A 56,567-nucleotide genomic window follows, 5' to 3' on the forward strand; every position below is an offset into this window, starting at 1 on the left:
TCAACGGGCGCCCACAGCGCCCGCCAGCGGGCGCAGCGGCAGCGGTGCCCTCAGGAGGCCAGGGCCGCGTCCAGCATCTCGCGGAAGTCCGCCTCGTCGACGGGCCGCACGAGCACCCCGTCCAGGAAGTGCGTCGGGGTGCCCGTGACCCCGAGCGCCACGCCGTCCTCGAAGTCCTGCCGGACCCGTGCGGCGGTGGCCGGGTCGGCGACCGCCGCGTCGTAGGCGTGCATGTCCAGGCCGAGCTCCGCGGCGAAGCTGCGGAAGAGGGAGGTCTGCGGCTGGCTGGAGCGGCCCCAGTGCCCGTGGGTGGCCCACATGACCTCAGCCATCTCCGCGAAGGCTCCCTGGCGCGCAGCGGCCTCGACGGCGATCGCCGCGTGGGTCGAGTTGGCGTGCCCGGGCAGGGGGAAGTACCTCACCACGAAGTCGACGCGGCCCGCGTAGTCGGCGCGCAGCTCGTCGATGAAGGGCTGCGTGGCGCGGCAGCGCCGGCACTCGAAGTCGATGAACTCGACGAGCTGCACCGGCTCACCCGTCGCTCGCTGACCGCCCTGCCACCCCTCCTCGGCGAGCCGGTGGCTGTCCCACCGCACCAGGGAGGGCGGCGCGGCGCCGGCTGCGCCGCCGGGGGAGCGGCCCGCCGCGGCGACCGCGACCACGCTGGCGGCCGTGGTGAGGGCGACGATCGAGGCGAGCAGGCGCGTCCTCGCGCTGCCCGTCCGCCGGGGGCGCTCGTTCGCGCCTCCCGCGGTCCTGCGTGCGGTCATGCGTGCACCCCGTGCTCGTGGTCGGCGTGGCTGGCTGGCTCCACCTGGAAGGTCGAGTGCGTGATGCTGACGGGGAAGTGGCCGGCCACGCACGCCTGGAGCTGGTCGAGCACCTCGGGGGCGTGCCCGTCGGTGAAGCAGGAGTCGTCCAGGACCACGTGTGCGGTCAGCACGGGCAGGCCCGTGCTGATCTGGCTGGCGTGGAGGTCGTGGACGGCCATGAGGTGGGGCTGCTCCAGGAGGTGCTGGCGCACGGCCGCCAGGTCGAGACCGCGCGGCACCGCCTCCAGGAGGACGTCGGTGGCCTCCCGCAGCAGGACGACGGTGCGGGGCACGATGAGGAGGCCGATGAGCAGGGAGACCAGCGCGTCGGCGCGGGCCCATCCGGTGACGGCGATGACGCCGGCCGCGAGGAGCACCGCCACCGAGCCCAGGCCGTCGCTGACGACCTCCAGGACGGCGGCCCGGCGGTTGAGGCTCATCGGCGCGGCGCGGTGGCCCCCGTCGTCGTGCTGGGGTCCGTCCTCGTCGTGGTGGAGGTCCCGGTGGCCGGGGCCGTCGGCGCCGCGCCGGGTGAGGACCCACAGCGCGACGGCGTTGCCGACCAGCCCGACCGCGCCGAAGACGAGCATGCCGGTGGAGGCGACGGCCGGCGGGTCGATCAGCCGCCGGACGCCCTCGACAGCGATGAGGACCCCCACGGCGAGCAGCAGCGCCGCCTGCAGCACGGCCGCCAGGACCTCGGCGCGCTGCAGCCCCCACGTGCGCGCCTCGGTCGCCGGGCGCAGCGCCAGGCTCGAGGCGAGCAGGGCGACGCCGAGGCCCGCGGCGTCGGTGAGCATGTGGCCGGCGTCGGCCAGCAGCGCCAGCGAGCCGGTGACGAGCCCGCCGACCACCCCGCTGACGAGGACGACGAGGGTGGTGGCCAGGGCGGTCGCCAGGCGCCTGCGGTCCGTGCCCGCCGCGCCGGCGTGGCTGTGCCCGTGGCTCACCGGTGCCCCGCCTCGGCCAGGGGGTCGACGGCGGCGACGGCGGACAGCAGGTCCTCCAGGGCGTGGCCGAGCGCAGGGTCGGTGAGGGCGTAGCGCACCCGCCGGCCCTCCTGGGACGCCACCACCAGGCCGCAGCCGCGCAGGCAGGCGAGGTGGTTGGAGAGGTTCTGCCGGGAGACGCCCAGCTGCTCCGCCAGGTCGGCGGGGTACCCGGGCTCCTGGCGCAGGGCCAGCAGGAGGCGGGCGCGGGTGGGGTCGGACAGGGCGTGGCCGAAGCGGGCCAGCACCCGCGCGCCGGCGGCGGTGCTGGTCTCCGCGAAGGCGCTCGTCACGGCGGCCACGACCCTGATCATACAGCAAGGGGTGAACTGTGGCAGGATCGCGGCAGCCCCGCCGACACCCGGCCCCGAGCAGCCGACGGAGGAACCGCGATGACGCACACCACCTCGTCCACCAGCGACCCGGCCGACCCCGACAGCGACGCGCGCGTCGGCCGCCCGGACCGCAACCTGGCCCTGGAGCTGGTCCGGGCGACCGAGGCCGCGGCCATCCGCGCGGTCCCCTTCATCGGCAAGGGCGACAAGATCGCCGTCGACCGCGCCGCCGTCGACGCCATGCGCGCCTTCCTGTCCACCGTCTCCTTCGACGGCGTCGTCGTCATCGGCGAGGGTGAGAAGGACGAGGCGCCCATGCTCTTCAACGGAGAGCGGGTCGGCAACGGCCAGGGGCCCGCCTGCGACATCGCCGTCGACCCCGTGGACGGCACCTCGATGGCCGCCGCCGGGCGCCAGAACGCGCTGTCGGTCATCGCCGTGGCCGACCGCGGCGCCATGCTCGACGCCTCCAGCGTCTTCTACATGGACAAGCTCGTCACCGGCCCCGCCGGACGCGGCGTCGTCGACATCCGCAAGCCCGTGGGGGAGAACATCCGGGCCCTGGCCTCGGCGCTGGGCAAGCGCCCGGACGAGGTCGTCGTGGCCATCCTCGACAGGCCCCGCCACGAGGGGCTCGTGCGGGAGATCCGCGAGGCGGGCGCCGGGACGCGGCTCCTGCTCGACGGCGACGTCGCCGGGGGGATCAACGCCGCGCGCGGCGGCACGCGCATCGACATGTGCGTGGGCATCGGCGGCAGCCCCGAGGGGGTGACCACGGCGTGCGCCGTGAAGGCCCTCGGCGGGTTCATGCAGGGCGTGCTGGCCCCCGGCGACGACGCCGAGCGCGAGCGCGGCCAGGCGGCGGGCCTGCAGATGGACCACGTGTACGAGGTGGACGACCTCGTGGCGGGCGAGCACTCCTTCTTCGTGGCCACGGGCGTCACCGACGGCGGGCTGCTGGACGGGGTGCGCCACCTCGACGGCATCGTGAGGACCGAGTCGATCGTGCTGCGGTCGGCCTCGGGCACGGTGCGCCGCATCGTCGCCGAGCACCAGGCCTCCAAGTGGCTGTGAGCGCCTGACCACCTGAACGGCAGCCGGGCGCCGGCCCCGACGGGGGTCAGCGCTCGGCGAGGGAGGCGGCGGCGCCCGGCAGGCGCAGCTCCAGGGCGCCCGCGCGGACGTCGTCCAGCGCCTGCTGGACGGCGCCGAGCGCGATGACGCCCCCTCCCAGCGCCGAGGCGACCAGGCGCGGCACCGGCTCGTCGAGCAGGTCGGGCAGCAGTCGCGCCGCGACGTCGACGACCGGCCCCAGGTCCTCGGCCAGCTCCCCGGCCACGACCACCACCTCCGGGTCGAACAGGCCGGCGGCGGTGGCCACCACGCGGGCCAGGTGCTGCCCGGCGCGGTCGGCGAGGGCGAGGGCGTGCCCGTCACCGTCGGCGGCGAGGCGCAGCAGCTGGCGGGCGCGCTCGATGTCGGCCTCGAGGTCGCCGGTGCCCGGCTCGGCCTCGAGGGGCCCGGGCGGGTCCGGCGCGACGTCGGTGCCGCGCTCGTCCCACAGGGCCAGGAGCGGGCCGAGGCCCACCGGCGCGCCCACCCCGGTGACCAGGTCGAGCCAGCGCATCTCCCCACCGCGGCCCCAGCGGCCGCGCACGAGCGACCCGGCGGTCACCAGGCCCGCCCCGAAGCCGCCGTCCGCGAGGACGGTCGCGTGGTCGAGCAGGCCCGCGGCGGCGCCGGAGCGCCCCTCGGCCAGGGCGGCCAGGTCGGCGTCGTTGGCCAGGCGGACCGGGCAGGGCAGCAGACGCTCGAGGTGCTCGCGCAGGCCGGCCTCCATCAGCACCCAGTAGGGGTTGCTCCGCACCTCCACGCGCCCGGAGGCGGCGACCGGCGCCGGCACGGCCACGGTGCAGGCCAGCACGTCGTCCGCGCTCGCGCCCGCCTCGGCCAGGGCTGCGGCCACCGCCTCGGCCGCCGCCGTCCGGCGCTCCCCGGCGTCCCGCCGGCACGCGCTCTCCGCCGCACCGACGCGGGCGCCGAGCAGGTCGGTGACCAGCGCGGCGCAGCGCGCGCTCGAGGCCTCCAGGCCCACGACGACGCCGGCGCGCGCCCGCAGCCCGTAGCGCCGCGCCGGGCGGCCGCGGGCGTAGCTGCCGTGCGCGCGCTGGTCGGCCAGCTCCTCCACCCAGCCTGCGGCGATGAGGTCGGCGCAGACGTCGTGCACCGTCGCGCGGGTCAGGCCCGTGGTGGCGATGAGGTCGCTCCCGGTCACGGCGTCCCCGTGCCAGAGCGCGTCGAGGACGGCCGCCGTGGAGGCGAGGCGCAGCGAGCGGGTGGAGGTCGCCCTCTCCCGCTGCCCCGGGCGGGCGCTGCGCACGGGGCTTGACTCTACGGCGGCCACGGTGCCACGCTCTCGCAGTTGCTTCACGACGTCAATCAAATGGCTCCGCGTGACGGGGCCCAGCACGAAGGGGTGCCTGTGGACGGTCCTCCCGGCGGTGCCATGAGCCGCCGCTCCCTGCTCCGGCTGGTCGGCCTCGGCGCCGCCGCGGGCGCCCTGCCGCTCTCGCTGGCCGGCTGCGGCGCCAGCGCCGGCGGCGGGCGCGAGACGCTGCGCTGGGTGGCCAACAAGCCCGAGGTGCTCGCCTACTTCGACGACCTGGCCGCTCAGTACAACGCCACCCAGGACGCGGTCACCATCGACCACGACGGGACGCAGACCTCGATCGTCCCGCAGTTCGTGCGCGGCGCCCCGCCGGACGTCGCCTGCTACAACTACAACCTCGAGACCTCGAACTACGTGCGGGGCGGCGTGCTCACCGACCTCGCCGACCTGCCCGAGGCCGGCACCATCAACCCCGACTACCAGTCCCTGGTCGACCAGTACGCGAACTACCAGGGCCAGACCAGCGTGCTGCCCTGGTCGGTGACCGCCGCCGGCGTCATCTACAACGTGCGGCTCTTCGCCGACAACGGCATCGAGGTGCCGACGACGTTCAGCGAGCTGGTGGCGGCCTGCGAGCAGTTTCGGGCCGCGGGCGTCACGCCGATCTACACCACCGCGCGCGACCCCTGGACCACCCGCCAGGGCCTGTGGGACTACGCGACCGGGTCCGGCGCCGACGTCCCCGCCTTCTACGAGGCCAAGCTGGCCGAGGGCGACGAGGCCGGCAAGCCGACGTTCCTGGAGACCTTCGGCCCGGTGATGACGAACATCCTCGCGCTGCGCGAGTTCTTCAACCCCGACTTCCCCTCCCGGACCTACGCCGACGGCAACCTCGCCATGGGACAGGGGGGCGTCGCCATGTACTGCCAGGGGCCGTGGGCGCTGGGGGAGATCGCCAAGACCGACCCCGACCTCGAGCTCGGGACGTTCTCCCTCCCCATGACCGAGGACCCCGACGACCGCGCCGCCCGCGTGAACCTCGACCTCGCGCTGTGGGTGCCCACCGCCAGCGCTGACGTCGAGGAGGCCGTGAAGTTCGTCCAGTGGATGATGCGGCCGGAGGTCTGCACCACCTACAACCAGGAGAACCTCGCCTTCTCCCCCCTCCAGGGCGCCCAGGGCACCACCGACCCGCGCACCGCCGGGCTCGCCCCCTACCTCGAGGCCGGCCGCATCTACCAGGGCTCGAGCACCTTCGTGCCCAACACCATCCCCCTGGAGAACTACTTCCAGGGCGCCCTGCTCGACGGAGACGGAGACGGCATGCTGCGCACCCTCGACGCCGACTGGGACCGGCTCGCTGCTCGGTCGGCCCTGGCGTGAGCGCCGCCGCCCCCGCCCCCGCGCGGCGCACGCGCAGGAAGGTCGACGCCGCCTTCTACGTGATGCTGCTGCCCGCGCTGCTGCTCTTCACGCTGCTGATCATCGGCCCGGCCCTGGCCGGCATGTACTTCTCCGTGACCAACTACGTCGGGTACGGCGACTACAGCTTCGTGGGCCTGGCCAACTACCTGGTGCTCTTCACCGACCCGCGCATCCTGTCCGCGTACGGGTTCACCATCGGCTTCTCGGTGGTGACGGTGCTCCTGGTCAACGCCATCGCGCTGTTCCTCGCGGTGCTGCTGAACTCCAGGATCAAGTTCAAGACCGCGCTGCGGGGGATCTTCTTCATCCCCATGGTCGTCTCGGGCATCGTCATCGCCTACGTCTTCAACTACATCTTCTCGACGTCGATCCCCGCGGTCTTCGGCGGCAGCAGCATCCTCGCGAACGAGGACTGGGCCTGGGTCGCCGTCGTCGTCGTCACGGCGTGGCAGGCCATCCCGAGCGCGCTGATCATCTACCTCGCCGGGCTGCTCGCCATCCCCGAGGAGGTCTACGAGGCCTCCTCGCTGGACGGCGCGACCCCGTGGCGCCAGTTCACCGCCATCACGCTGCCGCTGGTGGCCGGCTACGTGGTGATCAACACCGTGCTCGGCTTCAAGAACTTCCTCAACGCCTACGACATCATCGTCGGCCTCACCAACGGCGGCCCCGGGACGGCGACGTCGTCGGTCGCCATGACCATCTTCACGGGCTTCACCAGCGGTGACTACGCCTACCAGATGGCCAACGCGGTGGTCTTCTTCGTCATCACCGTGCTGATCTCCATCGCCCAGCTCCGCATCATCAACCGCCGAGGGGTGACTCTGTAGATGGCCATCACCGCCGACCCGGCCTCCGTCGAGGCCGCCGCCAGGAACGCCCGCCGCAACGAGGGGCACCAGCACGGGGGCGGGGCCGTGACCGGTCGCGCCAACCGCAGTGCGTGGCTCCTCACCGGCGTCCTGGCCGTGTGCGCCCTCACCGTCCTGCTGCCGCTCTACCTGACGATCACCATGGCGTTCAAGACGCCGGAGCAGTCGGTGGACGGCAACGGCTTCTCCCTGCCCGCGCCGTTCAACCCGGGCAGCTTCGCCGACGCCTGGAACCTGGTCGGGTTCCCCACCGCGTTCGCCATCTCGGTCCTGGTGGCCGCCGTCAGCGTCGCGGGGGTGATCCTGCTGGCCTCCCTCGCGGCGTACGCCATCGTGCGCCAGTGGGACCGCCGGCTGTTCCGGTACAGCTACTTCTACCTGCTCGCCGCGATGTTCATCCCCTTCCCGGTGATCGCCCTGCCGCAGGTGAAGCTCACCGCCTACCTCAGCCTGGACAACCCCGTCGGGGTGGCGGTGCTGCACGTGCTGTTCCAGCTGTCGTTCAGCGTGCTGCTCTACTCCGCCTTCCTGCGCTCCATCCCGGGTGAGCTGGAGGAGAGCGCCCGCATCGACGGCGCCACCACCTGGCAGGTGTTCTGGAGGCTCGTCTTCCCGCTGCTGGCGCCCATGAACGCCACCGTCGGCATCTTCGCCTTCCTCGCGGCGTGGAACGACTTCATGATGCCGTCGCTCATCACCGCCAACCCCGACCTGCAGACGATCCCGGTGATCCAGCAGATCTTCCAGAGCTCCTTCTCCACGGACTACAACGTGGCGTTCGCCAGCTACCTCATGGCGATGGCGCCGACGATCATCGTCTACGTCTTCGCCCAGCGCTGGGTGATGTCGGGCGTGACGCGGGGTGCCATCAAGTGAGCTCCCCCTGGTGGCGCCAGGCCGTCGTCTACCAGGTCTACCCCCGCTCCTTCGCCGACGCCGACGGCGACGGCGTCGGCGACCTGCGCGGGGTCACCTCGCGCGTGCCGCACCTGGTCGCCCTCGGCGTCGACGCGGTCTGGCTCTCGCCGTTCTACCCCTCCGCCCTGTCGGACGGGGGTACGACGTCGACGACCACCGCGACGTCGACCCGCGCCTGGGGACGCTGGCCGACTTCGACGAGATGACGGCGGCGCTGCACGCCGCCGGGATCCGCGTGCTCGTCGACGTCGTGCCCAACCACACCTCCGACCGGCACCCGTGGTTCCGCGAGGCGCTGGCCTCGCCGCGGGGGTCGGCCGCCCGCGCCCGCTACGTCTTCCGCGACGGGCGCGACGGGCCCGCGGGCCCCATGAGCGAGCCGCCGTCCACGTGGAGGTCGCTGTTCGGCGGCTCGGCGTGGGAGCCCGTCGGCGACGGGCAGTGGTACCTGCACGCCTTCGCCAGGGAGCAGCCCGACCTGGAGTGGTCGAACCGCGAGGTCCGCGAGGACTTCCTGGCCACCCTGAGGTTCTGGGCCGACCGCGGCGTGGACGGGTTCCGGGTGGACGTCGCGCACGGGCTGGTGCGGGCCGTGGACGACAACCTCCACGTGGAGCTGCCCAGCACCCACACCGCGCTCTTCGACGACGGCAGCCACCCCCTGTGGGACCGCGACGAGCTCATGGACGTCTACCGCGAGTGGCGCCAGCTCTTCGACTCCTACGACCCGCCCCGGGCCGCCGTCGCCGAGGCCTCGGTGCACCCCTCGCGGCGCTGGCGCTACTCCGACCCCTCCACGCTCGGCCAGGCCTTCAGCTTCGACCTGTTCGAGGCGGGGTGGGACGCCGCCGAGCTGCGCCGCGGCGCGGAGCTGGGCCTGCAGCAGCTCGAGGTGGGCGCCTCGTGCACGTGGACGCTGGCCAACCACGACTGCGTGCGAGCGGCCAGCCGCTACGGCCTGCCGCCGGACCCCGAGCTCTCCTCGCAGGAGGCGGCCAAGGCGTGGGTCACCCGGGACGGCGCCGCGCCCGCTCTCGACCGCGCGCTCGGGCTGCGCCGGGCGTGCGCGGGGCTGCTGCTCGAGCTGGCCCTGCCCGGCTCGACCTACCTCTACCAGGGTGAGGAGCTGGGGCTGCACGAGGTGGCCGACCTGCCCCCGCAGGTGCTGCAGGACCCGATGGCCGTCCGCTCCGGGGGCGCCGAGAAGGGGCGCGACGGGTGCCGCGTGCCGCTGCCGTGGACCGCCGGCGGCACGTCCTTCGGCTTCGGCCCGGACGGCGGCGCCGCCCCGCACCTGCCGCAGCCGGCGTGGTTCGCCGGTGCCGCGGCCTCGGTGCAGCGGGCCGACCCCGGCTCCACCCTCCAGCTGCACCGCGCCGCCCTCTCGCTGCGCCGGGGCCTGCTGGGCCCCGAGGAGCTGAGGTGGGAGCCATCGGCCGCGGACGTCCTGCACTGGTCGCGCCCCGCCGGCGGGGGCGGGCGCTGGCACTGCGTGGTGAACGTCGGCGCCGCCGACGGCTCCGGGCCGGCGGTGGACCTGCCGGCCGGGGAGCTCGTGCTCACCAGCGGACCCCTCGACGACGCCGGCCGGCTGCCGCCCTCGACGACGGCCTGGGTGGTCAGCGGCTGACCGGGGCGGGGGCCCGGCGGGCCCAGGTGGGAGCTCGCTCGGGCCGCACGCCCACCCCCACCAGGTAGGCCGGCAGCACCGACAGCCACGGCGCCCACCGCAGCGCCGTGGTGACCAGGCGCGGCGGACCGCCCAGGGCACCCGCCAGCACCGGGGCGACCACGCGGCGGTGCGCCTGCTGCTGCGCGGCTTGCGTGAGCACCGTCGGCAGGGTGCGCCGGCGCTGGACCGCCGCGAGGTGGGAGCGGCGCAGGCGGCCCTCGCGCAGGGGGGCCGCGAGCAGGCGAGCTGCGGCGACGGCGTCCTGCACGGCGAGGTTGATCCCGACCCCTCCCACCGGGGACATGGCGTGCGCGGCGTCACCGATGCAGAGCAGGCCCTCCCGGTGCCACACCGGCAGCCGCGAGAGGCGCACGTCGAGCACGGGCACGTCGTCCAGGGAGCGGATCGAGTCCGGGGACAGGACCGCGGCGGCGCGGTCGGGCAGCAGCTCGGCGACGTCGCGGCGGAAGGCCTCCACGCCGCGGGCCCGCAGCGCCGCGTCGGTGCCCTTGGGGCCCAGGTAGGCGACCTGCAGGTACCGCTCCGTGGCGGTGCGGCGGGGGATGACCACGAGCGCGCGCCCCGGCGCGACGACCGGCAGCAGCCGCGGCAGGGGCTCCTCGGCGCCCAGGGGCAGCCGGAACCACCACGCGTCGAAGGGGACCTCGCGCTCGCGGGGCACCAGCTCCGCGGCGCGGCGCACCGCCGACCAGCGGCCGTCGCAGGCGACCACGAGGTCCGCCCGGAGCTCCCCGGTGGCGCCGGACCCGTCGGTGCTGCGCCACCTCACGCCGGTGGCGCGCAGGCCGGTGCGCGTCTCGCGGGCCGGGCCGGTGAGCAGGCCGGTCACCTCCGTGCTGGTGACGAGCGTGAACGCCGGCTCTTCGCGGGCGGCGTCCGCGAGCAGGGTCAGCAGGTCCCACTGGGGCACCAGCGCGATGTAGGGGTGGCGCAGGCGCGGCAGCAGCCTGCCGAGCCGGTCGAGGTCGGCTGCGACGAGGCCGTCGGCCAGCTCCACCCGGCGCACCTCGCTGCGCGGCAGGGCGTCGAAGCGCTCGGACAGGCCCAGCTCGTCCAGGAGCTGCAGCGTGCTGGGGTGCACGGTGTCGCCGCGGAAGTCGCGGTGGAAGTCGGCGTGCTTCTCCAGCACGGTCACCTCGACGTCGGCGCGGGCCAGCAGCAGCCCCAGGACGACGCCCGCCGGCCCGCCCCCGACGACGGCGCAGGTGGTGCGCCCGGGTGCGCTCACCCGCCCATGGTGGACCCCGCCGCGGCGCGGGTCGAGCCCTCGCCGCGGCGGGTCGCGTCAGCCCTGCGGGGAGCTCACCGAGTCGGCGGCGATGGTCAGCACCAGGCGGGTGCCGCCGCCGTCGAACTGGGGGTACGGCCGGCCGAGGTACTTCATGGACAGCTCGTCGATGCTCTCCCGCCCGCCCTCGGTGGTGGCCCGGACCACCCGGCCGCGCACCTGGAAGAAGCGGAACGGGTCGTCGGGGTCGACGACGTTGACCGCGACGCGCGGGTCGCGGGCGACGTTGCGGGCCTTCTGCATCCCGTCGACGACGTTGATGATGACGTGCTCCCCGTCGGTGCTGACCCAGGTCTGGGTCAGCTGGGGGGAGCCGTCGGGCATGAGCGTGGCCACGAAGCACGGCGAGGGGTGGCGCAGGAGGTCGAGCAGGGGCTGGGGCAGGGGAGTGCTCACCGGGTCATCCTGCGGCGCGCCGGCGGCGCGCGCCGCGCGGGCCCTGAGCGCTCACCGAGCGGTCGGTCGTCCTTGACCCGTCGTGCGCGACAGGTATCCTCTCGCCATGCCCGTCAAGCAGACCGTGCCCTTCGTCCTCGACGCCGAGGGCACCGGTGTGGCCCAGCGCCTGGTGGTCGCCGGTGAGCACGAGCACGTCTTCACCGCCGACACCTACCCCTCCTTCGGCGGGCAGGACGCCGCCCCCAGCCCCCTGAGCTACCTGCTGGGAGCCCTGACCAGCTGCAACCAGGTCACCGGCAGCCTGGTCGCCTCCGGCCTGGGCATCGCCGTGGGCACCTGGTCCTTCCGCATCCAGGGCGACCTGGACCCCTCCGTCATCGCCGGCGGGGCCGAGGGCAACGCCAACTTCGAGCGCGTCACCGTCCAGGTGACGGTGCAGACCGACGCCTCCGAGGAGGTCTTCGAGACCTTCCAGGCGGAGACCGAGCGCCGCTGCCCGGTGACGCAGATGTTCCAGCGCAGCGGGCTGGCCTACAGCAGCTCCTGGCACCGCGCCCCGCTCGGCTGAGGGCCGTCGGCGCGCCCTGTTGACGGTCGGGGCGCGCCGCCCCTACCGTCGTCGCGACCATCCAGAGCGGCCGAGAGACGTGGCTCGTCGACGCCGCAGCAACCAGCGCAGTCCCCGGACGGCGTCAGGTGCTCCCGCCACGGCCGATGGAGGACACCGTGCGCACGTCCCGACCCGCCCCCGCTCTCCCCGGCGTCCTCACGCGGCGCCTGCACATCGACCTCGCCCCCACCGCTGGTGGCGGCTGTCGGCGCTGACCAGCGCCCCGCCAGCCCCCACCGCCCCCCGCGCCGCCCGACGACGGGCCGGCCGCGGCGCCGCCAGCAGCGGCGCGCCCGAGAGGTCCCCCATGTCCGCCCAGACCGCCCTCCCGTCCCTGCCCCAGCCCGTCCGTCCCGTCCAGCCCGCGGTGGCCCCGCCGGTGGTGCGCCCCCGCCCCTACGGCTTCACCACGCAGCAGGTGCACGCCGGTGACGCCGGGGTGCCCGGCGGTCACGGGGACCGCGTGGCGCCGATCCACGTCTCCGCCGGCTTCCGCTTCGAGGACTCCGCCTCCGCTGCCGCTCGCTTCTCGGGCGAGGAGGACGGCTTCGTCTACTCCCGGGTCGCCAACCCCACGACCGCCGCCCTCGAGCGGCGCCTCGCGGCGCTGGAGGGCGGGACCGAGGCCCTCGTGGTGGGGTCCGGCCAGGCCGCCATCACCACGGCGCTGCTGGGCCTGCTGCAGGCCGGTGACCACCTGCTGGCCTCCGACCACCTCTACGAGGGCTCGCGCGGCCTGTTCGAGGAGAACTTCGCCCGGTTCGGCATCGAGGTCGACTTCGTGCACGACCACGCCGACCCGGCCGCCTGGCGCCGCCTGCTGCGCCCGACCACGCGGGTGCTGTTCGCGGAGTCGCTGTCCAACCCCCGCAACGAGGTGCTCGACGTCGCCGCGGTGTCCGGGGTCGCCCACGCCCACGGCGTGCCGCTCGTCGTGGACAACACCCTGGCCACCCCCTACCTCCTGCGCCCCCTCGAGCACGGCGCCGACGTGGTGGTGCACTCGGCCAGCAAGTTCCTCTCCGGCCACGGCACGGCGCTCGGCGGGGTCGTCGTCGTCGGCACCGGCTTCCCGTGGCAGGGGCGCGCCCCCGGCGGGGACCTCCTGTTCCCGCAGCTGGCCGAGCCCAGCGCGGTGCTCGGCGGGCGCAGCTGGCTGGACCTGCACGGGGAGCGCGCCTACGCCGAGCACGCGCGCCACGCGGTCGCGGCGCGCTTCGGCCCCGTCCTGTCCCCCTTCAACGCCTTCCTCGTGCAGCAGGGGGTGGAGACGCTGTCGCTGCGGGTGGCGCAGCACTGCCGGAGCGCCGCGCTGCTGGCCAGCTGGCTGGAGCGCCACCCGGCCGTCGCCGGGGTCGACCACGCCAGCCTGGCCTCCAGCCCCTCGCACCTGCGCGCCCGCCGCTACCTGCCCCGCGGCTCGGGGTCGGTGCTGGCGGTGACGCTGCGCGGGGGAGCGCCGGCGGCCCGGCGCTTCATCGAGTCGCTGCAGCTGTTCAGCCACATGACCCACCTGGGCGACGTGCGCTCCCTGGTGGTGCACCCGGCCTCCACCACCCACGCCCACCGCACGCCGGCCCAGCGCGAGCGCGCCGGCGTGCACCCCGGCACCGTGCGCCTGTCGGTGGGCATCGAGGACGTCGAGGACCTGCAGGCCGACCTGCGCCGCGCGCTCGTGGCGGCCGAGCTGGTGACCCCCCACGCCGACAGCCTCGAGGGCGCTGCGCAGGACGGTGCCGCGTGAGCCGCCTGCAGCACGTCGGGTACTTCTTCTCGCGCGGCTTCGGCCCGCAGGGCTGGGGGCGCCCGGACTGGGCGTGGGGGTGGGACTGGCGGCGCCCGGAGGTCTACCAGCAGGCCGTGCGCGAGCTGGAGCAGGCGGGCGTCGACCTGGTGGTCATGGAGGACGCGGTCTCCCTGGGCAGCCCGGACACCCTGGAGCTGCGGGTGCGCGGCGCCTACGGCGGCCCCAAGCACGACCCCCTGCTGCTTGCCCCCTACCTGTTCGCCGCCACCTCGCGGATCGGCCTGGTGCCCACCGTCAACGCCGGTGTCACCCCGCCCTACCTCGCCGCGCGGCAGGCCGCCACGCTGCAGCACCTCTCGGGCGGTCGCTTCGGGCTCAACGTGGTCACCGACACCGGCAGCGCCCGGCACGTGGGCGCGCCGGCGCTCGACCACGACGCCGCCTACGACCGTGCCGAGGAGTGGACCTCGCTGGTCAAGGACCTCTGGCGGTCCTGGGAGGACGGCGCGCTCGCGGACGGCGACGGCAGCGCGCCCGCGGGGCGCTACGCCGACGGCACCCGCATCGCCGCCCGGCACCACGAGGGCCGGTACTTCGACGTCACCGGCCCCCTCAACGCCGCGCCCTTCGACGGCGGCCGGGAGGGGGAGCCGCTGGTGGTCTCACCGGGCGGCTCCCCGCGCGGCCTGGCCTACGCCGGGGCGCACTCCGACGTCCAGCTGGCCTACGCACCGCTGGACCCCGCCAGCGTCCGCGCCCACCGCGCCCGCGTCCACGAGGCCGCGCGCGAGGCCGGGCGGAGCGCGCAGGACGTGCGCGTCCTCTTCTGGGTCAAGGCCGAGGTGGTCGCCTCCCGCGAGGAGGCCGAGCGCGTCGTCGCGGCGTCGCTGGACCCCAGCGACGCCGACCTGCTGGCCGTGGCCGGCCACTGGTCCAGCGACCTGGAGACCGACCTCACCGCGCACGACCTCGACGCCCCGCTGCCCGCGGAGGCCTTCGGCCAGCACGTCTCGCGCGGGACCCTCAAGGGCTTCTTCGCCGGCGTCGGCGACCCCGCGGCGACGCCGCTGCGCGAGGTGCTGCTCCGCCGCTCGCGCAAGGGCCTGGTGGCGCGGCGGGAGGGCCTGGTCGGCACCGCCGAGGAGGTCGCCGACCTCGTCGAGGAGCTGGGCGAGGAGGCCGACAACGACGGCGTGCTGCTCTCCGGTGACCTGCACCCGGTGACCCTGCACCGCCTCCTGGACGAGCTGGTGCCCGCCCTGCGCCGCCGCGGCGTGCTGCGCCGCGAGCTCGGCGACGGCGGGGCGCGCGCCAACCTCTTCGACTTCTGACCCGCCGCCGCGGGCGGCGGGCTCAGGTGCGGCGCCCCGCGCGCCGATGCAGAGCAGGGGCGGGACGTCCGCCCGCGCGGTGCGTCCCTGCTGGAGGTCGGTGTGGTCAGCGTGCTCGTCGTGGAGGACGACGACGTCTCCCGCGAGCTCATCGCCTCGCGCCTGCAGCGCGCCGGTCACGAGGTCCGCTCCGTCGGCTCCGCCCCCGCGGCGCGGCACCAGCTCGACGACGCGCTGCCCGACGTCCTCGTCAGCGACATGTTCATGCCCGGTGGCAGCGGGCTGGGCCTGGTGGCCGACCTGCGCGGCGACGCCGGGACGGCGGGGCTTCCGGTGGTGTTCCTCTCGGGGCGGGCGCTGCCGGCCGACGTCGAGGCGGGACTGGCCCTGGGCGGCAGCTACCTGCGCAAGCCGTTCGCCGTCACGGCCCTGCTCGAGGCCGTCGAGGAGGCCGCCGACGCGCCCACCCGCGTGGTCGTGGCGCAGGTGCTCGCCCGCCTGGCCGACCTCGGCGACCTCGCCGACCCCGCCGAGCGGCGGCTGTTCCGCAGGCTGCTCACCTCCTTCGCCGAGCAGGCGCCCGCGGCGCTGGGGCAGCTGGTCGCGGCGGCCCGCCGCGGGGACGCCGGGGAGGTGCAGGCGCTGGCGCACCGCCTGGCCGGCGGTGCCGCCAACCTCGGTGCCCCGCGCCTGGAGGAGCTGCTGCGCGCCGCCGAGGACGGCGCCGCGGGCGGCCTGGTGCCCGACGCCGCCGACCTGCGCCCGCTGCACCTCGAGCTCGGCGTGGTGCGCCGGGCCCTCACCGCTGTCGCCGCCGAGCTCGCCGAGCGCTGAGGCGCCCGCGCGCCGGGGGCGTGCGCGGCGGGGGTGTGCGCGGCGGGGGTGTGCGCGGTGCGCCACGGGTGCGCCACGATCGTCCCCGTGACCCCCGACCGCTCCCGAGAGGCCCGAGACGCCGGTGACGGCGTGACGGCCGTCGCCGAGGACTACCTCAAGACGATCTGGTCGGCCCAGGAGTGGGACGACGCCCCCGTCACCACCTCGGCGCTCGCGGCCCGGCTGGGGCTGGCCGCCTCCACGGTCTCCGAGCAGGTCAAGCGCCTGGTCGACGCGGGACTGGTGGTGCCAGCCCCCTACCGCCCCGTCGAGCTCACCGACGCCGGGCGCGCCCGGGCGCTGCGCGTGGTGCGCCGCCACCGGCTGCTGGAGACCTACCTGGTGGAGCACCTCGGCTACGGCTGGGACCAGGTGCACGAGGAGGCGGAGGTGCTCGAGCACGTCGTCTCCGACCTGTTCCTCGAGCGGATCGACGGGCTGCTCGGGCGCCCGGTGCGCGACCCCCACGGCGACCCGATCCCCTCTCCCGAGGGCGCCTACGAGCGCCCCGAGGCGGTGCCGCTCACCGACTGCGCGGCCGGGGAGCTCGTGCGGGTGGTGAGGATCTCCGACGCCCGGCCCGACGTGCTCCGCTGGCTCGCCGAGCGGGGCGTGGTGCTCGACGCCGAGCTGGTCGTGGTGCACGGCGCGACCGGCGAGCGCGTCGGTGCCGTCGTGGTGGACGGTGCCGGCGTGGTGGACCAGGTCGCGGGCGCCGCGCCGCTGCGGCTGCCGCCGGACGCGGCGGAGGCGCTGCGGGTCGTGCGCGCGGCGCGCCCGGGCTCCGCGGCGTGAGCGGTCCGGCGGACCCCGGCGGCGCGGGAGCCGCGCCGGGGCCGGCGCTGCCACCGGGGCTGGCCCCCGGTGGCCGGCACGCGGCGTGGCGCCCCGCGCCCGGCGGGTCCGCGGCGGTCTTCCTCGACGTCGACGGCACCACCGTGCACGCCGAGCCGCACGCCTCCGCCGCCGTGGTCGAGGCGGCGGCGCGCGCCACAGCGGCCGGGGTGCAGGTGGGCTTCGCGACGGGCCGGCTGCCGCGCGGCCTGGCCCTCCTGCGCGCGCAGCTGGCCGGGGCGGCGCACGCGGGGCCGGGTGCTGCCGTGGACGTCGTCCACAACGGCGCCGCCGTCGTGCGGAGGGAGGAGGTGCTGGCGCGCTGGCCGCTGCCCCGGGAGGCCGCCCACGAGCTGGTGCGCTGGTGCGTGCGCGAGGGCGTCTACGCCGAGCTGTACAGCGGGACGGCGATGTTCGTCACCGACCGGCGCGCCGAGGCCCAGGTCGGCTGGGCCGAGGTCAGCGGTGCTCCCGACGGGGACGCCGCGGACCTGCTGAGCGGGGCGGGCGCCGCGCTCGAGCTGGACAAGGCCACGCTCGACGTCTTCGAGGTGCACCGCACCGCGGAGGTCACCGCCGTCCTGCAGGGGCTCGGCCTGCACGTGGAGGACTCCACCGCCCCCTTCCTGCCCGGTGTGCCGGTGCTCAACGCCACCGCGCCCGGGGTGACCAAGGGGTCCGCGCTGCGCTGGTGGTCACGGGCGTCGGGCACGCCGCTGGAGCGGGTGGTGGCGCTCGGGGACGGGGACAACGACCTGTCGATGCTCGGCGCGGTGGGCACCGCGGTGGCGATGGGGCAGGCCGACCGCGCCGTCCGCGAGGCCGCGCACCTGGTCAGCGGCCCCGTGGAGGCCGACGGGGCCGCCACGGTGCTCTCCCTGCTCGCCGAAGGGCGGCTGTAGGTGGCGGGGGCGCCGGCGCGGCCCCGGCGGGCGGGCGCCACCGGCCCGGCGGAGTCGGGGACGGGAGGGGCCGGCATCACCTACCGTGGGGCCCCTGGCCGACCAGACCCCGCGAGGCAGGCAGAGCAGCACATGGGCGACGACCGCGGCGCCGTGACGGCGTGGGAGCAGGACGCCCACGTCGTCTCCCCGTCGTACCCCGCTCAGCTGGAGTCCGTGCGCCTGGCGCGCCGCTTCGTGATGGGCGTGGTCGAGGCGGTGGGCCTGGGCGGCTGCGCCGACGACGCCGGGCTGCTGGTCTCCGAGCTGGCCGCCAACGCCGTCCTGCACGCGCGGACCGGCTTCTCGGTGCACCTGCGCCCCACGCTGGAGGGCGGGGTGCGCGTGGAGGTCGAGGACGCCTCGCCGCTGCCCCCCGTGCACACGCCGCACTCGGCCAGCGCCATGAGCGGGCGCGGCCTGGACCTCGTGGCGTGCACGGCCGTGCGCTGGGGCAGCCACCCGCACGGCGCCGGCAAGGCCGTCTGGTTCGAGGTGGAGGCCGCCGCCCCCGCCGCTGCGCCCGACCTCGACACCGCCCAGCTGCTGGCCCTGTGGAGCGACGACGACAGCGGGCCGGTGATGCCCGTCGGGCACCCGTCGGCTCCGGTGCGCGGCGTGCCGGCCGGGCCCGCCCGGGCGGGCTCCGCACCGCCGGTGCCGTCGGGTGCGCACCCGCCCACGGCCGGGATCATCACCTCCACCATGGTGGCGGTGGAGGTCACGCGGTCGGTGGAGCTGCGCGACCTGCCGGTGGCCGCCGTGCTCGCCGCCGAGGAGGCCATGGACGACCTCCTGCGCGAGCTGCAGCTCGTGCTCCTCGCCACCCCCGCGGCGGGCATCGGCGCCTCCCGCGCCGGCGGCGCGCCGGGCCTGGACCACCACCGTCCCCACCACGAGGCCGAGCTGCAGGTGGCCGCGCGCCTGGACGCGGCGGCCCGCGGCTTCGAGTCGGGGCGCCGCCAGCTGCGCGAGCAGGTCGCCGCGGCGGCGCTGCGCGGCCAGCGCGAGGTGACCGTGCGCCTGGCGGTGCCCGCCTCGGCGCGCCAGGCGGCCGCCGACTACCGCGACGCCGTGGAGGAGGCCTCCCAGCTGGGCGGCACCGGCCAGCTGCTGGCCGCCGTGGACAGCTGCGGGCGCCACGCGGACCTGCGGCGCGCCTACCTGCAGGAGGTCGTCCGGCAGCTGGGGGCCTGAGGCTCCTGGCGAGGCCCGTGCCGACGTCCGCGCCGGCGACCGTCTGTGGGGCTCACCCCAGCCAGGTGCTGGGCTCGCTGCACGGGGCGTCGGGGCCCGGCGCCGGGGCGGTCGCCGGGGTCACCGGCGCCGCGCGGGTGCTGCTGCTGCCGTCCCCGCGCAGGTCGACGACGTCGGCGCGCAGGTCGACCTCGGGCACCACGGTCAGGCCCCGCCGGTCGACGGGCCGGCGCGGGGACGGCACGTCCTGCACCGCCGACGCCGGGGCGGGGGGCAGCAGGCGCGGGTCCCCGGCGTGCCAGTGGTCCTCCGGCAGCGGGCCGGGGGAGGTCTCGAGCAGCGGCGGCGGGGCCGCGCCGAGCAGGAGCGCCGGGCCGGGGCGGCGCGAGCGGGAGCGGAGCCTGTCGATGAAGGACGGCGTGGACACGGGGCGCACCTGGCTCTCTGAGGGGTCGGCGGTGACGGCGGTGCTGGGTCGCGCGGGTCGGCGGAGGGCGCTGCCTCCCGGTGGTGCTCCTGGTGTTGCTGGTGTTGAAGGTACGCCTGTGACTGCTGGCGCGAGGGCAGACACGCCGCGCCGGTCAGCGCGCCTCGGGCTACCGTCCGGGGCGTGAGCGCCCCGCCGTCCAGCCCCGCTCCCGGCTCCTCGCTCCCGGCGGCTCCGCCGTCGGCGCAGGGCGTGGACGCCCGCGGCGTCAGCGCCCTCCTGGACGCCCTGGAGGCCCACCCCCGCATCGACTCCCACAGCCTGGTGCTGGTGCGCCACGGCCACGTCGTCGCCCGCGGCTGGTGGGCTCCGTACGCGCCCGACCAGCCGCACCTGCTGTACTCCCTCAGCAAGAGCTTCACCGCCACGGCCCTCGGCCTGGCCGTGGGGGAGGGGCTGCTGTCGCTGGACGACCGGCTCCTCGACGTGCTCCCCGAGCTCGCGGACGCCGCCGCGGGGGAGCGGGCGCGCTCGTGGACCCTGCGCCACCTGCTCGGGATGGCCAGCGGCCACCTCGCCGAGACGTGGGACCGCGCCCAGGCGGCCGACCCCGCCGAGCCGCTGCGCGGCTTCCTCGGCATCGAGCCCGAGCGGGAGCCCGGCACCGTCTTCGCCTACAACCAGCCGTGCACGTACGCCGTCGCCGCGGCCGTGCAGCGCGCCACGGGCTCCACGCTGCTGGAGCACCTGCGGGCCCGGCTGCTCGGGCCGCTCGGGGTCACCGGCACCGAGCGCTTCGGGTGGCAGCAGCACCCCGCCGGACGCGACCTGGGCTTCACCGGGCTGCACGCCACCACCGACGCCGTCGCTGCCCTCGGGGTGCTGCTCCTGCAGGGCGGCCGCTGGGGCGGGCGCCAGCTGCTGCCGGACGGGTGGGTCGAGCAGGCCTCCCGGGCTCACCTGCCCACGCCCCACGAGCCCGAGGTCGACTGGCGGCAGGGCTACGGCTTCCAGCTGTGGCGCCAGCGCCACGGCTTCCGCGGGGACGGCGCCTTCGGGCAGTTCCTGCTCGTGCTCCCCGAGCACGACGCCGTGGTCGCCATCACCAGCGACACCCCCGACATGCAGGCGGTGCTCGACGCCGTGTGGGAGCACCTCCTGCCCGCCCTGGGGACGGACGGCGCCGGCGCCGACGCCGACGAGGCGCTCGCGCGGCGGCTGGCCGCGCTGGCGCTGCCTCCCGCCGCCGGCGGCCCCGAGCCGTCCGAGGGACCCACCTGGGACGGGCTGGTGCTGACGCCCTCGGCGGTGCTCAGGCCCGGGGACGCCGCCGTCAGCGAGGTGCGCGTCGAGCGGGGTGCGCGCGGGTGGCGCCTGCTCGTGCAGGAGGCCGGTCCGGGCGCACCCGACGGCGCCCGCGGCGGCGCCGCCGTGGCCACGGGCGAGCAGGTCGGTGCCGGCTGGTCCCTGGAGGTGCCGGTGGCGGCGGGCGGGTGGCGGCTGGTGGACGCACCGGTGCCGGACCGGCTCGGGGGAGGCGCGGTGCCGCTGGCCGTCAGCGGCGGGTGGGTGCGCGCCGCAGGCGGCGCGGAGTCCCTGGCCGTGGAGGTGCGCTTCCTGCAGACACCGCACCGCCTGGTGCTCACCGGGGACGCGGCCTCGGCCAGCCTGCGCGCCCGGTGGGTCACCCCGCCGCTGCGCGCCGGCTCCCTGGCCGAGCTGCGGAGCCCTGCGCCGGCCACCTCCTCACAGGCGCGCTGACGTCACCGCGTCGCGCTCGTCGCCGAAGAAGTGCTCCAGGACCGCGGTGAACACCGGCTCGTCGGGAGCGGCGGCCGCGAACAGCGTGGCGCTGGAGCGCAGCTTCACCGCGTCGACGCTCCCCAGCACGCGCACGGGGTCGGTCTCGTCGAGGCCGGTGAGCACCTCGCAGCACTGCCGCAGCCGGGGCCCCAGCACCGGGTGGGCCAGGTAGGCGCGGGCCTCGTCCAGCCCGGAGATCCCGTAGTGCCGGCTGGTGGGGCTGCTGCCCAGACCGCGCAGCTGCGGCAGCACGAACCAGATCCAGTGCCCGCGCTTGCGCCCGCCCCGCAGCTCCGCGAGCGCGGCCTCGTAGGTGCCGCCGGCCTGCGCGTCGACGAAGCGCTGCAGGTCGTGCGGGTCGCCGGCGGGGTCAGGGGACACGCCCCCATCCTCTCGGTGATCATGGGCGATCGACCACCCGAGGTGGCCGATCGCCCATGATCACGGGAGGTGGGCGAAGGCGTCCCGCAGGGCGGTGAGCACCAGCTGCACGGCCTCGCGCTGCGCCGACGTCGCGCGCACCAGGGCGACCACGCGGCGCTGCGCACCGCCGGCGGGGTCGGGCAGCGGCGCGGTGTCGCAGCGGGTGGGGCGCAGCGCCAGCATCAGCGGCGTCGCCAGGGTCAGCCCCGCCCCGGACTCCGCCAGCGCGAGGGAGACGGCGGTGTCGGTCACGGTGTGGCGCACCACGGGCGACACCCCCGCCCTGGCGCACGCGGTGCGCGCCGCCCTGCCGAAGGCGGTGTCGAGCGGCGGCAGCACCCAGTCGGCGCGCTGCAGCGCCTCGCGCCGCGCCTCCTCCTCCCGCGGCAGCGACCCGACGGAGCCCACCACGGCGTACTGCTCGACCAGCAGCGGCACCGACTCCACCCCCGCCACCGGCGGGGACGGCGAGTCCGGGTGCTCCAGGCCCAGCGCCAGGTCGAGCGGGGCCGGCCCCGCGCCGGGCACGACGGCCTCCAGCGCCCTCTCGACGTCGACCTCCACGGCCCGCACGTCCACCCACGGCGCGCGCTGCCGCAGCAGCGCCGTGGTGGGCCCGAAGCCCGCGCTGGCGGCCGAGCCGAAGACGCCGAGGGTGACGGCGGCGCGGCGGTCGGCTCGGGGCGCGGACAGCGCCGAGCGCGCCCGCTCGTCGGCGGCGAGCACCTCGCGGGCCCCGGCCAGCAGCAGCCTGCCGTCGTCGGTGAGCTCCACGCGCCGACCGGCGCGCACCAGCAGCGGCCTGCCGGCGGCGACCGCCAGGGCGGCCATCTGCTGCGAGACCGCTCCGGGGGTGTAGCCGAGCTCGGCGGCGGCGGCCGCCATCGTGCCGCCGTCGGCGAGGGCGGCGAGCGTGCGCAGCTGCTCGAGGGTCCAACCCATCAGCGCTCCTGACGACGACCGGCAGAGACCGTCGATGGTGCCTGATGACTGTCCGGGTCCACAGTGAGCGGGTGGACACCCTCCCCCGCTCGGCGCAGGTCGTCGTCGTCGGCGGCGGGGCGGTCGGGCTCGCCGCGGCCGCGGAGCTGGCGGCCGCGGGGGCCGACGTCGTCCTCCTGGAGCGCGACCGGCTCGGGTCGGGATCCTCGGCCAAGCCCTTCGGCGGGGTGCGCGCCACCTTCTCCGACCCCGGCAACATCGCCCTCGGCCTGCGCGGGCTGGAGAGGTACGCCCAGCTGCACGAGAGCACCCCGGGCGGCATCGGCCTGCGCCGCGTCGGCTACCTGTTCTGCGCGCGCACGCCGGCGGAGGCGGCGGCCCTGGAGGCCAGCACCCGGCTGCAGCGCTCGATGGGCGCTGTCGCCGACGTCGTCAGCCCCGCGCGCGCCGCCGAGCTCAACCCGCTCCTGGCCGCCGGCGCGCTGCTCGCCGCCTCGTTCTCCCCGCTGGACGGCTACGCCCAGCCCCGCCGGGCCGTCGCCGCGTGGGCGGCCGCCGCCCGCGCCCGCGGCGCCCGCGTGCTGGAGGGCGTGCAGGTCCGCGGCGTGCAGACCTCACCGGGCACGGCCGGCAGCGGCCAGCGGCACGTGACCGGCGTGGTCACGACGGCGGGGACGGTGCGCTGCGAGCACCTCGTCGTGGCCGCCGGCGCCTGGTCCGCCGAGCTGGGGCGGATGGCCGGGGTGGACCTGCCCGTGGAGCCCGTGCGCCGGCAGGTCGCCTTCGCCGACGTCCCCGCCGGGGCGCCCCGGCCGGCGACGCTGCGCGGGGAGCTGCCGTTCACCCTCGACCTGTCCACCACCTTCTACGTGCACGGCTCCCCGGACGGGCTGCTGCTCGGCATCTCCGACCCGGCGCAGGCCCCCGGCTTCGAGCGCTCCTACGACGACTCCTGGGTGCCGGCCTTCGAGGCGGCCGCCGCCGTCGTCGCGCCCTCGCTGGTCGGCCTGCGCCTGCGGGACGGGTGGGCCGGCCTGTACGAGAACACCCCCGACCACAACGCCCTCATCGGCGCCGCCCGCGAGCTGGGCGGCCTGGTGGTCGCCACCGGCTTCTCCGGCCACGGCTTCCTGCAGGCGCCCGCGGTCGGGGAGGTGGTGCGCGACCTGGTCCTGGGGCGCGAGCCCGCCCTGGACGTCTCGGGGTTCGCCCCGGAGCGCTTCGCGCCCACCTCGGCGGCCCCCCTGCTGCAGGAGGTGCACATCATCTGATGGGCTGGACGGAGCAGCGGGGAGGACGGCGGTGGGAGCGATGACCACGACGACGGCGGCGAGCACGACCGCGGTGGCGCACGCGCAGCTGCGCGCGCGCTTCGCGGTGGCGCTGGCGGAGATGTACGGGGCCGAGGTGCCGGCCTACACGACGCTGGTGGAGGTCAGCCGCGCCGTCAACGCCGACGTCGCCGCGGCCCGGGGCGCCGACGCCGAGCGCCTGGGCTCGCTGGAGCGGGTCACCGCGGAGCGCCACGGGGCGATCCGCGTGGGCTCCGAGCGCGAGCTGGAGCGGGTGGGGCGCGTCTTCGCCGCCTTCGGCATGCACCCCGTCGGCTTCTACGACCTGCGCGACGCCTCGGCGTCCTCGGTGCCGGTGGTCTCCACGGCGTTCCGGCCCGTCGACCCCGCGGAGCTGGCGGCCAACCCGTTCCGGGTCTTCACCTCCCTGCTCGCCGTGGACGACGCCCGGTTCTTCGACGCCCCCACCCGGCTGCGGCTGGAGCGCTTCGTCGAGGACCGGCGCCTGTTCTCCCCCGAGCTGCTGGCCCTGGCCGACCGCTCCGCCGCCGAGGGCGGCCTGCCGCCCGCGGAGGCCGACGAGCTGCTGCGACGGGCCACCGACGCCTTCCGGCTGTCCACCGAGCCCGTCGACCGCGCCTGGTACACCCACCTGGAGCGCATCTCGGCCGTCGCCGCCGACATCGGCGGAGTGCCCGCCACGCACATCAACCACCTCACCCCGCGCGTGCTCGACATCGACGAGCTCTACCGGCGGATGTCCGAGCGCGGCATCACGATGATCGACGAGGTGCAGGGCCCGCCCGCGTGGGAGGGCCCCGACGTGCTGCTGCGCCAGACCTCCTTCCGCGCCCTGGCCGAGGAGCGCACCTTCCGCGAGGCCGACGGCTCCGTCACCACGGGCGCGCTGAGGGTGCGCTTCGGCGAGGTCGAGCAGCGCGGGACCGCGCTGACCGCGGCCGGCCGGGACCTGTACGACCGGCTGGTCGCCGAGGTCGACGCGCGCCGCGCCGCGGGCGACCAGCGCACCCGCGTCGAGGTGGCCCGCGACGTGTGGCGCGAGCACCTCCCGCGCACCGAGGCCGAGATGGTGCTCGCCGGCCTGGCCTGCGGCGAGGTGCGCCTCGTCGACGCCGCCGCGCTGCCGGCCCGCCAGGCCGACGGCTCCCTGTCGCTGCGGGCGCTGGTGGAGTCCGGCGCCGTCGTCGTCGACCCGGTGGTCTACGAGGACTTCCTGCCGCGCAGCGCGGCGGGGATCTTCCAGTCCAACCTCGACGGCGCCGGCACCAAGGACGACGGCGCGGGCGGCGCCGAGTACGACGCCGAGCGCCTGTCGGCGATCCTCGGCCAGCCCGTGCTCGACCCGATCGCGCTGGCCACCGACCAGATGCAGCGCTCGCTGGACGCCCTGTCCGCCCAGCTGCAGACCCGCCTCACCCACTGACCCCCACCCGCTGACTCGCCGTGATCATGGGCGATCGGCCACCGCGCGGTGGTCGATCGCCCATGATCACGGTCGGAGAGGACCTGACATGACCGCACTGACCGGCACCATCCCCGCCGCCGGCGCCCTCGCCGCCGACGTCGCCACCGCGCTCGACGCGCTCGGCGTGGACCACGCCCTGCTGCAGGGCGCCCACGAGTGCCGCTCGCCGATCACCGGGGAGGTGCTCGCCCGCACCCCCGAGCACACGGCCGCCGACGTCGCCGCCGCCGTCACCACGGCCGCCGCGGCCTTTCCCGCGTGGCGCGACGTGCCCGCACCCGTGCGCGGGCAGCTGGTGAAGCGCTGGGGCGAGCTGCTCACCGAGCACAAGGAGCACCTGGCCACGCTCGTGCAGGCCGAGGTCGGCAAGATCCGCTCCGAGGCCCTCGGCGAGGTCCAGGAGATGATCGACATCTGCGACCTGGCCGTCGGCCAGAGCCGGCAGCTGTTCGGGAGGACCCTGCCGTCGGAGCGCCCCGGCCACCGCCTCGCCGAGACCTGGCACCCGCTCGGCGTGGTCGGGGTCATCAGCGCCTTCAACTTCCCGGTGGCCGTCTACGCCTGGAACACCGCGCTCGCGCTGGTGTGCGGGGACACGGTGGTGTGGAAGCCCGCCGAGACCGCGCACCTGTGCGCCCTGGGCACCGACGCCCTCCTCGCGAAGGCGGTGCGCGAGGTCGGCGCCCCCGAGGGGCTGCACGGCGTGGTGCTCGCAGACCGCGTGGCCGGCCAGGCCCTGGTCGACGACGAGCGCGTGGCGCTGGTCTCGGCCACCGGCTCGGTGCGCATGGGGCGCGAGGTGGCCCCGCGCGTGGCCGCCCGGTTCGGGCGCGTGCTGCTGGAGCTGGGCGGCAACAACGCCGCGGTCGTGGCGCCCTCGGCCGACCTGGACCTGGCGCTGCGCGGCATCGTCTTCGCCGCCGCCGGCACCGCCGGCCAGCGCTGCACCACGCTGCGCCGCCTCGTCGTGCACACCTCCGTGGCCGACGCGCTGGTGGAGCGCCTCGCGGCCACCTACGAGGGCCTGCCCATCGGCAGCCCCACTGCCGACGGCGTGCTCGTCGGCCCGCTGGTCTCCCAGGCGGCGTTCGAGGCGCAGCAGGCGGCGCTGGAGCAGGCCGTCGAGGAGGGCGGCGAGGTCGTGACCGGCGGGAGGCGCGTGCTGGCCGAGGAGGCGCCCGGGGCGTACTACGTCGAGCCGGCCGTGGTCCGCATGCCCGCGCAGACCGCGGTGGTGCAGGAGGAGACCTTCGCCCCGATCGTCTACGTGCTGACCTACGACACCTTCGACCAGGCCGTGGCCCTCAACAACGGCGTGCGCCAGGGCCTGTCCAGCGCGGTGTTCACCCGCGACCTGGAGGAGGCCGAGCGCTTCCTGGGTGCGGGCGGCTCCGACTGCGGCATCGCCAACGTCAACATCGGCACCTCCGGCGCCGAGATCGGCGGCGCCTTCGGCGGGGAGAAGGAGACCGGGGGCGGCCGCGAGTCCGGCACCGACTCCTGGCAGGCGTACATGCGCCGCGCCACCAACACCGTCAACGCCTCCGGCCAGCTCCCGCTCGCGCAGGGCGTGGAGTTCGTCTGACCTGGCGCTCCACCGGGGTGCCCCGGTGGAGCCGGACCCGCCCGGTGGTGTGCAGCGGCCCGTTTTGCTGTCACACTGGTCAGTGGTGCACCAGGTCGAGACCGGCGCACCGGATACGTACGCGAAGATGACGGAGACTGTGGGATGCCCCAGGGCGTAGTGAAGTGGTTCAACGCGGAGAAGGGTTTCGGCTTCATCGAGCCGGACGACGGCGGGCCTGACCTGTTCGTGCACTTCTCGGCCATCGCGAGCAGCGGGTACCGCTCGCTCGACGAGGGGCAGCCGGTCGAGTACTCCGAGGGCCGTGGCCAGCGCGGGCCGCAGGCCGAGGACGTCACCCCCGTGGGCTCCGCTCCGGCGGCGCCCCGCGGCGGCGGCCGTGACAGCGGCGGCTTCGGCGGCGGTCGCGGTGGCGGCTACGGCCGCCAGGCCGCCCCGGCCCCCCAGCGCGGTGGCGGTGCTGCCGGCGAGGGCACCGTGAAGTGGTTCAACGCGGAGAAGGGCTTCGGCTTCATCGAGCCCTCCGACGGCGGTCCGGACGTCTTCGTCCACTTCTCCGCCATCGCCGACAACGGCGGCTACCGCGAGCTGGCCGAGGGCCAGCCGGTGGAGTTCGAGGCCAGCCCGGGCCAGCGCGGCCCGCAGGCCGACTGGGTCCAGGCCCTCGGCCCGGCCCCGGCGGCCCCGCCGCGCGCTCCGCGTGAGCCCCGCGCTGGTGGCCGTGGCGGCGAGCGCCCCCGCGGCGGCGGCGGCCCCGTCATCGCCGAGGGCCAGGCGACCGTGAAGTGGTTCAACGCCGAGAAGGGCTTCGGCTTCCTCGAGCCCGACGACGGCGGCCCGGACGTGTTCGTCCACTACTCGGCCATCGCCGACCAGGGCGGCTACCGCGAGCTGACCGAGGGCCAGCGCGTGGAGTTCCAGGCCAGCCAGGGCCAGCGCGGCCCGCAGGCCGACACGGTGCAGCCCATCTGAGCTGACCGCTCGCACCAGCAGGAGGCCCCGACCGCACCAGCGGTCGGGGCCTCCTGGCACTCTGGCGCCGTGCCCAGCAGCGCCGCTCAGCCGTCGTCGTCCCCCGCGGTCGGGGTGGTGGTGCGTCCGCAGCAGCCGCCGGAGGCGCTGCGCGAGCACGCCACGACCGCCGAGCAGGCCGGGGCGCACGAGCTGTGGCTGTGGGAGGACTGCTTCTGGGCCGGGGGGCTGACCTCCTCGGCCCTGGCGCTGGCCTGGACCTCCACCGTGCGCGTCGGCCTGGGGCTCATGCCGGTGCCGCTGCGCAACCCCGCGCTGACGGCCATGGAGGTGGCGGCCCTCGCGAGGGCCTTCCCCGGCCGCTTCCTGCCCGGCGTCGGCCACGGCGTCCTGGACTGGATGGCGCAGGTGGGAGCCCGCGAGGCCTCCCCGATGACGCTGCTGCGCGAGCACCTCGACGCCCTGGCACCCCTGCTGCGCGGGGAGCGCGTCGACGCCGACGGGCGCTACGTCCACCTCGAGGGCGTCCGCCTCGACCACCCGCCGCAGGTGGTGCCGCCGCTGCTCGTGGGCGCCCGCGGGCCGAAGACGCTGGCGCTCGCGGGGGAGCGCTCGGACGGTGTCATCCTCGACGCCGGACCCTCGCCCGAGCAGGTGGCCGAGTCCGTCGGGCACACCGGCCGCGCCGGGGACGCCTCCTTCCAGGTGGTGGTCTTCGTCCCGTCGGCGGTGGGCGAGGGCGCGCGCGAGCGCATCGACGCCGAGGCCGACGCCTGGGGGGTGCACCGCCCCGCCGCGCCGCTGGTGGGCACGCCGGAGGAGGTCGCTGCGCTGGTGGGCGCCTACGGCCAGGCCGGCGCCACCTCGGTGGTGCTGCAGCCCGTCGGTGACGGGGCCGACGCGCTCGACGTCGTCAGGCTCGCCGGGGCGGTGGCACGGACCTCCCGCCCGGCAGGTGTGGACCAGGCCCGCCAGGGGTAGGGAGTGGGTCGTGAGCGACACGACGCAGAAGACCGGAGCCGTCCCGACGATCACCCTCAACGACGGGCGCACCATCCCCCAGCTCGGGTTCGGGGTGTTCCAGGTGCCGCCGGAGGACACCGCGGAGGTGACCGGGCGGGCGATCGAGATCGGCTACCGCCACATCGACACCGCCGAGATGTACGGCAACGAGAAGGGCGTGGGCGAGGCGGTGCGCGCCTCCGGCCTCGACCGCGACGAGTTCTTCATCACCAGCAAGCTCAACAACGGCTTCCACCGCCCCGACGACGCGCGGCGCGCCTTCGACCAGACGCTCGCCGAGCTGGGGATGGAGCAGGTCGACCTCTTCCTCATCCACTGGCCGCTGCCGACCCTCTACGACGGCGACTTCCCCGCCACCTGGCGCGTGCTGGAGGAGTTCTACCGCGACGGGCGCGCCCGCTCCATCGGCGTCTCCAACTTCACCCCGCACCAGCTGCGCCGCCTGGCCCGCGAGACGGAGATCACCCCGGCGGTGAACCAGATCGAGGTGCACCCCTACTTCACCAACGACGAGACCCGCGCGTACGGCGCTGAGCACCAGATCGCGACCGAGGCCTGGTCGCCCATCGCGCAGGGCAAGGTCTTGGACGACCCGACGATCTCCGAGATCGCCGAGCGCGTCGGCAAGAGCACCGCCCAGGTGACCCTGCGCTGGCACGTCGAGCGGGGCGACATCGTCTTCCCCAAGTCGGTGACCACCGAGCGCATGCAGGCCAACTTCGAGATCTTCGACTTCGAGCTGGCCGACTCCGACGTCGCGGCCATCACCGCGCTGGACAAGGGCGAGGACGGCCGCACCGGCCCGGACCCCGAGACCTTCGACTACGTGCCCAGCTGACGGGCTGCGCAGGCGACCCAGGGCCGTCCCCGCTCGGCGGGGGCGGCCCTCGTCGCGTCCGCTGGTCCCTGGGTCTGCTCAGGCGGGCCTGCTCAGGCGGGGGAGGCGCCCAGCAGCTCCCAGGTGCGGGCGTGCTGCTCCTCGGCGGCGCCGCACGTGAGGCGCTGGGGGCTGTCCACGTGGCGCTGGCGCACCCGCACGGCCAGCTGACCGCCCTCGGCGGCGCTGAAGACCACCCGCCACGGCGCGCCGGCGTCCTCGCCCTCGCGGGTGGCCGAGACGGGCACCAGGTCCGCCGCGTCCTGGCGCCCCTGCTCCTGGCGCACCAGCACGTCGGCGGCCTGCACGACCATGGCGTCGCACGACCTGCCGCGCAGCAGCTGCGGCACCACCCGGCCCGCCGCCGTGCCGGCGACCACGGCGGGCGCGTCCGAGACGTCGACGCGCCCGTAGGTCCACCCCGTCGGCAGCGACAGCAGGTTCGCGGCGAACCTGTCACCGCCGAGGTGGGAGCACTCCCACACCCGCGTCGGCGCCAGCTCGGCCAGGGCGGCCGCCAGCGGCCTGCCGCGGCGGGCGCAGCACCAGTCCTTGCGCCCGTGCGTGCACACGAGCAGCGGCCCGCCGTCGGTGGTGTCCAGGTCCGCCCAGCCCCGGCCGGCACCCGCGGCCGCCACGACGTCGTCGGCGGCGCAGGTGCGCGTGATGACGCGCTCGCGGCCGCGGCGCACCGACACCCTCATCAGCACCCGCTCGTCCCCCCTGGCGCCGGGTGTGCGCAGCACGCTGGCCCCGGGGCGCCTGACCAGCAGCAGCTTCGCCCCGATCGAGGCGGCCACGCCCTTGAGGGCCGCGGTGGTCTCCTCCCCCAGCCGCGAGGTCGGCACGCCGCCGGGTCCCCACGGCCCGGGCTCCTCCACCAGCAGGTACCCGCGGGTGGGGCTGGCCGACCCCAGCACCGGCTCGCCGCGCAGCTGCGACTGCGCCGCGCACGAGTAGCGCCGGTCGGCCGGGGTGAGGCCCTCCGGCGCGTACGACGCCGCGAGGACCCCACCCGGCTGCTCGCCCTGCTGCTGGGAGCTCAGCGCAGCCCCTCCGGCGCGGCGCCCGCCGGGACCAGCACCCGCTCGCGCAGGAGCCGGCGCAGGAGCACCTGCGCGTCGTCGACGTCGATCCCGGCCCCGCCGGCCGCCAGCGACGAGGGCGAGGTCGGCCCGGCCAGGGCCGCGCGCAGCGCCGGCTCGACCCAGCCGGGGAAGCTCACCGTGCGCTGCCCGACGAGCAGCTCCACGCGCTCACCGGCGGTCCGCACGCGGGTGCTCAGCCCGATCCGCGGCCGCACCCCTCCCCGCGGGCCCAGCGTGCGGGCCGCGCGGTCCTGCGCGAGGGGCCCGACCGGCTCCAGCGGCACCGCCTGGCGCCGCCGCGCGGCCACGACCCGCTCGACGGCGGCGTCGTCCAGCTGCTCCAGCCAGGCCAGCGCGGCGCGGCGGAAGGCGGCGACGTCGGGCTCGACGCCCGTCGGGCCCTCGGCCTCCACCGGCAGCGGCAGCGCGCGGCGCAGCACCAGGGACTCCTCGCCGTCGCCCGTGCCGGCCCCGGCCAGGAGGTCGGTCAGGACGTCCTGCCACGTCGTCGCCAGCAGGCCGACGGTGAGGTGGATCGAGCGCTCGTCCGTGGTCTGCGCCGAGTGGAGGTAGCCGCGCGGCAGGTACAGCGCGTCACCGGGTTCCAGCACGGCGTCGATGATCGGCGCCCGCCCGCCCACGGGGTCGGGGCCGAGGTCCTTGCTGGGCTGGGTGCGCAGCGGCAGCTCGACCGCCGGGGGGTGGATGGTCCAGTGCTTGCGGCCGTCCACCTGCAGCACGAGCACGTCGTGGGTGTCGTGGTGGGGCTTGAACCCCTGGGCGCCGGGCGGGGTGACGTAGACGTTGGTCTGGGTCTGGCAGCCGAGCTCGGCGGCCAGGTCCCGGCAGAAGACGGCCAGCGGCGGCCACACGCGGTGCAGCGCGTTGAGCACGATGGTGGCGCCCTCGGCGTGGTTCCTCGCGATGCCGTCCGGGTCGGGCAGGTCGCCCAGGCGCTGGTTGCCGGCGTTCGCGGTCCGCGTGTAGCTGGAGCGCGGCAGGCTGACGCCGTCCTTGACCATGGCGAAGAAGGGCGTGCGCAGGCCGCGCGGGCCGAGCAGCTCGTCGACGTCGGCGGGGGAGAGCAGGTCGTCGAAGCCGCGCACCGCCGACCAGCTGCGGTCGGCCGCGCGCAGCAGCAGCGGGGTGCGGTTCCAGCGCTCGGCGGCGAAGCGCTCGGGGGTGGTGTCGAAGCAGCGCGCCAGCGGCGACGGACCGGCCCCGGTCCCCGAGGGGACCGGGGCCGTCAGCTCGCGCTCGAGCTCAGCCGTCACGTCAGCTGTTCGCCGGGTCCGCGCCGGCCGGGTCGGAGCCGGCCGGGTCGACCTGGGTGCTGTCGGAGTCGCCGGCGTCGGCGTCGCCGCCGGAGCCGCCGGCGGGGTCCACGCCCGCGGGGTCGGAGCCGGCCGGGTCGACCTGGGTGGAGTCGGAGTCGCCGGCGTCGGCGTCGCCGCCGGAGCCGCCGGCGGGGTCCACGCCCGCGGGGTCGGAGCCGGCCGGGTCGACCTGGGTGCTGTCGGAGTCGCCGGCGTCGGCGTCCCCGCCCGCCCCGCCCGCACCGGTGGTCGTGGTGATGTCGTCGTCGCTGAGGGACATGCGGCCTCCTGCTCGAGGGCCGGCCCGGTCGGGCGCGGCGCGTGACCGGGCTCGCCCGGCGGTGCCCCGTCATCGTGCACGGCGCCGTCGCCCGCCGCGAACGGGCCCCCGCGGGCCTCCCGGACGGGCACCGGCGGTCAGGGGGTCCGGGCGGCCAGGACCACGACGTCGTCGGCGGCCTCGCCCGGCAGGGCCGCCGCGAGCACGGCGTCCAGGAGCACCTGCAGGGGGGCGCCGGCGTGCTCGGCGACCAGCGGCCCCAGCAGGCCGGCCAGCGCGGCGGTGCCCTCGTCGAGGTCCCTGTCGCGCCGCTCGACCAGGCCGTCGGTGTGCAGCAGCAGCACCGAGCCCGGCGGCACGGCGACCACGTGGTCGGTGCGGTGGGTGCTCCTGTCGACCCCGAGCAGCAGCTCCGGGCGCCGCCCGAGCACCCGCACGTCCCCGCCGGGCGGGCACAGCAGCGGCGGGGGGTGCCCGGCGTTGGCCCAGCGCCAGCTGCGCGTCCCGCCGCGGCCGGGGGGCCCGAGCACCCCGGCCACCACCGTGGCGGGCGCGCCCACCTCCAGCCGGTGGAAGGCGTCGTCCGCGGCGGTCAGCGCCCGCGAGGGCAGGCCGTCGACCGCGAGGAGGAAGGAGCGCACGGCGCCGCTGGCGCGGCCCATCACGGCCGCCGCCTCGACGTCGTGGCCCGCGACGTCGCCCACCACGAGCGCCAGGCGGCCGCCGTCGAGGGGGACGGCGTCGTGCCAGTCGCCGCCGACGTGGTCGCGCCGGCCCGCCGGCAGGTAGCGGGCCGCCAGCTCCACGTCGAGCCCCCGCGGCAGCGGCGCCAGCAGGGCGCGCTGCAGGACCTCGGCGGCGCTGGCCCGGTCGGCCAGCAGCAGCGCCCGGCGCACGGCCTGGCCGGTCGCGGCCGCGGAGGCCCGTACGACGTCCAGCACGCCCGGGGACACCCTGCCGTCCTCGCGCCAGCCGATGGTCAGCGCCCCCACCACCGCGTCCTCGGCCACCAGGGGGACCACCACCCCCGAGCGCAGCCCGGAGCGCTGGATGCGCGCGGCGACGGCCGGGAACTGCGCCCGCACGTCCGCGAGCTCGTGGAAGACCAGCTCCTGCCCGGTGCGGCAGACGTGCGGCGCCGGGCCGGGGTGGTCCAGCGGGAGGTCGGCCCAGGCCGCTTCGACGTCGGGGTCGACCTGGGCGCGCGAGGCGGTCCGCACGCGGCGGGCGGCCCGGTCCAGGACCGACAGGCCGCCGTAGTCGGCGCCCAGCTTCTCGGTGGCCACCGCGACCACGGCGGTGGCCACCTCCTCCAGCGTGCGGGCCGCCCCGAGCGCGGTGGAGACCTCCAGGACCAGGCGGGTGCGCTCCAGCAGGCCCGCCACCACCGCCGCCGCCGAGCGCCGCTCGTCGGTGCTGCGCGCGACCACGAGCAGCAGGCCGTCCAGCGGGACCGCCTGCAGCTCGTACCAGCGCGGGCCGCCGATCCGCGCCTCCCACGTGGTGGTGGTCCCCGTGCGCGCCGCGCGCCGCAGCGGCTCCTCGCTGGTCGAGGTGCCCGGCACCGCGTCCCACAGGACCCTGCCCAGGACCTCCTGGGGCCGCAGCCCGCTGGCCGAGGCGGCGGCCGGGCTCACCCAGAGCACCTCCCAGCCCGGCCCCAGGACCGCGACGGGGTCGGGGATGCTGGCCAGCGCCCGCTGCCACCAGCCCGGGGGCACCGCGGGCACGGGCCCGTCGGCGTGCCCCGTCACCACCCGCCGATCGAACCACGGGCCGCGGCCGGCCGTCAGGCGCCTCACAGCCCCAGCAGGCGCACCCCCGCCCAGGCCACCGCGGCCACGAGCAGCCAGGAGGCCAGGCCGAGCACCAGCGAGCGCCCCCCGGTCGCCGCGAGCGCGCGCAGCCGGATGCCGGTGCCCAGGGCGTACAGCGCCGCGACCAGCAGCACGGTCTGCACGGTCTGCGCCGCCGCCAGCACCTGCGCGGGCAGCAGGCCGGTGCTGCGCACGGCGACCGCCAGCAGGAACCCCACCACGAACAGCGGCAGCAGCGGCACGCGGGCGCTGACGCCCTCCCCGCCCTCCCCGGCCCGGGAGCCGGTGCGGGCGCGGCGGGCGGCGCGGCGGGCCGCGAGGCCCACCCCGGCCACCAGCGGCGCCAGCAGGGCCACCCGCGCCAGCTTGACGACGACGGCGGTCTGCAGCGCGCCGTCGACCCGGCTGGCCGTGGCCACCACCTGGCCGACGTCGTGGACGCTGGCGCCCACCCAGGCGCCGAAGGCCACCGGGTCCAGGCCCAGGGGACCGGCCAGCGGGGGCAGCACGAGGATCGCCAGGCTGCCGCACAGGGTGACCAGCGCGACGGCGGTGGTGACGTCCTCCTTGCGAGCCCTGGCCAGCGGCTCCACGGCGGCGATGGCCGAGGCGCCGCAGACGGCGAAGCCGGTCGCGACCAGCAGGCCCCGCCCCGGGGGCAGTCCCAGCGCCCTGCCCAGCGCGAGCGTGCCGCCGAAGGTCAGCGCGACGGTGGCGACGACGACGGCGAGGCCCTGCCAGCCGAGCGCCAGCACCGCACCCAGCGGCAGCTGCAGGCCCAGGAGGACGACGGCGGTGCGCAGCAGCCGGCGGCTGGCGAAGGCCGTTCCGGGGACCAGGGCAGCGCGTTGCAGACCGGCGTTGGCCACGAGCAGGCCCAGGACCACGGCCACCGTGGTCGGGCCGAGGCCGGGGACCAGCGCGGAGACGGCCAGGGCCAGGGCGGTGGCCGCGGTCGCCGCCAGCAGGCCCGGCAGCAGCGGGCGCAGGGCGAGGGCCGGCACGTCAGGCGCGCGGGCGCCGCAGCGGCAGGAGCAGCAGGGCCAGGGCCAGCAGCGCTCCCGCCGCGGCGCCCACCCAGGCCGGCCCGGTCAGGAAGGCGCCGCCGGCGCCCTTCGGCCCGGCGAGGTAGCCGGCGAAGCCGCCGGCGAAGGCCAGCACCACCCCCAGCAGCACCGCTGTGGAGGGTGCGGGGCGCCGCCGGCGCGGCGCCAGCAGGAGGCCGGCCAGGCCCCCGACCGCACCGGTGAGGACCAGGGCGGCGACGCCGATGACCACGCGCTGCACGGCGCCACGCTAGACCGCCCGCGCGCCCTCCCCGCGCCGGCGCCGCGTTGACACCGGTGGGCGGCCCGGGGGACCATCGACCCCGCCCATCCAGAGCGGCCGAGAGACCTGGCTCGTCGACGCCGCAGCAACCAGCCCCGCGCAGGGCAGGTGCTCCCGCCAGGACCGATGGAGGAGATCCGCCGTGACCTGCACCGACGCTCCCGCTGCACCCGTGGTCGACCTGGCCGGCGCGTTCCGCGCCGTCGCCTCCAGCGCGTGGGTCGTGACCACCCGCGCCGGCGAGCGCCCCGTGGGCTTCACGGCGATCTCCGTGGCGTCGGTGTCGGTGGCGCCGCCGCTGCTGTCCTTCAACGTCTCGCGGACCTCCTCCAGCCTGGAGGCGCTGCTGGCCGAGCGGCGCGCCGCCGTGCACCTGCTCGCCGCAGACCAGGAGCAGCTGGCGCGCCGGTTCGCCGCGCCGGCCGCCGGCCGCTTCCCCGAGGACGGCTCGTGGGGCTTCGACGAGTCCGGGCTGCCCGAGCTGCGCGGGGTGGTCGCCCGCCTCGCCGGCCCCGTCCACGCGGTGGTCGAGGCCGGCGACAGCCTGCTGCTGCTCGTGCGGCCCGAGGTCACCGCGGTCGCCGGTGGCACGCCGCTGGTCCACCACGCCAGGGCCTACCACCGCCTCGCGGCGGCCTGAGCCCAGCGGCTCAGCGGCGGGGCGCCGCCTGCGGCTCGTCCTCGCGCAGGTCGAGCACGGCGGTGTGGTCCACCTCGCCCGCCGCGGCGCCGTCCTCCAGCCCGGTGACCGGCACCGATCCCGCGGGGGCGCCGGCGCCGCCGGACAGGGTGGCCAGCATCTGGCGGACGTTGGCCAGCTGGGCGTTGATGCTGTCGCGGCGCTCGGCGGCCGCCGCCACCTCGCGCTGGGACTGCGCCCGCACCTGGTCGGCGTGCTCGCGCGCCTGCTCCACCAGCGCGGCCGCCTCCTCGCGGGCGGAGGCCAGCAGCTCCTCGGTGCGGGCCGCCACCTCCCGCTCCACGGCGTCGGCGCGGTCGCGCGCCTGCGCCACCAGGCGCTCGGCCCGCTCCAGCTCCTCGGCCTGGGCGCGGGCGCGCTCGGAGGACTCCACCTCGGTGCGGTGGCGCCGCGTGGCCAGCGCCAGCTCGAAGTCGGCGGCGGCCTGCGCCGCGCGGGCGCGGGCGTCCTCCCAGGCGGCCTCGGACTCCTCGCGCCGGGCCGCCGCGTCGCGCTCAGCGGCGTCGAGCAGCTCCTCGGCGCGCAGCTGGGCGTCGGCCAGCACGCGCTGCGCCTCGAGGTCGGCGTCGGAGCGCACCGCGGCCTCGTAGCGGTCCGCCTCCAGGCGGACCAGGCGCGCGTGCGCCTCCGTCTCGCTGCGCAGCGCCCCCGCCTCGGCCTCGGCGCGGGCCACGACGTCCCCGGCCTCCTCCTCCGACAGCGCGAGGATCTGCGCCACGCGGGCGCCCAGGTCGGCGTAGGTGGGCTGGAGGGCCTCGGGGCGCACCAGCTCGGCGGCGTCCTCGGCGGCGCGCTCGGTCAGCCGGTGCTCGAGGGCCTGCACCCTCTCGGACAGCTCGGCCGCGGCCCCGCGGGCCTCCTGGAGGGCGACCTCCAGGTCGTGGACGTGCTGCTCGACCTGCGCGGGGTCGTACCCGCGCAGGACGGTGCGGAACGCGCCGGTGTCAGCCATGGTGCCTCCGGGGGAGCTCGTGGACCCAGCCCCGGCCGCTGGCGGCCGCGCGGGCCCCGCCGGGGACGGGCGGCCCCTACCGTGGCAGGGACGCGCGGCGACCGCTCGCCGACGGGTCCGCGGCCGACCCCGGCAGCGCCGGGGAGCCACCGCGTCCGCGCGCGGCGAGCGCCTCGATGATGCCCGACAGCTGGCCGAGCTCGGCAGCCGCCGCCTCGCGCATCCGCGTGAGCTCGGCCACCTCCGCGGCGAGCCGGTCGCGCCGCGCCTCCGCGTCGGCGCGCTCCCGGTCGGCGGTGCTGCGGGCCTCCAGCACCAGGCGGACGGCCTCGGCGCGGGCCTCGCGGCGCACGTCCTGCCCCTCGCGCTGGGCGCGGGCGACCTCCTCGGCCACGCGGGCCCTCAGGGCGCGGGCGCCGTGCTCGGCCTCCTCGGCGCGCCGCTGGGAGCGGTCCCGGGCGGCGGACTCGGCCGCACCCGCCGCAGCGAGCACCTGGTCGGCCTCGGAGCGGGCGGAGCGCAGCACGCGCACGGCCTCGGCCCGGGCGGACTCCAGCTCCTCGGCGGCGCTGCGGCGCAGCTGCTCGGCCTCCTCCTCGAGCCCGCCGAGGCGGGCCCGGACCCGCTGGCTGGCGGCGCTGACCACGTCCTGCAGGCGCACGCGGGCGCGGCGCACCGCAGCGGCGGCCTCGGCGTGGCCGCGGCTGCGGGCGGTGCGCGCCTCCTCCTCGGCCGCGGTGAGGAGGGCGTCGACGGTGCTCGTGGTCCAGGCGGTCTGCTCGGCAGCGGCGGCCAGCTCCTTCTCCGCCTGCGCGCGCGCCTCGGCGCGCACCCGGCGTGCCTCCTCGGCGGCCAGCTCGCGGGCCCGGGAGGCCTCCTCGCGCGCCAGGGACAGCTCCTCGGCGGCCGCGCGGCGCGCGGCGGACGCGTCGGAGGCCGCGGCGGCCAGGACCCGCTCGGCCTGGGCGTAGGCCTCGGCCGTGGCCCGCTGGGCCTCGATGTGCCCGGTCTCGCGGACCGTGTCGGCCTCGGCGAGCGCCTCGGCCCGCTCCCGGGCGGCGGCCTCGCGCGCAGCGGCGAGCAGCTGGTCGGCCTCCGCGCGCATGCCCGCCAGGAGGCGGTCGCCGTCCTCGGTGGCGCGCTGGTGGGCGGTGCGGGCCGCCTCCTCGGCGGCGGCGGCCTCGGCGCTGGCCTGCGCGACCAGCTCGTCGGCGGCGGCCGAGGCGGCCTGGACCACGAGGGCGGCCTGCTCGGCGGCGTCCTCGACGATCTGCTGGGCCTCGGCGTGGGCCTCGGCCATCGCGGCCGCCGACCGCTCCCGCAGCGCCGCCACGTCGGCGGCGGCGTCGCGGTGCTGGGCGCGCAGCGCCGTCACCGCGGCGGACAGGTCGGAGGCCTCGCGGCGCAGGCGGGCGGACTCCTCGCCCAGCTCCGCGGCGCGGCGCTCGGCGTCCTCCACCGCGCGGCGGGACTCGGCGTCCGCGCCGCGGCGCACCCGGGCGGCGTGGGCCTCGGCGGCCGCGCGGACGGCGTCGGCGTCGCGCCGGGCGGCGTCGGTGAGCTGCTCGGCCTCGCGCTGGGCGCGCTGGGGCAGGTCGCGGGTGCGGCGCTCGGCCTCGGCGCGCACCGCGGCCGCCTCCTCGCGGGCGCGCGCCACCAGGGCCGCGGCCTCGCGCTCGCTCTCCTGGCGGGCGCGGGCCACGTCGGCCGCCGTGGTGCGGCGCAGCGCGGCCGCGTCGGCCTCGGCGGCGGCGCGCACGCGCTCGGCGTGGTCCTGCGCCAGGCCCAGCAGGTGGATGGCGCGCTCGGGTGCCTCGGGGCGGGCGGCGGGGCGCTGCTGGCGAGGGGCCGGGGCCCCCGCGGGGGCGGACGAGGGGGCCGACGGCGGGAGCACCACGGGGGAGGCGAGCGAGCGGCCGCCGGCGCGGGGGCGCTGCTCGGCGGTGGGGTGCTGCGGCTGGGAGGGCACCGGGGCGTCGAGGGCGTCCTGGGTGGGGCGGGCCCAGCGGCGCCGCTCGGAGCGGGGCCGCGAGGGGGCGTCGTCGAGGGCGGAGGTGTCCACCGGCCCGCTGAGGGCGGCGTGGGGGATGCCCGCGGGGGAGGTGGAGCTCAGGTAGCTGCCCTCCGGGACCTCCGGCACCACCGCCGTCGTCCCCCCGGCGGGGCCCGCGAGCCGCTGCGGCCGGTCCGTCCTCATGCAGGCGATGGTGGCACGCAGGGGGCCCGGCGGACCGGCTTTCGGCACCAGACGCGGCGCCGTGTCGCGCCCGACGGGCGCTGCCGCTGCCGCTCAGCGCACCAGCGGGAGCGGGTCGGGCCGCTTGGCGCTCACCCCGTCGCCGCTGGAGCGCCCCTCCAGGCGCCGGCGGACCCACGGCGCCAGGTGCGTGCGGGCCCAGGCGGCGTCCCTGCCGGCCCGCACCAGCCGGCCCGGGGAGGCCTGCGGCGGCAGCGGCACGGCCCACTCCCGCTCGGCGGCTCCCAGCTCCCCGCCGTGGAGCCCGCGCACCGTGGCCGCGGCCAGCAGCGCCACCCGCTCGTGGCCCGCGGGGGCCAGGTGGATGCGGTCGGGCGCCCACAGGCGCAGGTCGTACAGGGCGCGCATCGACCACAGGTCCAGCACGAGGGCGTCCCAGCGCTGGGCGATGGCCCACACGTGGAGGTTGAAGGTGGCCACCCTGCCGCGGGTCCACCGGACCACCGGCAGGCCCGCCGGGTCGAAGCCGGCCGCCAGCAGCACCTGCGCGCCCGCCGTCCGCGCGGCGCCCACGGCCTCGTCGAGCTGCGCCGCGAGGGCGTCGACGTCGACGGAGGGCCGCAGGATGTCGTTGCCGCCGGCGCTGATGCTCAGCAGGTCCGGCGCCAGCTCCAGGGCCCGCGGCAGCTGCTGCGCCACGACCTCGGGCAGGCGGCGGCCGCGGACGGCGAGGTTGGCGTACTCCAGGCGGCCGCCGGCGGCGCGGGCGTCGTCGTCCAGCAGCTCGGCGAGGCGGTCGGCCCAGCCGCGGTGGCGCCCGGTGCCGGCCGGGTCGGGGTCGTCGATGCCCTCGGTGAAGGAGTCCCCGACGGCGACGTAGCGCCTGTAGGTGCGCAGCGGTGCAGCGGCCACCCGAGCACGCTAGCCCTCCGGGCCCCGCAGTGGTCGCCCCGGGCAACCGGGTGCGTCGGGTCCGCCCGGACGCGGCGGTCTCAGGGCAGCGCCCACCCCACGGGCGGGGCCCCCTGCGCCCGCAGGGCCGCGTCGACCGCGCTGAACGGCCGGGAGCCGTGGAAGCCGCGCGAGGCCGACAGCGGGCTGGGGTGCACCCCGGTCAGGACGGCGGTGCCGGCCAGCAGCGGGGCCGCGGTCTGCGCGTCGCGACCCCACAGCACCGACACCAGGGGACCGCCCCGCGCGGCGAGGGCGCGCACGGCGGCGTCGGTGACCCGCTCCCAGCCGAGGCGGCGATGGGAGCCGGACTCCCCGGCGCGCACCGTGAGGACCCTGTTGAGCAGCAGCACGCCGCGCTCCGACCACGGCGAGAGGTCACCGGTGGAGGGCGCGGGTGCGCCGGTGTCGGCGGTGAGCTCCTTGAGCAGGTTGCGCAGGGTCGGCGGCAGCGGGCGGACGTGCGGGGCCACGGAGAAGGCGAGGCCCACCGCGTGGCCGGGCCGCGGGTAGGGGTCCTGGCCCAGCAGCAGCACCCGGACCTCCTCGAGCGGCTGCTCGAAGGCGCGCAGCACGTGCTCGGGAGCGGGGAGGACCTGCTCCCCGCCCGCGCGGCGGGCGGTCAGGTCGGCGTCCAGGCGGGCCAGGTCCTCCTCCACCGGGGCGAGGGCGCGCGCCCAGCTCGGGTGGAGGGCGGCCAGCGGGGACGGCGGCGGGGTCGGCGGTGGCGTGGGAGGCGGCACGCTCCCACGCTGCCCTGCCGGCCCGGCCTCTGCCAGGGTGGGCCGGTGGCGCTGTCGCAGCGGGACCTGGCGGTGCTCGCCCTGGAGCGGCGCTCCTTCCGCCGCCGCGGCGAGAAGGAGCAGGCGGTGCGCGACGAGCTGGACATGTCGGCGACCCGCTACTACCAGCGCCTCAACGCGCTCCTGGACGACCCCGAGGCCCTGGCCGCCGACCCGGTGCTCGTGGGCCGCCTGCGGCGGCTGCGCGCCGAGCGCACCGCCGGGCGCGACCTCGACGTCGAGGACGGCGCACCGGGGTGAGCGGTTCGGGCCTCGCGGGCGCGGCCCAGCCCGTACCGTCGACGGGTGAGCTCGCCGTACCCGCGTGACGACTTCGACGCCGTCACCCCGCCGCGCGACGGCCGGCGCGGCGCTCACCGGGCCGCGCCGAAGCGGCCCGGGGGCGTCCTGGCCCCGGTGGTCGTCGCGCTGGTCGTGGCCGCCGCCGGGGGAGCGGGCTACGTCGCGTGGAGCACCGTCGGGAGCCCCGCCTCGGCCTCCTCCGCCGCCGGGCCCGCGCCCGCGGCCCAGGACGGCGCCCAGGACGCGCAGCCGGCCGCCCAGGACGCCCCCGGCGCCGCGGACCCCAGCGCCCCGGCGCCCAGCGAGCAGCCCGTGGACCGCAGCGCGCCCGTCGTCGTCCTCAACGGCACCGGCACCTCGGGCCTGGCGGCGAAGGAGGCGGCCGAGCTGGAGGAGGCGGGCTGGCAGGTCGCCAGCACCGGCAACGCCACCTCCGCCCAGCGCGCGGCCCGCAGCGCCACCACCGTCCTCCACCCGACGGCGCAGCTGCAGGCCGCCGCGGAGGCCCTGGCCGAGCAGGTGGGTGCCACGGCGGTGCTCGACCCGCAGGCCCAGCCGGGCTCGCTCACCGTCGTCCTGCGCTGAGGGACCGGCGCCGCGTCCACCACGGGTGGGACAGCGCCCCCGGACCGGGGGCGAGGGCCGTGGCGGACCGCCCGGACCGGCGAGCCGCAGGTCGCGCGGCGACCCGCGGCTCCCAGCCCCGCCGCGCGGACCGGCCGAGGGGGCCGCGGAGGGGCCGGCGCGGCGCTGACCTGCTCCGGGACCTCGCCGGGGAGGGTCCCGGGCCGCTACCCTGCGGCTCGGTCGATCAGTTCACGGGCGACAGGACTCCTCCAGCACGCACGCCAGGGGGGCCGCACGGGGGCCAGCTGGCCCACGGACTCCAGACCCGGGGTCGGGCGCACTGCCCGGTCCCGACCACCGCACCGCTGCAGGAGCACGCACCATGGCACTCGGGACCGTGAAGTGGTTCAACGCTGAGAAGGGGTACGGGTTCATCACCGTCGACGGTGGCCCTGACGTCTTCGTCCACTGGTCGGCCATCCAGATGGACGGCTACCGCTCCCTCGAGGAGGGACAGGCCGTCGAGTTCGAGGTCGGCACCGGCCAGAAGGGCCCGCAGGCCGAGGCGGTCCGCCTCGCCGGCGCCTGACCCGCGCCCCTGACGGCGTCGTCCCCCTCGGAGGGCGGCGCCGTCGTCGTGTCCGGAGCGCACCCGGGACGGTGAGCGTGTTTGCACTCGGCGGGCCAGAGTGCCAATCTGGTGCCTGGCACTCGGAGACCCCGAGTGCCAGCACACGACCTGGGAGCCCAGCGCTCCCCGGCCGTGCTGGGCGAGCCGCAGGCCCCGGGTGCAGGCCCGGTGCGCCGGCGGCGTCCGTCGCGGGCGCCCGGCCGGTCGGCAGCACCACCTGATCCGCCACCCGTTCCGGAGGAGCACCGCTCATGGCGAAGACCATTTCCTTCAACGAGGAGGCCCGGCGCGGTCTCGAGCGGGGCATGAACACCCTCGCCGACGCCGTCAAGGTCACCCTGGGCCCCAAGGGCCGCAACGTCGTGCTGGAGAAGAAGTGGGGCGCCCCCACGATCACCAACGACGGCGTCTCGATCGCCAAGGAGATCGAGCTCGAGGACCCGTACGAGAAGATCGGGGCCGAGCTCGTCAAGGAGGTCGCCAAGAAGACCGACGACGTCGCCGGTGACGGCACCACCACCGCGACCGTCCTGGCCCAGGCGATGGTCCGCGAGGGGCTGCGCAACGTCGCCGCCGGCGCCAACCCGATGGCCCTCAAGCGCGGCATCGAGAAGGCCGTCGAGGCCGTCTCCTCGCAGCTGCTGGCCAACGCCGTCGACGTGGAGACCCGCGAGCAGATCGCGGCCACCGCGTCCATCTCCGCCGCCGACACCGCCATCGGCGACCTCATCGCCGAGGCGATGGACAAGGTCGGCAAGGAGGGCGTCATCACGGTCGAGGAGAGCAACACCTTCGGCCTGGAGCTCGAGCTCACCGAGGGCATGCGCTTCGACAAGGGCTACATCTCGCCCTACTTCGTCACCGACGGCGAGCGCATGGAGGCGGTCCTGGAGGACCCCTACATCCTCATCGCCAACTCCAAGATCTCCTCGATCAAGGACCTGCTGCCCCTGCTGGAGAAGGTCACCCAGTCGGGCAAGCCGCTGGTGATCATCGCTGAGGACGTCGAGGGCGAGGCCCTGGCCACGCTCGTCGTCAACAAGATCCGCGGCATCTTCCGCTCGGCCGCCGTCAAGGCGCCCGGATTCGGCGACCGCCGCAAGGCGATGCTGCAGGACATCGCGATCCTGTCCGGCGGCCAGGTCATCTCCGAGGAGGTCGGCCTCAAGCTCGACACCGCGGGCCTGGACCTGCTGGGCCGCGCCCGCAAGGTGGTCATCACCAAGGACGAGACCACCATCGTCGAGGGCGCCGGTGACGCCGACCAGATCGCCGGCCGGGTCAACCAGATCCGCACCGAGATCGAGCGCTCCGACTCCGACTACGACCGCGAGAAGCTCCAGGAGCGCCTCGCCAAGCTCGCCGGCGGCGTGGCCGTCATCAAGGCGGGCGCGGCCACCGAGGTCGAGCTCAAGGAGCGCAAGCACCGCATCGAGGACGCCGTGCGCAACGCGAAGGCGGCCGTCGAGGAGGGCATCGTCGCCGGCGGTGGCGTGGCCCTCATCCAGGCCGGCTCCAAGGCCTTCACCGACCTGCAGCTCTCGGCTGACGAGGCGACCGGCGCGAACATCGTCAAGGTCGCCATCGAGGCCCCGCTGAAGCAGATCGCCGTCAACGCCGGCCTCGAGGGCGGCGTCGTGGCGGAGAAGGTGCGCAACCTCCCCGTCGGCCAGGGCCTCAACGCCGCGACCGGCGAGTACGTCGACATGGTCGGCACCGGCATCATCGACCCGGCCAAGGTGACCCGTTCGGCGCTGCAGAACGCGGCCTCGATCGCGGCCCTGTTCCTCACCACCGAGGCCGTCATCGCCGACAAGCCGGAGAAGGCCGCTGCGGCCCCGGCCGGTGGCGACGGCGGCATGGGCGGGATGGACTTCTGATCCGCGCCTGACGCTCCAGGAGGGCGGCACCCCGGCCGGGGTGCCGCCCTCCGTCGTCCCTGCCGGCGCCGGTCAGGCGGGTGGGGGAGCGGTGGACGCGCGCAGCTCCAGGTGGACGGGCACGACCGTGGTGCCGCTGCGGTGCCGGCCGGGGTGCGCGATCTCCTCCAGGAGGATGCGCACGCAGTGCTCCCCGACCGTCTCGAAGTCCTGGTGCACGGTGGTCAGCGGAGGCCAGTAGTCGCCGGCCTCCGCGACGTCGTCGAAGCCGACCACGGAGACGTCGTGCGGCACCCGCCGCCCGCGCTCGTGCAGCGCCCGCAGCAGCCCCAGGGCCATCTGGTCGTTGGCGCTGAACACGGCCGTGACCTCACCCGGGGGCAGGCTGGCCAGCAGGTGCCCGGCGCGGTGGCCGGACGCGGAGGTCCAGTCACCGACCACCGGAGGTGGCACCGGGCGCCCCGCCTCGCGCAGCACCTCCTCCCACGTGCGGGCCCGCACCTGGGCAGCGCGGCTCGTGGGTGGCCCCGCCACGTGGTGCACGGTGCGGTGGCCCAGCTCGAGCAGGTGGGACACCGCCGCGCGCGCGCCGGCGGCCTGGTCGGTGTCGACGCTGGGGAACGGCCCGGGCACGGCGTCGGTGGTGACCAGCGGCAGGCCGGGGCGGACCGCCACCTCGAAGCGCTCCAGCAGGTCCGCCTCGACCAGCACCAGCCCGTCGACCTCGGAGGCCGACAGCGCCGCGATGCCGCTGTCCACCCTGGCCGCGGTCGCCTCCTCCAGGCTCAGCAGCTGGATGGCGCGGCCGGCGCGGCCCGCGGCCTGGGTGATGCCCGACAGGGATCGGACGTCACCCAGGCGCGAGACGGAGAACACCAGCACCCCGATGGCCCCGTAGCGCCCCGTGGCCAGGGCCCGGGCCGCGGTGTTCGGCTGGTAGCCGATCGCCTTGAGCGACTCCAGCACGCGCGCCCGGGTCTCCGGGACCACCCCCTCGTGGCCGTTGACCACGCGGGAGACGGTCTGCGCGGAGACGCCGGCCGCGGCGGCGACGTCGGCCAGGGAGGGGCGCTCGCTGCGCCGCGCCCCCCGCGGCCGCGGTGACACTCAGGCCCCGCCGAGACCGGTCTCGGCGACGCCGCGGACCAGCCAGCGCTGGAGCACCACGAAGACGAGCAGCACGGGGACCAGCGAGAGCAGCGCCGCCGCGAACAGGCCCGTGTAGTCGAAGGTCTGCGCGGTGAGGAACTGCGACAGGTACACCTGCACCGTGAGCGCGCCGCTGCCGCTGCCGGCCACGACGAGCGGCCACAGGAAGGCGTTCCACGCGCCGACGAAGCCGAGCACGGTCAGCGCCGAGGCGAAGGCGAGGGAGTTGGGAACGACGATCCGCACGAAGACCCCCAGGTGTCCGAGGCCGTCCAGCTTGCCCGCCTCCTCCAGCTCCTTGGGGAAGGCCAGGAAGAACTGGCGGAAGAGGAAGACGTTGAACGCGCTGAACAGCGTAGGCACCACGAGGCCCTGCAGGGAGTCCACCCAGCCCAGCTTCGCCACGATGATGAAGTTGGGCAGGAAGGTCGTGGCCGCGGGGATGAGCAGCATGAGCACGGTGAGCGCGAACAGCGGCTGGGAGAGCCGGTGCGGGATGCGCGCCAGCGCGTAGCCCGCCATCGCCGCCACCACGATCTGCCCGACGGTCATCGTCACGGCCATGAGGCTGCTCGTGAGGAGCGCCGTGGTGAAGGACGGGTCCTCGAGCACGCGCCCGAAGGCGCTCCAGTCGGGCGTGGAGGGCCACAGCACGAAGGTCGGCGAGGCGATGTCCGCCGGGGCCGACACCGCCGTCTTGACCATGATGTAGAAGGGCAGGACGAACAGCAGCGCCAGGACGGCCAGCACCGCGTAGCGCACGCCCAGGAGCAGCCCGGCGCCCGGACCGCGGACCCCGGTCACCGGGGGGCCCCGGCGCGCGCGGCCCTGCGGGCGCGGCGGCTCGTGCGGTCCTCCGCGGCCGCGAAGCCGAAGAAGTAGTTCTGGCCCAGCGCCACCACCACCATGATCGCCGTGAGGATGAGGGAGCCCGCCGAGCCGAGGCCGAAGTCGCGGTCGCCGCCCAGGGCCACCCGGTAGAGGTAGACCAGCGGCGGCCTGGTGTCGGGGTTGAGCGGGAGCAGGTTGATGAACTCGTCGAAGGCCTGGAAGGCGGCGACGAGCAGGAGGAGCAGCACCGCGGCCACGGTCGGGCGCAGCTGCGGCCAGGTCAGCGCGACGAAGCGCCGCGGGCCGGCGGACAGGCCGTCGATGGCGGCCGCCTCGTACATGGTCCTGGGGATGCGCTGCAGGCCGGCGAGGAAGAGGAGCATGTAGAAGCCGATCTGCAGCCACAGCCGGACCGTCACCAGGACGATCCACCACTGCGGCGACTGCGCCAGCCACGTGCTGATGGGGTCGAGCCCCACCAGGGACAGGGCGGTGTTGGCCACCCCGGAGGGCAGGCCGCTGAACAGGCCCAGCTTCCAGATGAGCGAGGCGACCACGTAGGAGCAGGCCAGGGGCAGGAAGAACACCGAGCGCAGCAGCGCCTGCGCGGCGGGCAGCTCGTGCAGGAGCAGCGCGAGGCCCAGGGAGGCGAACATCGTCACCGGGACGATGAAGGCGGCGAAGACGGCGAAGGTCCCCAGGCTCTGCAGGAAGGCCTGGTCGGTCAGGAAGCGCTCGTAGTTGGCGAGGCCGACGAAGCGGACCGGTGTCAGGCTGCCGCGGGCCTGGGTGAAGCTCAGGTAGGCGCTCCACAGGATCGGCAGCACCGAGAAGACCGCCAGCCCCGCGAAGAACGGGGTGACGAGGATCCAGAAGGCCCGCCGGGTGCCGGGCAGCGCGGTGCCGGCGCGGCGCTCGCGCGGCGGGCGGTCCTGCCGGGCCGCCGCCCGGCGCCCGGGGGCGCCCCCGCCGGGCGCGTCCTGCGCCCGGCGGGGGGTGGTGGTGCTCACTGGACCAGCGTGTCGAGGGTCTGCTGGGCGGTCTGGGCGGCGGCGGCCAGCGTGCTCGCCGCGTCGGCGCCCGAGGAGATGATCTTGACGGCGGCGTCGTTGTAGGCGGTCTCCATGGCGGGGGTCCAGAACGGGCCGACGGCGTAGCCGTACTGGGTCGCGGCGTCGACGCACTGCTTGGCCACGCCGTCCTGCAGCTGGGTGGTGGCCGAGGCCACGGAGGTCTGCGGGGGGATGTGGAACCCGAAGTCGACCGAGAAGGACGTCTGGAAGTCGGTGTCGTCGATCCACTGCGCCTTGGCGGCGGCCTTGGCGGCCTCGACGTCGGAGGCCTTCGCCGCCACCTGCATGTTCCACCCCGACACGCCGACCATCGGGGTGCCCGAGGCGCCGACCCCGGGGATCGGCATGGCGGCCAGGTCGTCGCCGAGGGCCTCGACCATCGCGGGGACCGCCCACATGCCCTGCCAGGTGATGGCGGCCAGGCCGGCGTTGAAGGAGGTCGGGTCCCACCAGTCGGTGGGCGAGCCCAGCAGCACCGCCTGCTGGTCGTAGGCCTCCTTGGCCTTGGTCAGCGCGGCGGCGACCTCGGGGGTGTTGAAGCCGACCCTGGTGTCGTCGTCGACGAGCAGGCCCCCGCCGCTGGCCTTGGCGACAGCGCCCTTCCAGACGCCGGCGCCGCCGTCGTTGCCGACCCACAGGCCCTTGCGGCCGCCGCCGGTCAGCTCGATGCCGGCGTCGATGAGCTCCTCGAACGTCGTCGGCTCGGCGATGCCGGCCTCGGCCAGCATGCTCGGGCGGTAGAAGAGCAGCTGCGGGTCGCTGATCATCGGGATGCCGTAGATCTTGCCGTCGATGGTGACGACCTTGAGCGAGGTCTCGCTGAACTGCCCCTTGACGGGCTCCATGATGTCGGTCAGGTCGGCGTACTGGCCCGCACGCGCCGAGGCGACGTCGATGGCGTTGTTCTCGAAGAGGTCCACGCCGCTGCCCGCGGTCAGCCGCGACTGCAGCTTGGGGGCGTAGTCGCCCAGGACCCACTCCACGGTGATGGGCGTGGCGGTGTAGGCGGCAGCCCACTCCTTCACGGCCTCCTCGACGCCGTCCTCGCCGTACTGGTGGAACCACTGCGACAGGCCCCCGCCGCCGCTGCCCGAGCCGCCCGTGCCGCCGTCGTTGCCGCCGCAGGCGGACAGCAGCGGCGCGCTCACGGCGGCGGAGCCGAGCAGGGTGAGGAGGGCGCGGCGGCTGAGCCCGCGGGGAGGGGTGCTGGGGACCATGTCTCGGCTCCTGGGGTGTGAGGCGCGGCGTTGCGTCAGCCGAGCGGCGTCGCTCGGTTCCGAGGATGTTAGCGATAACAGGTTGATCGTCAAGAGGTTCCGCGGAGTGTCACCAGATCGAGACCTGGGCTGCGACCGGGCCTTCCCGTGTGCGTGCTCGGTCGGGCACAGTGGTCCCGTGAGCGTTAACAACGAGGTGCCCGCAGCGTCGCGGCCCCACTGGTTCGAGCAGCACGACCCCGCCCGGGGGGTGCTGCCGGCGCGCGCCGCCCTGCGCTCGGACGCGCCCGACCTGGACCTGTCCGGCGACTGGCGCTTCCGGTGGAGCCCGCGCGCCGACGTCGAGGAGTCCTTCTGCCGACCGGGCTTCGACGACTCCTCCTGGGACGCGCTCGCCGTGCCGGGCCACTGGCAGCTGGCGCCGCAGAACACCGACGGGCGCTACGGGCGGCCGGCCTACACCAACGTGCAGTACCCCTTCCCGCTCGACCCGCCGTTCGTGCCGGACGAGAACCCCACCGGCGACCACCGCCTGACCGTCGCCGTCCCCGACGACCTCGCCGCCGTCGTGGCGGCCGGCGGCCGCGCGGTGCTGCGCTTCGAAGGCGTGGACTCCGCCTTCCGCGTCTGGGTCGGCGGCACCGAGGTGGGCCGCTCGGTGGGCTCGCGCCTGCCCTCGGAGTTCGACGTGACCGACCAGCTGCCGCCGGCCGGCGAGGAGCTGGTGCTGGCCGTGCGCGTGCACCAGTGGTCCTCGGGCTCCTACCTGGAGGACCAGGACATGTGGTGGCTGTCGGGGATCTTCCGCGACGTGCACCTGCTGGGGCGCCCGGCCGGCGGCGTGGAGGACGTGCACGTGCACGCCGGGTACGACCGCACCACCGGCACCGGCTCGCTGCGCGTGGACGTGACCACCACGGGCGACGCGCGCGTGCTCGTGCCCGAGCTCGGGCTCGACCTGGCGCCCGGGCAGGAGGCCGTCGTCCCCGTCGACCCCTGGAGCGCGGAGTCACCGCGGCTGTACGACGCCGAGGTGGCCACCGCCACCGAGCGCGTGCGCCTGCGCCTCGGCTTCAGGACCGTCGCGGTCGTCCCGTCGTCCACGGGCGACTGGGACGTCTTCACCGTCAACGGCGCGCGCACCCTCCTGCGCGGCGTCAACCGGCACGAGGTCTCCGCCGACCGCGGCCGCTCCACCACCGGAGCCGAGGACCTCGCCGACGTGCTCCTCATGAAGCAGCACGGCGTCAACGCCGTCCGCACCAGCCACTACCCGCCGCACCCGCGCTTCCTGGACCTGTGCGACGAGCACGGCCTCTACGTGGTCGACGAGTGCGACCTCGAGACGCACGGCTTCCTCGTCAGCGGGTGGCGGCGCAACCCGTCCGACGACCCGGCGTGGGAGGCGCCCATGGTCGACCGGATGGTCCGCACCGTGCACCGCGACAAGAACCACGCCAGCGTCGTCCTGTGGTCGCTCGGCAACGAGAGCGGCGCGGGGCGCAACCTCACGGCCATGGCCCGCGCCGCTCGCGAGGTCGGCACCGGCCTGCCCCTGCACTACGAGCACGACTGGGGCGTCCCCGACGTCGACGTCTACAGCCGCATGTACGCCCACCAGGACGAGGTCGCCCTCATCGCCCGCGGCGCGGAGGCGGACCTGGGCAGCGACGACGCGCTGGCCGGCGGCGGGCTCACGGCCGGCCCGCGCGACGCCGCCGCGGACGCGCGCCGCCGCCGGATGCCGTTCGTGCAGTGCGAGTACGTGCACGCGATGGGCCTGGGCCCGGGCGGGGTGGCCGAGTACCAGGACCTCTTCGAGTCCTCCGACCGCTGCATGGGCGGCTTCGTGTGGGAGTGGATCGACCACGGCCTGCGCCAGGTCGCTGAGGGCCACGAGCGCTGGGCCTACGGCGGCGACTTCGGCGAGGCCGTGCACGACGGCAACTTCGTGGCCGACGGCCTCCTCTTCCCCGACCGCACCCCGTCGCCGGGCCTGCTCGACGTGGCCGTCGCCTACGCGCCGGTGAAGGTCGTGCCGGCCGCCGGCGCCCCGGCCGGCGCGCCGGCGGTGACGGTCACCAACCGCTACGACGTGCGGGACCTGTCCGGCGTCTCCCTGCGCTGGGTGAGGGAGGACGACGGCGAGGAGGTCGCCAGCGGTGAGCTGGTCACCCCGGACCTCGCGCCCTGGGCCAGCGCCGACGCGGCGCTGCCGGCGGAGGCGCTGCTGCCCGCCCGCGGCGGGGCCGCGGAGCGGTGGGTCACGGTGACCGCGGTGTCCCGCAAGGACGAGCCGTGGGCCGCCGCCGGGCACGTGCTGGGCCGCGGGCAGGTGGCGCTGGACCCCCTCCCGCCGTCGTCCACGGCCTCCACGACGGCCGCGGCCGCGGAGCCCGTGCGGCGCGGGGCCGACGTCGTCCTCGGTGGGGCGGTGCTCGACGCGCGCACCGGCGCGCTGCACCGCCTGGGCGCCCTGCCGGTGCACGGGCTCCGCCTGGACCTGTGGCGCGCGCCCACCGACAACGACGAGGGCGAGAACGGCAGGATCGCCGACGCCTGGCGCAGGGCCGGGCTGCACCAGCTGACGCACCAGGTGCGCGGCGTGCACGTCGAGGGCGGCTCGCTCGTGGTGACCACCCGCGTGGCGCCGCCCGTGCACGACCACGGCGTCCTGGCCACGTTCCGGTGGACCGCCCTCGCGCCCGGCGTCACCGGGGGCGCCGCGTTGCGCCTGGACGTGCACGTGCAGCCGCAGGGGGAGCAGGCCCTGCCGTGGCCGCGCCTCGGGGTGCGCCTGCACCTGCCGCGGGCGCTGGACCGGGTCACCTGGTTCGGCCGCGGGCCGGGCGAGGCCTACCCCGACACCGGGCTGGCCGCGCAGGTCGGGCGCTTCACCGCCACCGTCGCCCAGCTGCAGACCCCCTACGTCATGCCGCAGGAGAACGGGCACCGCGCCGACGTCCGCTGGCTGGAGCTCACCGGCGGCCCCGGTCCGCGGACCCCCGGGCTGCGCGTGGAGGGGGAGCCGACGACGGGCTTCACCGCCCGGCGGTGGACCACCGAGCAGCTGGCCGCCGCCCGCCACGACGCCGAGCTCGTGCCCGGGCCCGACCTCGTGCTCACCCTCGACGCCGCGCTGCACGGCACCGGCACCGCCTCGTGCGGACCCGCCGTGCTGCCGCAGCACGTGCTCCACCCGGCGGAGCGCTCGTTCTCGGTGGTCCTGCGCGAGCTGCCCGCCTGAGCCGACGGGCCGCCGCCGGGACGTAGGGTCGCGCGGTGGCTGTGCTCGTCGACGACGCGCGCTGGCCGGCGCACGGCCGCCTGTGGGCGCACCTGGTCAGCGACACCTCCCTGGCCGAGCTGCACGCCTTCGCCCGCGCTGCGGGCGTGCCCGCGCGGAGCTTCGACGCCGACCACTACGACGTCCCCGACGCGATGCTGCCCGCGCTCGTCGCCGCCGGCGCCCAGCCGGTCGGCGGGCGCGAGCTCGCGCGGCGCCTCATCGCCTCCGGGCTGCGCGTCACCCAGCGCGAGAAGCGCGCCGGGACGGCGCCGGCCGGACAGCCCGGGCCCGCGGGCCTCGCCGGCCTGCTGCTCGCCGCCGGCGCGGGCACCCGCTTCGGCGGCCCGAAGGCCCTGGCGCGCGACGACGACGGCACGCCCTGGCTGGCCGCCCGCGTGCGCGCGCTGCGCGACGGCGGCTGCGGCCGGGTGCTCGTGGTGCTCGGCGCCCAGGCCGAGCAGGCGCGCGCGCTGGTGCCCGGCGGCGCCGACGTCGTCGTCGCGCAGGGCTGGCGGGCGGGGATGAGCGCGTCGCTGCAGGCGGGGCTGGCCGCGCTCGCGGCCCAGGAGCCCGCGCCGGCGGCGGCGCTGGTCGCGCTGGTCGACACCCCGGGGCTGCGCCCGGAAGTGGTGCGCCGGGTGGCCGGGCGCGACCCGTCGACGTCCGCGCTGGCCCGTGCCGCCTACGGCGGGCGGCCGGGCCACCCCGTGCTGCTGGGCCGCGCGCACTGGTCGGCGGCGGCGGCCTCAGCCCGCGGCGACCGCGGCGCCGGCCCGTACCTGCGCGCGGCGGGCGCGCACCTGGTGGAGTGCGCCGACCTCGACGACGGGGAGGACGTCGACTCCCGACCTACGCTGGCCACGTGACAGCACCCAGCGACGCGCCCGGCCGCCTCGACGAGCCCGCCCGCCGGGTGGTGCTGGCCGCCGTGACCGCTGACCCGCTCGACACCGGCGCCCACGCCGCCCTGGTGGGCAGCCGCGCCGCGGGCGCGGTGGTGACCTTCGCGGGCGTGGTGCGCGACCACGACCACGGTGCGGCCGTCGACCGCCTGGAGTACGTCGCGCACCCCACGGCCGGCCGGATCCTCGCCGAGGTCGTCGCGGGCGTGGTGGCGGCCCACCCGGTGGACGCCGTGGCCGTCTCGCACCGGACCGGGCCGCTGGCCGTGGGCGAGGTCGCGCTGGCCGTGGCCGTCTCGGCGGCGCACCGCGGCGAGGCGTTCACCGCGGCGGCGGCGGTCGTCGACGAGGTGAAGGAGCGCCTGCCGGTGTGGAAGCACCAGTTCCTCGCCGACGGCACCGACGAGTGGGTCGCCTGCCCCTGACCCCCCGCTCCCCGTCCGGCGCGCCTCCCGGACGGGAGACCCCTCCCGCCCTACCGTCCTGTGTGACGGGTGTGACGGGTGTGACGTGAGGGGGATGGGACGTGGACCAGGAGTACCGCGGACCCGACCGCCGGTCCGTCCCACGGCCGCCCAGGGGCTCTGCGCGGGCTGCGCTCGTCGGTGCTGGCGCCGGCTCCTGCGCCGCGGTCGTCCTGGAGGCGGCCACGAGGGCCGACGCGCCGGCGGCGCTGGCCGCGGTGGTCGGAGCCGCACCGCTGGTGCTCGCGACGGTGCTGCTCCTGTGCGCCTGGCGAGTCGGCGGACGGGTCCGGCAGGCGCACGCAGCGCTGACCCTGGCCGTCGCCGGCGGCAGCGGGCCGCTCGTCGCCTGGGCGGCCGCCCAGGCAGCGCCCGGAGCCGCCGCGCCCGTCGTCGCCCTCACCCTGGCGGCTGGCGTCCTGGCGGCGGCACCGCACGCCCACCGGGCCCTGACCGCCCCGGACGTCGACACCCGGCTGCGCCCCGGCGCGGCCGCGCTGAGCAGCAGCGGCCTGGTCCTGGCGGCGGGCGGAGGCGCGGCCCTGCTGGCGGGGGCCGGATGGCTGCCCCAGGCCCACCCGCCCGGCGCGCTCGCGCACCTCCCCTGGCCGCTGCTCTGGCCCGCGCCCCTGGGCGCTGCCGGCGGCGCGGCGCTGTCGCTCGCCGTCGAGCGCTGGCGCGCCTCGCTGCAGGGTCAGCGGGTCCGCGCCCTGCGCGCCGTGCGAGCCGCGCACGGGCTGGGCCGGTGGGCGACCGACGCCGAGGAGGACAGGGTGCGCCGGCACGACGCCCGCAGCGCGCTGTCGGCCGTGCGGGCAGCCAGCGCCGTCCTGACGGGGGAGCAGCCGTCGGCGATGAGCCCCACCGAGCACAGCGCCCTGGCCACCGCGGTCAGCGAGGAGCTCAGCCGCCTCGAGCGGCTGCTCGGCGAGCCAGCCGGCGGCACCGCGGACCTGGGCCCTGCGGGAGGGTGGCCGGAGGTCGTCGACCTGCGTGACGTGGTGGCGCCGCTGGTCACCACGTGGCGAGCCCGGGGCCTCGACGTGTCGGGGCCTCCGCCGGGCCCTGCTGTCCTGGCCGTGGGGCACCCCGACGCGCTGCGGCGTGCCGTCGCCAACCTGCTCGACAACGCCCTGCGCCACGCCCCGGGCGCCGCGGTCGCCGTGAGCGCGGCCGCAGCGCACGACGGCGGCCCGGCGCTGCTGGTCGTCCACGACGACGGACCCGGCGTCAGCGCCGCGCACCGCGAGGCCGTCTTCACCGCCGGCACGCGCCTGTCGCCGTCCGCACCCGGGCAGGGGCTGGGCCTGGCCTCGGCCCGCGCCCTGGTCGAGGCCGACGGCGGCTCGCTGCGGCTGGCCGAGGCCGACCGCGGCGCCCGCTTCGAGCTGCGCCTGCCCTCCGCCCGCCGCCCCGTCCCCTCCTGCGCCGCCGTTCCCGCGCCCGCCCCGACCCCCGACCTCGAGGAGGTGACCGCACGGTGACCGGTCCGCGCGTCGTGCTGGTCGACGACCACCAGCTGCTCGCCCAGGCCCTCGCGGCCTCGCTGGCCGCAGCGGGTCAGGCCCCGGAGGTCCACCCGCCGCCCTCGACGGCGCAGCTGCGCGCCGCGCTGGTGGCGCAGCTCGCCGCCCGCCCGCCGTCCGTCGTCGTCGTCGACCTCCACCTGGGCGAAGCCGACCCGGAGGGCGGCGACCGGCTGGTCGCCGAGCTGGCACCCGCGGCGCCCGTGCTGGTGCTCACCGCCGAGGAGGACCCCGCCCGCTGGGGCCGCTGCCTGCGCTCGGGCGCCTGGGCCGTGGTCTCCAAGACGCGGCCCCTGTCCGAGGTGGTGGCCGCGGTGGAGGCGGTGGCGGCCGGTGAGGACGTCCTGCGGGCCCGCGAGCGCGCAGCGCTGCTGCTGGCCGCCGACCGCGCCGAGCGCGAGGAGGTCCAGCGCCTCGCGCCGTTCCGCGCCCTCACCCCGCGCGAGCAGGCCGTGCTGGACGCCCTCGTCGACGGGGTGGCTGCCGCGGACATCGCCCACAGCGCCTGCGTCTCCGAGGCCACGGTCCGCAGCCAGATCCGCGCGGTGCTCACCAAGCTGGGCGTGCGCTCCCAGCTGGCCGCCGCAGCGGCGGCCCGGCGCGCCGGGTGGGCGCGCGAAGCGGCCTGAGCCCTCACCGGGCGGCCCCGGTTCATCGTTTTCGACGATGACCCACCGGTCCCGGGCGCCGACCCTGGAGGGGTGAGCAGCAGGAGCTTCCAGGCGGCCTCGGCCGGTGCGACCGGGCACCGCCGGGGTCGGTCTGCGCCTGCGGCTGCCTGACGGTGTCGCGTCGGCCGCCAGCTGACGTGCCCGCACCAGCGCGCACCGGGCGGAGCCGCTCGGCGGCCCCCGCGCACCCCGCGCGGGGCGAGGTGCGCGGCGCGTCGCGCTGGGCCGTGGCGAGGCCCCTCGCATCGCTGGGAGTGCTGCTGGCCCTGGGGGGCGCGGTGCTGGGAGCCACTGCCGTCGTGCCGCTCACCGCGGGAAGGGCACCGCTGGTGGTGCTCACGGAGAGCGTGGACCCTGGCACGCCGGCCCGCTGGGTGGCCGAGGCGGGACCGGTCGACCCAGCTGCCTTCCACACGGCCGATGAGGGCACCCACGAGGTGGCCGGTGGGCGCGACGCCTCTGGGGGGCTGCAGCTGACCCTTCGCGAGAACGGCGACGACGCCGAGGACGCCGACGACCAGCCCATGACCGCGAGCGGGGCGTTGGGCGGCGGGCTGTCGGAGTGCCTGGGGGCGGTGCTCTTGACCGGCGCCGGGCTGCTCCTCCACGCGGGTTGCCGGGTGGTGGCAGAGCAGGGGCGGCGGCGCGGGGGGCGGAGCGCGGCGCTGGTCGCCCTGCCGGAAGCGCCGACCTGGGCGCGGAGCGGGCGGACCGTCAGCCGCGAGCTCGCGGTGGTGACCCTGCAGACCCACGACGACCTGGACCTGCAGGCCTTCGAGCGCACCGTGGAGGCGTTCGCGGGCACGGTGCTCGCCGCCACGGACACCACGGTCAGCGTGGCGCTCACCGGGGCGCCCGTGCTGGTCGATGACGCTGTGGCCCGCTTCCGCGCCCTCGCGCAGACCCGGGTGCAGCGCAGCGGCCCGCTCTGCGCCCCGCTCGGCCCCGCCCTGCCGCGTCCGGACGGACCTGGTGAGCGCCCGCGGAGGCCCTACGGCGCCGCATGAGGCAACCGCGTCCGGCGGTGGCCCGCACCCTTCGTCTCCTGCGCGCTGGGCGCCTGCCTTCCGCCAGAGGAGCCCTCGCCGTGGCGCCCGGGGCCTCGCCCCCTGCTGCCGCGGCGGTGACGGGGGTGGCCCGCGCGCCGGTGCGGCGGCCGACCGGCG

At 76.9% G+C, this 56,567-nt stretch carries 52 protein-coding genes, 1 pseudogene and 2 riboswitches; of the genes and pseudogenes, 30 read left to right on the forward strand and 23 right to left on the reverse strand.

Features of this window, described 5'->3' with window-relative positions:
* Positions 1–50: 50 nt before the first annotated feature.
* From ACUN9U_RS11940 to ACUN9U_RS11950, 3 genes are read right to left on the reverse strand one after another with little or no spacing between them, the layout of a single operon-like run.
* The gene (locus tag ACUN9U_RS11940) at positions 51–770 is read right to left on the reverse strand and encodes a DsbA family protein (RefSeq protein ID WP_445485216.1); all 720 of its coding nucleotides are present in this window, start codon (positions 768–770) and stop codon (positions 51–53) included.
* Positions 767–1,762 carry a cation diffusion facilitator family transporter gene (locus ACUN9U_RS11945; RefSeq protein WP_445485217.1) on the reverse strand — a complete coding sequence of 332 codons (996 nt, stop codon included), beginning with the start codon at positions 1,760–1,762 and terminating at the stop codon, positions 767–769. Before ACUN9U_RS11945 ends, ACUN9U_RS11940 begins: the two co-directional genes overlap by 4 nt.
* Positions 1,759–2,103 carry an ArsR/SmtB family transcription factor gene (locus tag ACUN9U_RS11950; RefSeq protein WP_445485218.1) on the reverse strand — a complete coding sequence of 115 codons (345 nt, stop codon included), beginning with the start codon at positions 2,101–2,103 and terminating at the stop codon, positions 1,759–1,761. Before ACUN9U_RS11950 ends, ACUN9U_RS11945 begins: the two co-directional genes overlap by 4 nt.
* Before the next feature lie 90 nt (positions 2,104–2,193).
* Here ACUN9U_RS11950 and glpX point away from each other — a divergent pair, with 90 nt between their 5' ends.
* Complete coding sequence (gene glpX / locus ACUN9U_RS11955) at positions 2,194–3,210, forward strand: class II fructose-bisphosphatase (protein WP_445485219.1); 1,017 nt, start codon at positions 2,194–2,196, stop codon at positions 3,208–3,210.
* A gap of 46 nt (positions 3,211–3,256) precedes the next feature.
* Here glpX and ACUN9U_RS11960 read toward each other — a convergent pair whose 3' ends face one another.
* A complete protein-coding gene (locus tag ACUN9U_RS11960) occupies positions 3,257–4,516 on the reverse strand; it encodes an ROK family protein (protein ID WP_445485220.1) in 1,260 nt (419 codons plus the stop codon).
* Positions 4,517–4,642: 126 nt separating this feature from the next.
* On the opposite strand from ACUN9U_RS11960, the gene ACUN9U_RS11965 reads away from it, so the two are divergent.
* The 4 genes and pseudogenes from ACUN9U_RS11965 (at position 4,643) to ACUN9U_RS11980 (ending at position 9,370) form a co-directional block, all read left to right on the forward strand.
* Positions 4,643–5,908 carry an ABC transporter substrate-binding protein gene (locus tag ACUN9U_RS11965; protein ID WP_445485221.1) on the forward strand — a complete coding sequence of 422 codons (1,266 nt, stop codon included), beginning with the start codon at positions 4,643–4,645 and terminating at the stop codon, positions 5,906–5,908.
* Positions 5,909–5,970: 62 nt separating this feature from the next.
* Positions 5,971–6,780: a carbohydrate ABC transporter permease gene (locus ACUN9U_RS11970; protein ID WP_445485332.1), complete on the forward strand. Its 810-nt coding sequence runs from the start codon at positions 5,971–5,973 to the stop codon at positions 6,778–6,780.
* Positions 6,781–7,698, forward strand: a complete 918-nt coding sequence (locus ACUN9U_RS11975; protein ID WP_445485222.1) for a carbohydrate ABC transporter permease — start codon at positions 6,781–6,783, stop codon at positions 7,696–7,698.
* A pseudogene (locus ACUN9U_RS11980) lies at positions 7,695–9,370 on the forward strand (glycoside hydrolase family 13 protein). The gene ACUN9U_RS11975 and the pseudogene ACUN9U_RS11980 overlap by 4 nt, the downstream one beginning before the upstream one ends.
* Here the strand turns inward: ACUN9U_RS11980 and ACUN9U_RS11985 are convergent.
* Positions 9,360–10,661, reverse strand: a complete 1,302-nt coding sequence (locus tag ACUN9U_RS11985; protein WP_445485223.1) for an FAD-dependent oxidoreductase — start codon at positions 10,659–10,661, stop codon at positions 9,360–9,362. The pseudogene ACUN9U_RS11980 and the gene ACUN9U_RS11985 overlap by 11 nt on opposite strands.
* Before the next feature lie 57 nt (positions 10,662–10,718).
* Positions 10,719–11,117, reverse strand: coding sequence for a TIGR03618 family F420-dependent PPOX class oxidoreductase (locus ACUN9U_RS11990; protein WP_445485224.1), 399 nt, complete (start codon positions 11,115–11,117; stop codon positions 10,719–10,721).
* Positions 11,118–11,223: 106 nt separating this feature from the next.
* Between ACUN9U_RS11990 and ACUN9U_RS11995 the strand changes: the two genes are divergently transcribed.
* From ACUN9U_RS11995 to ACUN9U_RS12025, 7 genes are all read left to right on the forward strand, one after another.
* Positions 11,224–11,688 (forward strand): OsmC family protein, encoded by a 465-nt coding sequence (locus ACUN9U_RS11995; RefSeq protein WP_445485225.1) that lies wholly within the window; start codon positions 11,224–11,226, stop codon positions 11,686–11,688.
* A gap of 54 nt (positions 11,689–11,742) precedes the next feature.
* A riboswitch (SAM riboswitch) is annotated at positions 11,743–11,841 on the forward strand.
* A 196-nt stretch (positions 11,842–12,037) separates the two neighbouring features.
* On the forward strand, positions 12,038–13,474 hold the full coding sequence (locus ACUN9U_RS12000) for an O-acetylhomoserine aminocarboxypropyltransferase/cysteine synthase family protein (RefSeq protein ID WP_445485226.1): 1,437 nt from the start codon (positions 12,038–12,040) through the stop codon (positions 13,472–13,474).
* The gene (locus ACUN9U_RS12005; RefSeq protein ID WP_445485227.1) at positions 13,471–14,808 is read left to right on the forward strand and encodes an LLM class flavin-dependent oxidoreductase; all 1,338 of its coding nucleotides are present in this window, start codon (positions 13,471–13,473) and stop codon (positions 14,806–14,808) included. Before ACUN9U_RS12000 ends, ACUN9U_RS12005 begins: the two co-directional genes overlap by 4 nt.
* A gap of 102 nt (positions 14,809–14,910) precedes the next feature.
* The gene (locus tag ACUN9U_RS12010; RefSeq protein WP_445485228.1) at positions 14,911–15,642 is read left to right on the forward strand and encodes a response regulator; all 732 of its coding nucleotides are present in this window, start codon (positions 14,911–14,913) and stop codon (positions 15,640–15,642) included.
* An 87-nt stretch (positions 15,643–15,729) separates the two neighbouring features.
* On the forward strand, positions 15,730–16,479 hold the full coding sequence (locus tag ACUN9U_RS12015; RefSeq protein WP_445485229.1) for a metal-dependent transcriptional regulator: 750 nt from the start codon (positions 15,730–15,732) through the stop codon (positions 16,477–16,479).
* Complete coding sequence (locus ACUN9U_RS12020; protein ID WP_445485230.1) at positions 16,476–17,420, forward strand: HAD family hydrolase; 945 nt, start codon at positions 16,476–16,478, stop codon at positions 17,418–17,420. Before ACUN9U_RS12015 ends, ACUN9U_RS12020 begins: the two co-directional genes overlap by 4 nt.
* Before the next feature lie 132 nt (positions 17,421–17,552).
* Positions 17,553–18,656 (forward strand): ATP-binding protein, encoded by a 1,104-nt coding sequence (locus ACUN9U_RS12025; RefSeq protein ID WP_445485232.1) that lies wholly within the window; start codon positions 17,553–17,555, stop codon positions 18,654–18,656.
* Between the two features lie 52 nt (positions 18,657–18,708).
* On the opposite strand, the gene ACUN9U_RS12030 is transcribed toward ACUN9U_RS12025, so the two are convergent.
* Entirely contained in the window at positions 18,709–19,083 is a 375-nt protein-coding gene (locus ACUN9U_RS12030; protein WP_445485233.1) for a hypothetical protein, read from the reverse strand.
* Between the two features lie 183 nt (positions 19,084–19,266).
* On the opposite strand from ACUN9U_RS12030, the gene ACUN9U_RS12035 reads away from it, so the two are divergent.
* Positions 19,267–20,844, forward strand: coding sequence for a serine hydrolase domain-containing protein (locus tag ACUN9U_RS12035; RefSeq protein ID WP_445485234.1), 1,578 nt, complete (start codon positions 19,267–19,269; stop codon positions 20,842–20,844).
* On the opposite strand, the gene ACUN9U_RS12040 is transcribed toward ACUN9U_RS12035, so the two are convergent.
* Both ACUN9U_RS12040 and ACUN9U_RS12045 read right to left on the reverse strand, forming a co-directional pair.
* Complete coding sequence (locus ACUN9U_RS12040) at positions 20,830–21,267, reverse strand: DUF1810 domain-containing protein (protein WP_445485235.1); 438 nt, start codon at positions 21,265–21,267, stop codon at positions 20,830–20,832. The genes ACUN9U_RS12035 and ACUN9U_RS12040 overlap by 15 nt on opposite strands.
* Positions 21,268–21,327: 60 nt before the next feature.
* The gene (locus ACUN9U_RS12045) at positions 21,328–22,251 is read right to left on the reverse strand and encodes a LysR family transcriptional regulator (protein ID WP_445485236.1); all 924 of its coding nucleotides are present in this window, start codon (positions 22,249–22,251) and stop codon (positions 21,328–21,330) included.
* 71 nt (positions 22,252–22,322) lie between these two features.
* Here ACUN9U_RS12045 and ACUN9U_RS12050 point away from each other — a divergent pair, with 71 nt between their 5' ends.
* The 6 genes from ACUN9U_RS12050 to ACUN9U_RS12075 all read left to right on the forward strand — a co-directional run bounded on the left by ACUN9U_RS12050 (position 22,323) and on the right by ACUN9U_RS12075 (position 29,447).
* Entirely contained in the window at positions 22,323–23,522 is a 1,200-nt protein-coding gene (locus ACUN9U_RS12050; RefSeq protein ID WP_445485237.1) for an NAD(P)/FAD-dependent oxidoreductase, read from the forward strand.
* A gap of 40 nt (positions 23,523–23,562) precedes the next feature.
* Complete coding sequence (gene hglS / locus ACUN9U_RS12055) at positions 23,563–24,987, forward strand: 2-oxoadipate dioxygenase/decarboxylase (RefSeq protein ID WP_445485238.1); 1,425 nt, start codon at positions 23,563–23,565, stop codon at positions 24,985–24,987.
* An 88-nt stretch (positions 24,988–25,075) separates the two neighbouring features.
* Positions 25,076–26,614 carry an L-piperidine-6-carboxylate dehydrogenase gene (gene amaB, locus ACUN9U_RS12060; protein ID WP_445485239.1) on the forward strand — a complete coding sequence of 513 codons (1,539 nt, stop codon included), beginning with the start codon at positions 25,076–25,078 and terminating at the stop codon, positions 26,612–26,614.
* 144 nt (positions 26,615–26,758) lie between these two features.
* Entirely contained in the window at positions 26,759–27,586 is an 828-nt protein-coding gene (locus ACUN9U_RS12065; protein WP_445485240.1) for a cold-shock protein, read from the forward strand.
* A gap of 69 nt (positions 27,587–27,655) precedes the next feature.
* Positions 27,656–28,567, forward strand: a complete 912-nt coding sequence (locus ACUN9U_RS12070) for an LLM class flavin-dependent oxidoreductase (RefSeq protein WP_445485241.1) — start codon at positions 27,656–27,658, stop codon at positions 28,565–28,567.
* Positions 28,568–28,577: 10 nt separating this feature from the next.
* Positions 28,578–29,447, forward strand: coding sequence for an aldo/keto reductase (locus tag ACUN9U_RS12075; protein ID WP_445485242.1), 870 nt, complete (start codon positions 28,578–28,580; stop codon positions 29,445–29,447).
* 92 nt (positions 29,448–29,539) lie between these two features.
* On the opposite strand, the gene ACUN9U_RS12080 is transcribed toward ACUN9U_RS12075, so the two are convergent.
* The 6 genes from ACUN9U_RS12080 to ACUN9U_RS12105 form a co-directional block, all read right to left on the reverse strand.
* Positions 29,540–30,406 carry a sucrase ferredoxin gene (locus ACUN9U_RS12080; RefSeq protein WP_445485243.1) on the reverse strand — a complete coding sequence of 289 codons (867 nt, stop codon included), beginning with the start codon at positions 30,404–30,406 and terminating at the stop codon, positions 29,540–29,542.
* 122 nt (positions 30,407–30,528) lie between these two features.
* Positions 30,529–31,848 carry a cupin domain-containing protein gene (locus ACUN9U_RS12085; RefSeq protein ID WP_445485244.1) on the reverse strand — a complete coding sequence of 440 codons (1,320 nt, stop codon included), beginning with the start codon at positions 31,846–31,848 and terminating at the stop codon, positions 30,529–30,531.
* Between the two features lies 1 nt (position 31,849).
* Positions 31,850–32,170, reverse strand: a complete 321-nt coding sequence (locus tag ACUN9U_RS12090; protein ID WP_445485245.1) for a hypothetical protein — start codon at positions 32,168–32,170, stop codon at positions 31,850–31,852.
* A gap of 137 nt (positions 32,171–32,307) precedes the next feature.
* Positions 32,308–33,927, reverse strand: coding sequence for a SpoIIE family protein phosphatase (locus ACUN9U_RS12095; protein WP_445485246.1), 1,620 nt, complete (start codon positions 33,925–33,927; stop codon positions 32,308–32,310).
* 41 nt (positions 33,928–33,968) lie between these two features.
* Positions 33,969–34,991 (reverse strand): YeiH family protein, encoded by a 1,023-nt coding sequence (locus ACUN9U_RS12100; RefSeq protein ID WP_445485247.1) that lies wholly within the window; start codon positions 34,989–34,991, stop codon positions 33,969–33,971.
* Position 34,992: 1 nt separating this feature from the next.
* Entirely contained in the window at positions 34,993–35,274 is a 282-nt protein-coding gene (locus ACUN9U_RS12105; RefSeq protein ID WP_445485248.1) for a hypothetical protein, read from the reverse strand.
* An 83-nt stretch (positions 35,275–35,357) separates the two neighbouring features.
* Positions 35,358–35,449, forward strand: a riboswitch (SAM riboswitch).
* A gap of 9 nt (positions 35,450–35,458) precedes the next feature.
* Here ACUN9U_RS12105 and ACUN9U_RS12110 point away from each other — a divergent pair.
* Positions 35,459–35,956: a flavin reductase family protein gene (locus tag ACUN9U_RS12110; protein ID WP_445485249.1), complete on the forward strand. Its 498-nt coding sequence runs from the start codon at positions 35,459–35,461 to the stop codon at positions 35,954–35,956.
* A gap of 10 nt (positions 35,957–35,966) precedes the next feature.
* Here the strand turns inward: ACUN9U_RS12110 and ACUN9U_RS12115 are convergent, their stop codons facing one another.
* The 4 genes from ACUN9U_RS12115 to ACUN9U_RS12130 form a co-directional block, all read right to left on the reverse strand.
* Complete coding sequence (locus ACUN9U_RS12115) at positions 35,967–36,968, reverse strand: DivIVA domain-containing protein (RefSeq protein WP_445485250.1); 1,002 nt, start codon at positions 36,966–36,968, stop codon at positions 35,967–35,969.
* Between the two features lie 76 nt (positions 36,969–37,044).
* A complete protein-coding gene (locus ACUN9U_RS12120) occupies positions 37,045–39,165 on the reverse strand; it encodes a hypothetical protein (protein WP_445485251.1) in 2,121 nt (706 codons plus the stop codon).
* Positions 39,166–39,258: 93 nt separating this feature from the next.
* Positions 39,259–40,077 carry an SGNH/GDSL hydrolase family protein gene (locus ACUN9U_RS12125; RefSeq protein ID WP_445485252.1) on the reverse strand — a complete coding sequence of 273 codons (819 nt, stop codon included), beginning with the start codon at positions 40,075–40,077 and terminating at the stop codon, positions 39,259–39,261.
* Between the two features lie 80 nt (positions 40,078–40,157).
* On the reverse strand, positions 40,158–40,859 hold the full coding sequence (locus tag ACUN9U_RS12130; RefSeq protein WP_445485253.1) for a uracil-DNA glycosylase: 702 nt from the start codon (positions 40,857–40,859) through the stop codon (positions 40,158–40,160).
* A 45-nt stretch (positions 40,860–40,904) separates the two neighbouring features.
* Here ACUN9U_RS12130 and ACUN9U_RS12135 point away from each other — a divergent pair, with 45 nt between their 5' ends.
* From ACUN9U_RS12135 to groL, 4 genes are all read left to right on the forward strand, one after another.
* Positions 40,905–41,159, forward strand: coding sequence for a DUF3263 domain-containing protein (locus ACUN9U_RS12135; RefSeq protein WP_445485254.1), 255 nt, complete (start codon positions 40,905–40,907; stop codon positions 41,157–41,159).
* A 45-nt stretch (positions 41,160–41,204) separates the two neighbouring features.
* Entirely contained in the window at positions 41,205–41,786 is a 582-nt protein-coding gene (locus ACUN9U_RS12140; protein ID WP_445485255.1) for a LytR C-terminal domain-containing protein, read from the forward strand.
* 364 nt (positions 41,787–42,150) lie between these two features.
* On the forward strand, positions 42,151–42,357 hold the full coding sequence (locus ACUN9U_RS12145) for a cold-shock protein (protein ID WP_186720027.1): 207 nt from the start codon (positions 42,151–42,153) through the stop codon (positions 42,355–42,357).
* A gap of 293 nt (positions 42,358–42,650) precedes the next feature.
* On the forward strand, positions 42,651–44,279 hold the full coding sequence (gene groL / locus ACUN9U_RS12150) for a chaperonin GroEL (protein ID WP_445485256.1): 1,629 nt from the start codon (positions 42,651–42,653) through the stop codon (positions 44,277–44,279).
* Positions 44,280–44,351: 72 nt separating this feature from the next.
* On the opposite strand, the gene ACUN9U_RS12155 is transcribed toward groL, so the two are convergent.
* From ACUN9U_RS12155 to ACUN9U_RS12170, 4 genes are read right to left on the reverse strand one after another with little or no spacing between them, the layout of a single operon-like run.
* Positions 44,352–45,386, reverse strand: a complete 1,035-nt coding sequence (locus ACUN9U_RS12155; protein ID WP_445485257.1) for a LacI family DNA-binding transcriptional regulator — start codon at positions 45,384–45,386, stop codon at positions 44,352–44,354.
* Positions 45,387–46,232, reverse strand: a complete 846-nt coding sequence (locus tag ACUN9U_RS12160) for a carbohydrate ABC transporter permease (RefSeq protein WP_445485258.1) — start codon at positions 46,230–46,232, stop codon at positions 45,387–45,389.
* On the reverse strand, positions 46,229–47,269 hold the full coding sequence (locus tag ACUN9U_RS12165; RefSeq protein ID WP_445485259.1) for a carbohydrate ABC transporter permease: 1,041 nt from the start codon (positions 47,267–47,269) through the stop codon (positions 46,229–46,231). The genes ACUN9U_RS12160 and ACUN9U_RS12165 overlap by 4 nt, the downstream gene beginning before the upstream one ends.
* Positions 47,266–48,549, reverse strand: coding sequence for an ABC transporter substrate-binding protein (locus ACUN9U_RS12170; RefSeq protein WP_445485260.1), 1,284 nt, complete (start codon positions 48,547–48,549; stop codon positions 47,266–47,268). Before ACUN9U_RS12170 ends, ACUN9U_RS12165 begins: the two co-directional genes overlap by 4 nt.
* Positions 48,550–48,727: 178 nt before the next feature.
* Between ACUN9U_RS12170 and ACUN9U_RS12175 the strand changes: the two genes are divergently transcribed.
* The 6 genes from ACUN9U_RS12175 (at position 48,728) to ACUN9U_RS12200 (ending at position 56,408) form a co-directional block, all read left to right on the forward strand.
* Entirely contained in the window at positions 48,728–51,796 is a 3,069-nt protein-coding gene (locus ACUN9U_RS12175; RefSeq protein ID WP_445485261.1) for a glycoside hydrolase family 2 TIM barrel-domain containing protein, read from the forward strand.
* A gap of 35 nt (positions 51,797–51,831) precedes the next feature.
* Entirely contained in the window at positions 51,832–52,704 is an 873-nt protein-coding gene (locus ACUN9U_RS12180) for a DUF4031 domain-containing protein (protein ID WP_445485262.1), read from the forward strand.
* Positions 52,701–53,165, forward strand: a complete 465-nt coding sequence (locus ACUN9U_RS12185; RefSeq protein ID WP_445485263.1) for a molybdenum cofactor biosynthesis protein MoaE — start codon at positions 52,701–52,703, stop codon at positions 53,163–53,165. Before ACUN9U_RS12180 ends, ACUN9U_RS12185 begins: the two co-directional genes overlap by 4 nt.
* A gap of 101 nt (positions 53,166–53,266) precedes the next feature.
* Positions 53,267–54,688, forward strand: coding sequence for a sensor histidine kinase (locus ACUN9U_RS12190; RefSeq protein ID WP_445485264.1), 1,422 nt, complete (start codon positions 53,267–53,269; stop codon positions 54,686–54,688).
* Positions 54,685–55,359: a response regulator transcription factor gene (locus ACUN9U_RS12195; protein ID WP_445485265.1), complete on the forward strand. Its 675-nt coding sequence runs from the start codon at positions 54,685–54,687 to the stop codon at positions 55,357–55,359. The genes ACUN9U_RS12190 and ACUN9U_RS12195 overlap by 4 nt, the downstream gene beginning before the upstream one ends.
* A 320-nt stretch (positions 55,360–55,679) precedes the next feature.
* Complete coding sequence (locus ACUN9U_RS12200) at positions 55,680–56,408, forward strand: hypothetical protein (protein ID WP_445485266.1); 729 nt, start codon at positions 55,680–55,682, stop codon at positions 56,406–56,408.
* The last annotated feature ends 159 nt before the right edge of the window (positions 56,409–56,567 follow it).

Source organism: Quadrisphaera sp. KR29, assembly GCF_052644995.1.

Coding starts and splice junctions, on each gene's coding strand:
- ACUN9U_RS11940 (WP_445485216.1), bottom strand. CDS start 770: ATGACCGCACGCAGGACCGCGGGAGGCGCGAACGAGCGCCCCCGGCGG.
- glpX (WP_445485219.1), top strand. CDS start 2,194: ATGACGCACACCACCTCGTCCACCAGCGACCCGGCCGACCCCGACAGC.
- ACUN9U_RS11965 (WP_445485221.1), top strand. CDS start 4,643: ATGAGCCGCCGCTCCCTGCTCCGGCTGGTCGGCCTCGGCGCCGCCGCG.
- ACUN9U_RS11970 (WP_445485332.1), top strand. CDS start 5,971: ATGCTGCTGCCCGCGCTGCTGCTCTTCACGCTGCTGATCATCGGCCCG.
- ACUN9U_RS11975 (WP_445485222.1), top strand. CDS start 6,781: ATGGCCATCACCGCCGACCCGGCCTCCGTCGAGGCCGCCGCCAGGAAC.
- ACUN9U_RS11995 (WP_445485225.1), top strand. CDS start 11,224: ATGCCCGTCAAGCAGACCGTGCCCTTCGTCCTCGACGCCGAGGGCACC.
- ACUN9U_RS12000 (WP_445485226.1), top strand. CDS start 12,038: ATGTCCGCCCAGACCGCCCTCCCGTCCCTGCCCCAGCCCGTCCGTCCC.
- ACUN9U_RS12025 (WP_445485232.1), top strand. CDS start 17,553: ATGGGCGACGACCGCGGCGCCGTGACGGCGTGGGAGCAGGACGCCCAC.
- ACUN9U_RS12045 (WP_445485236.1), bottom strand. CDS start 22,251: ATGGGTTGGACCCTCGAGCAGCTGCGCACGCTCGCCGCCCTCGCCGAC.
- hglS (WP_445485238.1), top strand. CDS start 23,563: ATGACCACGACGACGGCGGCGAGCACGACCGCGGTGGCGCACGCGCAG.
- amaB (WP_445485239.1), top strand. CDS start 25,076: ATGACCGCACTGACCGGCACCATCCCCGCCGCCGGCGCCCTCGCCGCC.
- ACUN9U_RS12065 (WP_445485240.1), top strand. CDS start 26,759: ATGCCCCAGGGCGTAGTGAAGTGGTTCAACGCGGAGAAGGGTTTCGGC.
- ACUN9U_RS12090 (WP_445485245.1), bottom strand. CDS start 32,170: ATGTCCCTCAGCGACGACGACATCACCACGACCACCGGTGCGGGCGGG.
- ACUN9U_RS12115 (WP_445485250.1), bottom strand. CDS start 36,968: ATGGCTGACACCGGCGCGTTCCGCACCGTCCTGCGCGGGTACGACCCC.
- ACUN9U_RS12120 (WP_445485251.1), bottom strand. CDS start 39,165: ATGAGGACGGACCGGCCGCAGCGGCTCGCGGGCCCCGCCGGGGGGACG.
- ACUN9U_RS12145 (WP_186720027.1), top strand. CDS start 42,151: ATGGCACTCGGGACCGTGAAGTGGTTCAACGCTGAGAAGGGGTACGGG.
- groL (WP_445485256.1), top strand. CDS start 42,651: ATGGCGAAGACCATTTCCTTCAACGAGGAGGCCCGGCGCGGTCTCGAG.
- ACUN9U_RS12170 (WP_445485260.1), bottom strand. CDS start 48,549: ATGGTCCCCAGCACCCCTCCCCGCGGGCTCAGCCGCCGCGCCCTCCTC.